Source organism: Pontibacter beigongshangensis (assembly GCF_014332515.1).
GTDB classification, from domain to species: Bacteria; Bacteroidota; Bacteroidia; order Cytophagales; family Hymenobacteraceae; genus Pontibacter; species Pontibacter beigongshangensis.
The window spans coordinates 173,015-230,685 of record NZ_VFSD01000005.1 but is presented as its reverse complement, the minus strand read 5'-3'; the positions used below and the strand labels follow the sequence as shown (position 1 = coordinate 230,685).

The following is a 57,671-nucleotide window of genomic DNA, read 5'->3' as shown; positions in this document are numbered from 1 at the left end:
GCTTTGTCAGCGCCAGGGCCGTACTATCCTCTGTGTCCTGAAGCCTGGGGCCTGTTTCCCGGAGTTTTAAATGTCTTGATTTCGTGAAATCAGAGCCCTTACTTCGGTGCAGTTCTCTGTGGGGGCGTCTTGTGAAAAGATGGTTGACTGCCGTCTGATGCTCCCACTGCAATTTTCATTTAGTCTCTGTCGAAACTTGTACAATAGCCTCCTGTAGTGGCGATACCATAAACAGATTCAGGTTATATGATTTGAATTAGAGTGGCTTTTCTGCTATAACCAGCTTCACAAATTCCAATGTTTAGTTTTTTCTATAGTTCAGCAGCAGGATAAAAATTCCTGCATCCTGTTTTCTAAAATGCTACAATCTCTGATTCCAATAAGTGAAGGCGGGGTTCAGGATAAAAGATAAGCACTGCTGCACCAGGCATTTGTAATGCCAAAATGGAATATGTTGGGCCATAATGGGAAATAGAGTGCTTTGTTACCCCATTCTCAAATGGCAGTTTCGATAACCATAACATGGCCAGTACACGGATTTCATACAAAATTTTAAAATTTATAAAAAATAGTGACAAAGCTATGTGTTGGCATGATGTTTAAAGGTTATTCTAAGATAATAGGATAACGTCCATTTTTTTTAGGACTCTAGTATTTGCCTCCCAACTATAAACGCTGAATTTTGCTGTAAACTTATCTATATCTGCTTATGAACTCTACTGTTACTTTCCCCGAATCCGCTAGTGAGAAGGTTGCCTTAAGGCCCGCTGGTTTTAAAGAGTATGTGGCTATTGCCCGACCAGACCACTGGTTTAAAAATATATTTATGCTGCCGGGAATGCTGTTTGCTTTTCTAGTGTACGACACCACCTTAGACTTCAGCCTGTTGCTTAGAATTATAGTCGGCATTGTAAGCACCTGCCTTATTGCCTCGGCCAACTACACCATAAATGAATACCTGGATGCCGAATTCGATCGGTATCATCCTGAGAAAAAGAAGCGCTCGGCAGTAATGACTGTGCTGAGCCCGGCCTATGTCTATTCCGAATATATTCTGTTAGCTATGCTGGGTCTTGGGCTGGCCTACTTTATTTCTCTGCAGTTCCTGGCCATAGAGGCATTCCTACTTTTTATGGGAATTATGTATAACGTAAGGCCCTTCCGTACCAAAGAGCGGGTTTACCTGGATGTGTTATCAGAATCGGTGAACAACCCTATCAGGCTGGCGCTTGGCTGGTTTATTTTTGTGCCTGCTGCCATACTGCCTGCCAGTTTGCTAGACCCTGCCTGGGCTTTTATACCGCCAAGCAGTATTATAGTGGCCTATTGGATGGGTGGTGCATTTCTGATGGCGACCAAGCGGTTTGCTGAGTATCGTTATATAGACAACCCGGAGCTGGCAGGGCTATACCGCAAGTCATTTAAGCGCTATACAGAAAATAACCTGCTCATTTCTATGTTCTTCTATGCGCTGACTTCGGCCTTCTTCCTGGGTATTTTCCTGATCAAGAACAAGGTCGAGCTTTTAATCAGTTTCCCTTTCTTTGCCTTGCTGTTTGCCTGGTACCTTAAAATTGGCCTGCGAAAAGACTCTGTGGTGCAAGGTCCGGAAAAACTGCACAAAGAGAAGTCGTTCATGCTTTTTGTTATCCTGTTCACCATTTTGCTCATGGGGCTGGTTTATGTGGATATCCCTGCCTTGAACTGGTTCCTGAAGCAGTCGTTTTAGCAGCGGCCCCAACCCTCCAGGCCTTTGAGTAGCAGCAGCAGCAAAGCCTCTGGAGGGCCTGATTCATTGAAATAATTGTGTTTTCTCTAACACGCAAATTTTCTGACGCACAAGCTGTATTACGGGTTTGGTGGCGGAGTGGTATCATACAGACAAGCTTTTTTAATCTAACTCACATTTATGGAAAGTGTATTCAACCTTAATGCTCGTAGCGTCTTAAAATTTTTTCTGAAAGTCCTTTTTGTAATAGTTCTGCTGAATATTGCTGTGCTGGCGCTGGAGTATTACCTTAAGACATACACCAATTCTACCATTACCGGGTCTCACTCCTTTAAGTTGTATGTAACGGGCATGTTTAACCTGGAGGGGGAGAAAAATGTGCCAACTTACTTCTCCACCATCAATCTACTAATCAGCGCTTTACTTTTATTTACTGTTTCGAGGTATGTTAAAAACAGCAACCGGCCTTTATACTTCAGGCAATGGCGCTTTTTAGGCTTTTTGTTCACCTGGCTCGCCATGGACGAATTGTTTCAGCTACACGAATTGTCTATTAACCCTATGCGCTCGTTTCTGCAGCTCGTGCTGCAGAAAGAAAACCTGGGGTTTCTGCACTTCCCCTGGTATATACTGTATGTATTGCTTATGGCCGGTGTAGGGTTGTATTTAGCCAGGTTTGTGTTTTCGTTACCCCGAAGAACCTTTATCAACTTTGTGGTTTCGGGGGGGATATTTTTGTCTGGAGCGGTTGGCATGGAGATGTTAGGCGGCTATATCTCGAGCAATACCGATTCTGATATACTGGGCAAATTAAGCACTACTATGGAGGAGACGCTGGAGATGCTGGGAATTATTCTGTTCATCTATTCGCTCATCAGGCACCTGGAAGATCAGAAAAGCTTAAAGAACATTGTGGTTAATTTTGCGCTGGCTGGCAAAGGAACACCAAAGGCAGTTGAACCGGCCAGAACGGAGGTTTCAGAGGTAAAGCAGGCAGTGTCGGTGTAGCGGTATGCCGGTTTTTTTTAGAAAGTAACTGATATTCCAACTTCAGCTTCTGTTGCATCATAAAAACAGCGGGAGAAGCAGCTAAGCCAACACGGGCCTTTTAGTGAACGATATGAAATATTTATTGCTGGAAACGAACAAGCAGCGGATTTTTCAGATTTTAAAATTCGGAATGGTAGGCGCCCTGTGTGTGGTGGTGGATATGTTCCTGTTCATTCTTCTATTCGAGTACCTGCAGGTAAGTTACCTGATTGCCAACTTTGAGTCGACTTGCCTGGCAATTTTACTCAATTACTATATCTCGAAGAAGTGGGTATTTAAAAGCGGCAAGTACAAGTCGAGGGTGGAGATAGCGGCATTTTTAGCATTTTCACTGGCAGGTTTGCTGATAAACCAGTGCCTGATCTGGCTCTTTGTAGAAAAGCTTGTGGTAGATCCTAAACTAGGGAAACTGATGGCCATTATTCTGGTTGCGGTTTTCAATTTTATCACAAAAAAAACCTTTGTGTTTAAAGGGTAATCATCCGACAGCAAAAAGCGGCAGGCGTGCCATAACCATTGTTACAGAAGGGTGCCAGGTTTGGTGCTAAGAACAATTTTATGGCAAGCTCGCTTACTGCGCTTACAGCAATGCTGCAGCAAGGTTCCGGCAAAGCATACATGTTATAGTTTACAAATTTGTATCAACATAATTTTTCCATATGATCGAGAGAGTCAAAAATATGCTTGCCGGCAAAAAAGTATTGTTTATTGCCTGCAAGTTTTATCATTATGGCGATGCAATTCATGAAAAGTTCAGATCTTACGGAGCAGATGTAACCTTCTACTACGAAAGGGATACCTCCCTGAAGCATGTGGTAATGTCTAACTTCTTTCCGGATAAGATGCAGGCATGGCAGGACCGCCACTACCAAAAGATATTGCAAGAGACCGAAGGCAAGCGCTTTGACTATTTAATCGTGATCAGGGGCTTTAGAATGGAGAACTGGTTTGTAGATACCATCAGGAAAAGAAACCCGGGCATTTATACGATCCTGTACCAGTGGGATTCTTATAAAGCATGGGAGTCTGATTTCAGGCATCTGCTGCCTTCTTTTGATAAAACCCTAACCTTTGATTACGATGATTGCAAAACATTGGCGCTACCTTATGCGCCTACTTTTTATACAGATGAGTATGCTGGTATAAAAAACGGCCCATACGAGTTTGACTTTATCTACTGCACAAACCTTAGCCTAGAGAAATACGAATTCATGATAAAGTTTCTGGCTTATGCCTCCCAGAGGGGGTATAGAGTCCGGACACATTTGTACATAAGCTGGCTGGGATACGTTCTTAATAGAATGAAAGGATACGATATAGACTATCAGCATGTTTCTTTCAGGAGGTTAAGCAGAAAAGAATATTTCAAACTGTTTTGCAAATCAAAAACCATTGTAGACTTTTCGGGAACCAGCCAGACGGGTATTACGATGCGGATTATAGATGCCCTGGGAAGTGGTAAGCGTGTAATAACCAACAACGTGCACGTAACAAAAGAACCAGGCTACGATCCCCGGCAGGTAGTGGTGTACAATGCCAATGATATAGACTTACCCGACGATATTACGCAGGAGGAAAGTTTCAGCAAGAAGGACTACTCCATCGATAAATGGATGGACAACCTGTTCTTCAAGACCCTGGAGCCTGCGTTTGCCTGAGGTAAGAATCATGATCTGTTGTTCTGGAGCAGCAGCAGCCTGGGCTACTGCCGGCAAAAGTCAATTTTTCAAATAAAAATGGCCTTCCGGAGGCTTTTTGCCCTCCTGCCGCCGCTGCTGCTGGTAGTAGATGCCAACGCAGCCTTTAAGTATAGAGCAGGCTGATCCACCACCAAAAAGTAAGGGATCTGGCATTGGAGAAGTTCAGCTATGCTGGAGATGTAGCTGGCATCGGTTCTGGTGGTTGTGTTGTGGCTGGCTGATCTGTTCTTCTGTTTCTGGCTGCCGGTGCAGGATATGCTTTCTATTCTTTATGTTGCCCCAAACAAGTCAGGAACATAAGCTAAACGTGTCTACTTCCCCGAAATACTGTGTCTATGATCTCAACATTCAGAACCCTTCCATACAAGGCCGGCAACCGCGTATTTCCCTTGGAGCCTGCTCCTGCCAGCAGGTCTTACTCTTACACCGGCATATTGCTGCTGCTTCTAGCAATTGGCACTTTGCTGCGTCTGTTCCATTTTTTCGATAACAGGTCGCTCTGGACAGATGAACTCTTTCTGAGTATCAGCCTAATAAAAATGAGCTTCTGGGAGTTGGCTACCCTACCGCTAGCCTACGAGCAAAAGGCTCCTATCGGGTACTTGTGGATGGTGCGGCTGTGCGTTGTGCTTTTCGGGAACGGGGAGATGGCCCTACGCCTGTTTTCCCTGCTGTGTGGCGTTGCCTCACTGTTTTTCTTTATTCCGGTGGCCAGGCATTTTCTGCGGCCCTGGGCTGTGGCTTTGGCACTGGGTATGCTGGCTCTTTCTACTCCTGTTATTTACCATTCGGTAGAGGCCAAGCAGTACAGCACGGAGCTTTTGGCGGCTATTCTGGCCCTGTATTTTTATACACGCTATAGCCAGCGTCAGGTGGGAGTGGCGGGGCTTGTGGTGTGGGGAGTGCTGGGAGGGGCTTTGCTGCTGTTTTCTTACTCGGTTATTTTTGTGCTGGCAGGCATCGCTTTTGCCCTTATCCTGCACATACTCTTGAAGAAGGAATGGAAAAAGCTGTTTCTTTACCTGGTGCCCTTCTCGATGTGGTTGCTGTGTTTCGGGCTGACCTATATTTTCTTTATCGGAAAGTATGAGGACTCCGGTTGGCTGATGGATTTTTTTGACAAGGTCTATGACGCCTTTATGCCGGTTGCGCCAACATCTGTGTCGGAGCTTGTGTGGTTTGGGCGCACGGCTTATCTGGCCCTGCACCACCCGCTAGGCTTGCTGCTGAATTTTAACCACTCCAGTTACGACTACTCCAACCTGGAAAGTTTGCTGAGGTTGCCTGTGTTGCCATTCCTGCTCGGGGTTACAGGTGTCGTTTTTCTGCTCAGGCAGCAGAAACTCCACTTTGCCGTGTTAGTCTTCCCGGTGGTTCTTGCCCTGCTTGCCTCGGGCCTGAAACAATATCCGTTTTGTGAGCGTTTTCTGTTGTTCCTGGTGCCCTCGTTTGTACTGACTATAGCGCTGGGAGTAGAACAGGCCTACAAGTTCTCTTCTGGAAGAGCCTGGGTATTTGGCCTGCTCGCTTTTATGTTGCTGGCTCCCCCTGCCTGGAATGTTGCCAGAGATGTGGTGAACCCGAATCTTTTTTATAAAAAGTCTTATAACAGAGAAGCCATGTTACAAATAAACGATCAGTTTCAGGAGGGTGACGTGGTATATCTTTACTGGAATGCCACCCCTGCCTATCAGTATTATAAAGAGGCCTACCATTTAAAATTTGAGGCGATAGAGGGAAAAGATCTGAAAAGCATGGCCGTCGATAAAGAGGAATATGTTGCTAAACTGTCTCCGGAGTTTAAAAACTTTGAGGGAAAGAAGCGATTATGGTTTGTGTACAGTAAATCTCTCAGAAATAATATCGGCGATTTTGTGAGCCAGCCAGCCTGGTATCACGAGCGGGAATTTATACCCGGCAAAATGCTCGAAGATTTATTTTCGGGATATGGCAAAAAGTATGATCGCAGTGTCAGCAGCAAAGGCCTGGTAACCACTCTTTTTGAGTTAAAAGAGAACTGAGAAGCAAATAAGGCTTATCGTTCTGCCAGTACCCGTTAATTTCTTCTCATTACTATTTCGGGCACCTTCCCCGCTAGCTTTAGCGAATAATGTTGAACAACTGCAGCATAAGTTGCCTTGCTTAAGCCGGGTCTGTTGCCAGCTCAGGCTGGGTTAAAGCAGGGAGAAACAAGGTCGCATATCCTGTAGAGAAACAGTAATAGCCTTTCAGAACAGCATTTCTGGAAGGCTATTTTGCGTAATAGCAGTAGCAGAAGCTCTGGAGGGCCTTTTTTATTAGAATAATTCGCTTTGGCCTCCTTTTGCTGTGCTACTGGCTGCCTGCCCTACGGTAAACCATTTGAGCTAAAAAGCGTGAACTAAGATCTGTCGGGGAAACAAAAACCGGGCCTTTACAATGTGGCCGGATTAGGTGGCCTGTGTAGAAACACCTAACAGGGAGTTATAAAAATTAATTGTTTCCAGGGCTATTACTTCCGGTTCCAGGTGGCTGATATCCGGCTGTACTTTTGCAGAATCTTTTGATTCATGAAGGATTTCTGCCATACTGCTCTCCAGGTTCTTAGCCGAAAGCGCGCCCTCGTACGTTTTGATCCAGCGGGTGCCTACGGTGTGCTTCAGTTCAGAGAGCGCCCATAGATCAGGAGCCAGGGTTGGTTTGTCGAAGCTCAGGTTCAAAAAGGCAGAGCCGGAGTTAAAGATCCTGTTGTAGGGTGTTACTACTACATCTGCACATTTAAAATAATATTGTAGCTCCTCATCCTTAATAAAAGAGTTAATAAAAATGATGTTTTCAGCCTGCTCCAGTTGTTCGTACAGCTCGGCTTCAATATCTCTGTGTACGCTGCCTGCTATAAGCAACATGGCATTAGGGGTTTTTATCTCTTTATAGGCTTTAATTAGGCCTGTCACATTTTTATAAGCTCTTATCTGCCCCAGAAAAAGGAAAACAAACTTCTCCTCTGGTACTCCCAACTTTTCGCGGGCCTGCTTTCTGCTGATTTTATTTAAATAATACGATTTGTAGTGGGGATGAAAAGTGTGTGCAAATAATTGCTTTCCAGGATTCTTCGCCTTCTTCTTTATCATGTCTAACCCGGCTTTGTTCAGGCTGATGAAGCCATCTACGTTGCTGTACATAAATTCGTCCAGCTTTTCCTGGAGTTCAGGGAAATTGCTTTCGTGCGCCTCCAGGTTATGTACTGTCCAGACAACCCGGGTGCCAAACGCCTTTATCAGCCTGATAAAAAGAAAAAAAGCATACAAATTTACCTTGGTTCTGAAGGTGCTGTCGCCTACCAGTACATGGGTTGGCCAGTGGATGTGAAATATCCGGTAGTTGAAGGGCAGGCAGTACTTAAGCATGTTCCGGATGTTAAAATCGAACTCATGAATTGGGTATGCCTTGTTCCTGATATTGCTGAAAAGGATATAATTGTATGGGTTGCCGCCTTTGGTAGAAAGTGCGGGCCACGATAATATTCCAAACTTTTTCATTACGTACTCTAAGCTTTAATACTAATAACACAGGGTCTGCGGCTGCAGAGGCAGCAGATCAAAACATGCCTGAAGGCCCGGTTTCATTTAAATAATTTATGACCACACCCCATTGCGCCGCTACTTAAAAAAAGTGCGGATGTTTATTATCTGCATAAGTTTTTCTCTGCTGGCTGAAAATGCTGCCATAAGCCCTATATAAGTAAATGCGCCTACAAAAAAGCCCAGGGCACAAAAGGCAATGGCCGGTAACTGCATATTTAAGTTACTCATATAATGGATATAAAACAGCATTACTGCTCCGCTAATTAAAGCAAAGCCCAGTGGCTGCAGAATCTCCCGTAAGAACTGGACAACAGAAACAGGAGATTTATACAGGTTAAACCACAGCGTTGGTATAAACAGGGCGTACACCACCACAGAGTTTGCAATGGCAACACCCTTTACGCCATCCAGCCACACCCCTATGCCAAACCCGGATACCATGCATATGGCATTGATCAACCCGATCTTGAAGTATCTGTTAACTTTTCCGGTAGTGATCAGGATCAGGCCAGTTGTGCTCAGCACGGGTTGAATAAAAGCAGCTATTGCCAGTAACTGAAACAGCAACCCTGCCTCAGACCATTGCTCCCCTAACACGATTAAGATGAGTTCGTCGGCAAATACGCCAAGGTAAACCACGGTAGGCATGGAGAAAAAGGCAAGAATAAAAAGATAGCGGGTATAAAAACCCCGGTACCTGAACTCGTCGTTCTGCAAAGAACTTAATGCCGGGAGTGCCACTGAGTTTAAGGGGTTGCGCAGCTGGGTTATAGGCAGCATCAGCAATTGGTATGCTTTGGAGTATAGCCCTAGCGCTACTGAGCCCACAAACTTCCCCACAAAAATATCGTCCATGTTTCTGGAGAAATGGTTCACAAGATCGAAACCCGATATACCTGCCCCAAATTTTACAAACGGCTTCACATTTAAAATCTTAAAGGAGAAGCTAGGCCTCCAGTCGCATGAGGTCCATAGAGCAATTGTTTCTAACACGGTAAAAATAAAGCCTTGCAGAACCAGTGTCCAATAGCCAAAGCCTAACCAGGCCATCAAAATGCCTGCCAGTATATTAATGCTTACTGCGCTCAATTGTATCAGCGATAATCGTTTAAACCGCATTTGCCTCCTCATCAGCGCGCCATGCTGAATAGAGAATCCTACGATAAAAATGTTGAGAGCAAAAATGAGCGTGATGGGAAGCAGGCGGTCTTCGTCATAAAAATAAGCAATAGCAGGAGAGAGCAGGGCTATGCCCAGAGCTATGCCTAAGCAGATGAGCACGTTTAACCAGAAAACGGAGCTTACTTCCTGCTGCGTTAATTTCTCTTTCTGGATAATGGCCGAAGACAAGCCTAGATCTTTGAAGATAGTTACAAAACCAGTTACACTGGATACCATGGCTATTAAGCCGAAATCTTCCGGCACCAGTAGCCTGGCCAGGACCACAGTTTGGGCAGTGGTCATGATAAATGTTAACACCTGGGCAGCCATGGTGCTTATGCCGCCTCTTACCGACCGGCCTTTTAAGTCGGCCTTGATATGGTCTGTCTGAAACCATTTTTCGTCTCTGCTTTCCTCTCTAACGGTTTCTATGTTCATACTGGCTGCTTTACACGCAATTTGTGTAGTCATTAAAACTTTCACCAATGATTCACGGACCAGGAATGGTTTGCCTGGTCTGTTAAAAATTCTGGTGCCCCTCTATTTATATTATTCAATATATATTCTATTTAGCATTTTTGGTAACAGGTGCCGTACAGATTCAGATTTATGCAAGGCCGCATCCTGCCGGAGCAGCATTGTCAGGCATCCTTTGTTAGCTATGAGCAGCAGCATAAATAACCTCCGGAGGGGTATTTTGATTAGAATAATTGCCTCAAAAACAGATCAATAATATGTAATGGAGCACCTGCTCCTTAGGCGCTAATTGCTTTTTGCCTCCTCAGAATTTTGGTGTTTAGAGTATCCATCGCATACTTCCTGTAAGAAGTTGGTACAAAGGCGTATATTAAAACACCATACATAAGTATGCCTGCCACAACCAGGGTTATTATCCGTGCGATCAATAAATTATCTTCCATCAGGACTGAGGCCTTGATCAGCACAAAGGCCATGACAGATGAAGCGGCAAGTGCGGGAAATATGGCAGCAATGTACTTTTTCCAGCTTACTCCTGTTAAGGTAAGCGCGCACCAAACCGATGCCGGGTATAAAAGTAAAGCCCTTCCTGCAAATGCCAGCGCCGTAGCCAGTAGCCCGAACCTTGTGAAAATGGTGAAGGCGATAACATTGGTCACGGCATAAAGCAAGGTTAGCTTGGTTTGCCACTGAGGCTTATTCTTTGCCACCATAACACTCTGGTTATAATACCCGATGGAGGTAAGAAAACCTATTACGCTGACAACCTGCATAACCGGCACGGTGGCAAGCCATTTCTCGCCCAGAATGAGCAGCGTTATGTCTTCTGAAAGCACAGCTAGTCCGGTAAAGACAGGTGCTGTTACCATGGCCGTTAAGGTAGTGGAACTGAGGTATGCTTTGGCAAGCCCGGCATCGTCGTTCTGCAGCTTAGAAAACACCGGAATCGAAACCCGAAACAACGCTGCCGAAATAACCGTGTTTAAGGTACTGGGCAGCCTTTTGGCAGTTGTGTAAATACCTGTAGCAACCGACCCCAGGTAGTAAGTAACAAAAAACGTGTCGCTGTTCTGGTTCGTGGCATTGCTAAGGTTGGTCAGCACAATGTATTTGCTAAAATGCAGGATCTCTTTAAACGATGCTTTAGATACCTGCAGACCCGGGCGCCAGGACACGGTAAACCAGAGCAGCACCAGGTTGCAACCAGCTGTTATCAGTTGCTGGGCCAATACCGCTGCTACGCCAAAACCATGTAGGGCCATGTAAACACCGATGCCGCCCCCCAGCGCCACCGAAATGATAGACCGGATAGCAATAGACTTAAAATTTATCTGGCGCCTTAGCCTCACCTCGTGTATGCTGGATAGCCCGCTGATCAGGATGATGAAGCTGGTGGCACGCATTACTGTGCCCAGACCTCCGGAGGAGGTAAACTGCTCAAAATAATCTGCTGTAAAAAAAAGGAAAAGAAAAGCAGGAATCGAGCAGCCAAAGCAAAGCCAGAACCCGGTGTTGTAATCAGCCGCCGTAGGATTTTCTTTCCGTACCAGGGCGGTAACCACGCCCTCATTAATGACGGAAACAAAGATGTTTACAAAAATCAGCGAGAAAGAAAGCAGGCCGAAAATTTCGGGCTCCAGTATTCTGGCCAGCACAATAAAAACGGCTAAGGTAATAGCCTGCTTAAAAAAGTTGTCTGTGATTGACCAGAGTACACCTTTAAAAAATGTCTTTCCGGAATTACTCATCGTCGCTGCTTTTTATTCGTCCCAAAGATCTATCGGAAATGCATTTAATAGTTTTTGGGCATCGAAAACCGGAGGGGCCATGCCGCCCATTTCCAATGCTTCGGCAACAGTTGTGGCAAATTGTATTTCGCCTCTTCCTGTACCTAACAGGTAGTCGTTGTACTTAAACAGATTCTCCGTTTCCGAAAACCGGATATAGCAGGCCGGAATACCATAAGCCTCCGCTATTATTAAGCCGTGCAAGGAGCTTGCTATCACGAACTCGGCTTTCAGAATTTCTTCCACACATCTATTCCAGCCCCACACAGGCGATACTATATTCTCTGTTTTCAGAGCTTCTGCAATTACCAAATCATGCAGGTTGGGCACCACCACATATTTTTTCTGCGGATCTCTGCTGAACCTGCCCGGAAATATATGAGGCAGCAACAGCGCCGGGTCGCCGTACACTTCCGGCACAGCAATAGCCCTTTCTTGCAGGAATTCCCTGGTGAGCGGACCACGCACAGCGCGTACATCAAGTGTCGAAAATGTATGTTCGTTTACAGCTACTTTCCCATTTACTCCCGTTCCCCAGATTACATCTGTGTCGGATGCAAAATGAAGTACAGACCCAATGGCCAGCAAAGTGCGCCTGGTTTTGGTTTCCTCCTCGAGCAAATGATTCCGGTCGGCGAGCACCTTAGAAACGACAACTTTCGATAGGTGGTCGCCAAAGTTGAGCTCTCCGGTCAGCGGTTTCCAGTAGTACAGGTCTATGTGGTTGTAGTTTAATTGCTCTGTTATTACTGGTGTCGCTGGCTTCGTGAATCGTAGCTTATTAAATATTTTTTCTGATATGGCCATAAAGGATTATGCTGCTTTAGTTGAGTCGGATTCTGTTCCGATTTCAGTAGCTTCTGCAATTACAGCTGAGATTGCATGAGGGGCTATTGTCCGGTATAGTAAATGCTGCCCTACAAGGCGCTTGGTTTATCTGTTGACGCTCCGGCGGGTATCTTATTGAGGGTAAGCTTGGCGTTCTCGGTAGCACCTCCCAGCAGGTCTGCCTTTATGCGTTGGGTAAAATCCTTTACCCCATATTTGTTTAGGTGAATAGCGTCTGTAAACATCTTTATTTCGTTGCCATATATGTCGCCGTAGTTCACGTACTCCACTCCTTGTTCGCGCATCATGCTGGTAAAAGCAGCAACGTTGTGCTTATAATCTTCATCAATCAGGATATCGGAGACTGGAGATGTGAAAAGCGTAAGCCTGATATTATTTTCGTGGCATAGGGCTATGATCTGGTTCAGGTATTTATACTCCCCATCCAGCTTAAAGGCCAGCTTGCGCAGCTTAAGCGAATCGCCTGTATAGGCTACGCTGTTATAAAAATAGCCGCCATGTTTGTCGAAATCCTGTGGCACCAGGTTAAAGGCATCGTTAAAGAACTGATGCACCCCCCAGATGGTGTTGTAGCGGGCGTAGCGGTAAAACGGAATGTAGCGGTAGGCATACCAGTCTGCCCCAAAGGTTTTAAAATGATCGAATACAGCTTTTTCTTTTATGTAAGGAAAAAATTTGGGTATCGAAAACCGCTGCACATACTCATCATTAGCAGACCATGGGTCTACCTGCAGGTAGAGGTGATCTATCTTGTTGTTGTGCTCCAGAAAGAGCTTAAGCATCAGGTACTGATCGGTAATGTTACTGCCGTCTACAGAGATGTTAATGCCTCTCAGGTTCGTCTCATTCTCTATCTCTTCAATGTTAATGGTGGTATACGCTCTGGAGCTGCCATGAATAGCATAGTCAAACTCCTGGTCCTGCATTTTATACAGCCATTGTGTTTTGGTGTAATTTCCGGCTTGAAAGGTGCTGGTGAAGATCTCGTCTAGCACCCAGAAAATGCCGTAAAGGATTACAAGTATGGTGAAGGCATTCAGTAAAATCCTTTTCATATATCAGAACTGGAAATAGATGAAGTTACTTTGAGCTACAAACACACCGAAAAAGGCGATCAGCACGATAAGCGATATGTAGCAGGCAAAACGCACCGGTTTGTAAGAATGAAAATAATGCTGAACCAGCCGGAGTTCCTGACCTTTCTCTAACAGTAGCAGAAGCATAATCAGCGGGAAGCCTACGGCCAGGTTATACTGGTTTGCACCGTTAAGGGCGCTCACCTCATCCAGGAAATTATAGCTGAAGTTGAACATGTTCCCGATCAGGGTAAAGGCCTCCTGCATATTGTTGGCCCTGAAAAACAGCCAGGCAAAGCAGACAACCGAAAAAGTCCAGACGGTGCTAAGCACCGGGGGAACAGAGAATGAGATAAATTTACGTTTGCTGTTCAGGGCTTCTAAGGTGCTGATAAGCCCGTGTATAAAGCCCCATATAACGAAGGTCCAGCTGGCGCCGTGCCATACCCCGGAAACCAGAAAAGTGATGAACAGGTTGATCGCCCACCGGTTTACCGTTACCTTGTTTCCGCCAAGAGGTATGTACACATAGTCTCTGAACCAGGTGGAGAGCGAAATATGCCAGCGGCTCCAGAACTCTTTAACAGAGGTGGAGAAGTAGGGTGTCCTGAAATTCTTCATCAGGTCCACGCCCATTATCTTAGCCACGCCAATAGCCATGTCAGAATAGCCCGAAAAATCGCAATAGATCTGGAAGGCAAAGAAAACAGTGGCAATAATTACGGAGAGGCCATGATAAGAGTCTGGGTTGTTGTATACAATATCGACAAAATAGGCCAGCCGGTCAGCCACCACTACCTTTTTGAACAGACCCCATATAAAGAGCCGCAGCCCCTTAATGACGTTCTCGGGCACGATGGGTTGTGGGTTGTCCAGCTGGTGCAGCAGGTTCTGCGGCCTTTCTATCGGCCCGGCCACCAGCTGCGGGAAGTACGACACAAACAGCGCAAACTTACCGAAATGCTTTTCGGCAGGTTGGCGGCCGTAGTACACTTCCAGGGTATAGCTTAAGGTCTGGAACGTATAGAAAGAGATGCCAACGGGCAATATGATTTCGGCAAAAGGTAAGGCAAGGTCTACCCCAAATAGAGAAACACCCTCATTAACACTATCGATAAAAAAGTTGTAGTACTTAAAGTAAAACAGCAAACCAAGATTACTCACCAGACTTACGCCAAGCCAGATTTTTTTCCTGCCTGCTTCCGAGCTCTTCTCTATTTGCTGTGCCACTACATAATCTATAACCGTCGAAAGTATGATCAGGAAAATGTATTCCCATCTCCAACTCATATAGAAGTAATAGCTCGCCGTAAGCAGCAAGATCCACTTATAGCGCTTGGGTACATAATAATACAGTATTAGTATGACGCCAAAGAAGAGCAGGAAGGTAAAAGAGTTGAATAACATAGAAGCAAATCTTAATCTATAGCTTTAAAGAGTTTGGTTAAGCTGGCACAGGATGTTGTCTCGAGATCTTGTGGATGCAGTTCAGCAGGATCTCCGTCACACTTTCCCAGCTGAAGGTTTTGGCAAACGCAATTCGTTGCTGCTGTAATACTTCGGTATCCTGCAGCAGTGCTTGTTCGAGTTGCGCCAGGTAGCTACTGGTATCTTCGGCCAGGTACGTGTACTCGCTGAAGATCTCTTTCATGGTATCGGTAGCTGTTGCCACCACTGGCTTGCCGAGCGCCAGGTACTCTACTGTTTTCAGTGGGAAGTTGCTGATGGTGATGTCATTTATCACCTGCGGATTCACGCACACATCAAAATGTTTGATGTAGTTCGGAATTTCTTTTGTATGCTTTTTCCCTAGAAAATAGACGTTGGGCAACTGGTGAAGCTCGCTTGCTCTGAAGGCTTCGTCTTCGGGACCCACCAGCACAAAGCTCCATTGGGGCTTGGCACGGGCTGCCTCCACCATAAGCCGTATGTTCAATCTTAAACTAATAATGGCCCCAACATAGCCGATAATCGGCTGGGGTATGGCTGCCAGGTCGTCGGGGGCAGAGCCGGTGGCGAGGTTACAGAACTGCTCTAACTCCACACCATTGCCAATGTAAAAGCTGTTGGCGTTGTACTTTTGGGCCCTTCTGGTAAAGCCAAGCGAGTTGCACACCACGGCATCGGATTTGCGCATGAGCCTGGGCTCCAGTTCAACCCCATGCTTCCGCCAGTAGTCGGTGCCGATGGTATAGTCGCGGTCCAGGTAAATGTAGTGCCGCGGCTTCAGGATATCTTTCAGGTAAAAGCTCCTGAAAATATCTTTGTCATTGATCAGCACAAAGTCTTTAAACCCTAGTGTATCAAGCGCCTCCTGAATGTCTTTGCCGAACCTGTAGTTGTTTATCCTGTTCAATGCCGAAAAAACAGCTGTAAAAGGCACCCAGTTAATCGATTCAATTATCCGGGCCGGGTTCAGTACCCACAGGTTCGCGTCTGCTTGCGTGAGTGGCTCTTCTTTATTTTTGATGGCCTCGATATGGGCGGTAATGTAGCTGTCGTTACCGGAAGCAAGTACCGCCCGCCTGTCTATAGGAGCATTTACATACAATACCTTATGGTTTTTTGCCAGTTCTTTTGCCAGGCAGGTGGAGGTAGACTCTCTGTCTGTGTTGATTCTCTGTAGGCTGACAAAAACGAAATTCATAACCAAGGGGTAAGGGTACACAGTATGCTATTATTTATGCTTAAAACTCCTGCTACAAAAAACTTGGCCTGTAGGGACAGGAGTAATTATTCTAATCAAAAAAGACCTCCGGAGCGTCTGCAGCCTCTGCTGCTGCTGCTCAATACCTGCGTTTCAGATAACCGGACAACAGTTTGCAGAGAGCTTAAGCGTGCGGAGACTGCCTGGTAAAATGTATGTCGAAATTATATTTTATCTGCCTGTAAATATTTCTGCCATAAGCCACAATCGGGTTCCTGCTTTGTCGCCAGTTGCTGCGTTGCATGGTGCTGGGCTCCTCTGTAGAGTTTTTCTGCAGAAACAGCTGCTTGTATCCGTCAAAAAACAGGCCCTTGCCTTTGTGCTGGATAAAGGAGAGGCACATCAGGTACTCTGCCTTATCTGATTTGATGCCCTCTACGTAGTGCCCGAACTTTTCTAAAAAAGAGGAGCGCCGTAAATGCGGGTGATCTGTGTAATAATATATCTTTCTGTAGTTGGTGAACCAGGGCTTTATCACCATTTCTGAATACCCTTTTTTATATGGCTTCAGGTACGGGTAGGCGGAGTAGGCATAAAACCGGATAATGTCCAGCTCTTGCTGTGCCCGCATCATCTCCAGCGCATCTGCAAAGTGCGTAGTAAATGCTGGCAGCGGAATAAAATCTTCCTGCACATAGAGGGTAAGCGGCGTTTTTACTGCCCTTTGTCCTTTGTTAAGGTTGTTGGCGAGGCCTTTGTTTACCGGCGAGGTCACCAGCCGGAACGCATAGCTTTTCAGAAGCTCTTTCAGGGCTTTCAGGTGCTCTGGCTTGCTGCCGTCATCAGAAACTACGATTTCCTCAAATTCACAATTCAGGTCCTGGTACGACTTTAACAGGCGCTCTAAAGAGCTGCTCCTGTTATAGTGCGTAATGAGCAGGGTAACATCCTTGTAAATATGCTTTACTGTATCCATAAATTAGTGCCAGCTTTTGTGATTTCCTCCATTTGGTAGGGGCATCCTACTCATTTGTTATCCTGATATCTTTTGGCAGGCGGGAGTTGAAGTTGTTTTTGAACCGTTTTATTTCTTTGATGATGCGGGCCTGGAGTGCCTGCGAGAAATTGCCGGTGCGCTGCAGCGTGCGCGGGCCGGTCCAGGCGCGTGCTTTGTTGGAGCGTACCTGTTTTATTTTACCGTACTGCATCAGGCCCAGGCACAGCTGGCCATCGTCGCCCCAGAAGCTTGTTTTGATAAAGCCCACTTTCAGGCCCAGCTCCTTTACGTAGCCCATGCTAAGGCCGTAGGCATTGTAGTAGGGGCGTTTCAATTGCCGGAACTCTGCTATCACATCCTTCAGGCATTCCAGCACATAGAGCTTCCACCTTGGAAAACCTGGTTCACTTATAAAGGAATACCGGCCATACACGCATACCACTTCGGGCTGTGTCAGCACCTTCATCATCTCATCTACCCAGCAGGAGGGGTAGTAGCAATCCGCGTCGGCCAGCAATATGTAATCTCCCGAAGCGTTTTCCTGCCCTGTTTGCCGGGCTGGCCCGCAGCCCTGCTTCGCCTCAAACAGCGACTTTACGTGCAGCCGGTCTATGGTTTCCTGCGTCCTGTCCTTCGAGTTGTTGTTGATTACAATAATCTCAAACGGATACTGCGTTTTTATGGCAGCAAGGCTGGCTATGCAACGGATAATATTGATCTCTTCATTCCAGGCCGATATCAGGATACTGACCAGAGGCCGCTCGCTCTGAACTCTATCCAGGTTACGGTTGATGGTGTCAAACACCTGGGCAGGAACCTGGTCAAGGGTCTCGTAATCAAATTTCAGCTCATTTATCCAGCTTGGATTCGTGAAGATTCTCATAAGATTAATTCATTCTATAACAACAATACAGTAATTGCTCATTTATTTTGGACTGGCTCAATTTGGGAATAAAGTTAAATTAAATAATTAAATAATCATTTAAAATAATATACTTATTTGTATTAACAATGATTTAGTTGAAAAATAATGTTAATTCCGGTCCGTATATATGGTTTTTCGTTAATATAGCTGGCCACCTGAGCTTCATGCCTCAAATTTGTTTTGAATTAGCCAGCTCAATGGTGTTTTTCAGAATGCGAAACTTCAGGTAGAACCATCTCAGCAGTAAAATAAAGACTGCTTTCTGCTGCGTCCAATTGCTGCGCGCCATGGTGCTTGGTTCTGCAGAAGAATTCTTCTGGTCGAACATGGCGGCATATTCCTCAAAAAACAGCCCTCTTCCTTTGTTTTTGATAAATGACAAACACATCCTAAATTCTGTTGCGTCACCTTTTCTGCCTTCGGTATAGCGGCCGAACTTTGTAAAGAAAGAACTACGGCGTAAATGCGGGTGGTCGCTGTAGATATAAAATTTTAAATGATCTGCCCACCAGATTTGTTTCCTGAACACCATTTCAGAAAATCCTTTGCCATAGGGCTTCAGGTAAGGGTACTTAAAATAGGCGTAGAACCTTACAATGTCCAGGTCCTGCTCCTGGTGCATCATATCCATCGCCTTCCTGAAATTTTCAGGAAAAGCAGGCTTAGGCACAAAGTCTTCCTGCACATACAGGGTATAAGGTGCCTGTACGGCATCCTGTCCTTTGTTCATGTTGTGGCCCAGGCCTTTGTTTACAGTGGAGGTAACCAGCTTAAATCCGAAAATTGGCTGTAGTTGCTTCACTGCCTCCAGGTGCTCGGGTCTGCTTCCATCGTCGGAGACTACCGTCTGGCCGAATGCACAGTCCAGACCCTGAAACGCCAGTAGCAGGCGCTCCAGAGAACTGCTTCTGTTGTAGTGGGTTATCAGGAGGCTGACATCCTCAAAAATATGTGCTGCATTGGTCATGCCTTTTTCCAGGTTGAGGTTTAATATATTGCTGCCTTTTGCAGTACCTGTGCCTTCTCCCACTTTTCTGTTTCCGGATTATACTGTTTCAGTATCCTGGCGGGGTTGCCTCCTACTATGGTGTATGCCGGAACATCTTTTGTCACCACACTGCCTGCTGCTACCACGGCGTGCTTCCCGATGCGCACACCAGCCGTGATCACGGCATTCGCACCAATCCAGCAGTCATCTTCTATCACAATTTCGGCAGTGGTGCAGGGCTGGTCCTTTATAGGCATCCGCACGTCTTCGTAGCCATGGTTTAAGCCCGAGATCACCACGTGCTGCGCTATAATAACATGGTTGCCAATGGTTACGGGGCCAATTACTACATCAAAAAGACCGATAAACGTATGGGCTCCTATATGCACATGGCCCATGCCGTTGTTCACAACTGCATATTCTTCTACCACGGAGTTGGCTCCAACCGAAAACGGGTTGAAAGGCAACACATCTAAGCGTGCCTTGTTACGGAAAACAGCGTTTTCTCCTTTTTTGTGATAAAAAGGATTCATGAAGTTGCGAACCCACCAGCGGGGCCTTGCCTGGTTTTGGGGCATCAGCATGTAAAGTGCTAAGGCTTTCAGGCGGGAGTCGGACTTTATCTTTTGGATGATGCTCAATTTTTTGCCTCTTTAATTTTCATAATACCAGGTCGTTATGCCTGCAGATTCATCAGCACACTGCGTACTTTTAAATTGGTCTTGTTGAGCCAGTAAGCGCAGCGGCAAAGGGCCGGGGCATGAATTATTCAAATAAAAAACACCCTCCGGAGGCAATTGCTGCTGCTAAAGCCCAGACCGTTAATCCTGTATGCTGCTGCACTTGTCAGGTTCTGGCAGAGGATGTGGAAATAACCGCTCTTTCGGCTTTCTCCCAGGCAGCAGGCTGTGAGTTGCGCATAAACCTGAAGAAGCCGGCGAAAACTGCCACATTCATCATGGTAAAGTAGAGCGGCACAAGCAATAGTTTGCTTTTCCGGCCTCTGGTTTCTGCCTGCCAACCCAGCCACGACATAAAATAGAAGGCCACCTGCAAGGCAAGTAATATGCTGTAGAAATTGCCTTCCTGCCAGGCTATCGCCAGGTTGAGCGGCAAAAGCAGCGCAAGCATAAGCGGCGCCAGGCTCCAGCGCAGTACCCGGTGCGATACATACAAGAAGGTAACCACCGGCTGCCGAAACGGATTGAGCAGCGAGCTCAGGCGAACCATAGATTGCCAGCCACCGGCACAGATCCGCACTTTGCGTTTCATCTCCTCAGCTATCGACGTCGATGGCGCTTCAGTAGCAAAGGCTGCGGGCTCATACACTACCTTAAAGCCTTTCTCCACTATCCGCAGCGACTGCACAAAATCATCCAGAATGGTATCTCTTTCCAGTGGCTCATATAAGGCCGTTCTGAACGAAACCAATTCTCCGGCAGCTCCCATCAGACTATAAATATCGGAGTCGCAGCGCTTCAGAAATGACTCATATTTCCAGTACAGACCTTCTCCGGCACCAGGCGATGTTTCCATCGCCATCACTTTCTTTTCTCCGGACACAGCACCTACCTGGGGATCCTGGTAGTGCTTTGCCATTTCCGTTACGGCCTCCTTGTTAAGGTAAGAGTTGCAGTCGGTGAATATAACGAAAGGCGTTTGCACATGCTGCATGGCTCTGTTCTCGGCAAGAGACTTGCCGCCTCTTGCCGGTGAGTGCAGATGCTGGATCTGCGGATATGCTGCCAAAATCTCGGCGGCGTTATCGGTAGAGCCGTCGGTAATGAAAATTATCCTGAGCTTGTCGGCCGGATAATCAAGCGAGAGGCAGTTTTCTATTTTGCCCTGCAGGATGGGCGCCTCGTTGTAGGCAGGCACGACAAGGGTAACTTCTGGTTCGAAGTCTTTCAGTTGTTCAGGCTTGGTTATAATCGACTTTGTTTTTGCCCATACCCATGCCACCAGCGCATACCCGAAGTAGGTATAGAATACCAGGGCAACAGCAATCCAAAGACTAATCTCCATAACTCCCATATCAAGATGCTTTACTTTTTAGTTGTCTTTTTTTCCGTAGGTCAAACCGCTGAAGAAACCGATTAACATGAAAACGATGGCTGGAAATGCGAATATTTCGAATGGCATAACAGTATTTTTTAGTGTTGAACATTAACTTCTGATGACACCGCTTTGACCTTGTGCGGGGTAGAGAGGAAAGATGACTTTGCCTTGTTGATCTGTAGCAAGGCCTTTACCATGCAGAAAAATGCATAAGGCAAATGGAGTATGGCTTCCCATAATTTCCGGTTTCTGTAGAAGCGGCCGGGCAGGGCAATAAACAAGGCGGCACTCAGCATGAGCAGGAGCACTGCCCAGAAAGCAGGAGAGGGGCCTGCCGGTACAACAAAGGAAGACAGAAAGCATACACCCAAAACACCGATAAGTAAAATCCGGGGTACCAGGAAAGCCTGCAGTACTTTATTGAAGAACTCGTAGTTGCCAAATTTAAAGAGCTGCACAACACCCTCCGCCGCATACTTTTTCAGGAACTCGACCTGGGCTGCGATCCAGCGGGTACGCTGCTGGGTAAACACGCTGGCGTTCTCTATTTTCTCGTCGTACACATACACCTTGTCCAGGTAAGCTATCTTCTCCTGGTCCTTCACGATCCTGAAGTCAAGCTCCTTGTCTTCTCCCACTGTTTCGCCTATATCCTGGAGCAGCTCCTTCAGGTACGTAAAGCCGAAGGCCATACCCGAGCCAATCAGAGCTGACGACATGCCAATGGCATAATGCCCTTTCCGGTAGATATGGTTATTTATTTCTTCGTTGCAGGCATCCAGCAGGGCGAAGGCAGTTTCCATGTTTTTGGCAGTGCGGTGGGCCTGCACCACCTTATATCCTGCTCCAAAAGCTTTGTTAACCTCCTGCAGAAAGTTGGCTCCCATTATATTGTCCACGTCCAGGATGGCGGCAATATCATACTGGTTTTCTGGGAGTGCGTGCAGGGCTGCTGAGAGTGCTTTGCCTTTGGTGCTTTTCTCAAAGGCAACCTCTATCACACCCACGCCATTGCCTTTTAGCTTGGCGATGGTTTCCGGCTCCAGGCCATCTGCTATTACAAACACGTCGGCTTTGCCGGCATAGGAGTGGTTAAGGGCTGCTTTGCTGGTCTCGAGTACTACCTCGTTTTCGCGGTAAGCAGGAATAAGAATGCAGAACCGGCGGTCTTTTTTCAGAAGCTCCTGTAAAGGTTTTGCTTTAAAATGGCCGGCAACCGAAAAGAAAAGCAGGTAGCAGCAGTTAAACAGCAGGAAGGCTCCTGCCGTAAAAAGTAGTATATCCAGAAGTAAGCCAATTACAAACATAGTTGCTGTTTTCAAGTTTAGATGCAGGGCGTTGGTGCCAATGCTTTGCCTGGCGTGCTGCTATTAAATTATTTGAATGAAAATGACCATCTGCGTCATTTATTATTGCTGCTGCTGCTCGGGTTATGGCAGCACCAGTTCCTTTGCCTGATCGGTGTTAAAGGAGTGGCGGCTACTAGTGCTGATGTTGCGGTTCGCCAGGTTCCACCATAAGCCTTTCCCTAATGCCTGCAGGTGTCTCCATTCCTGCCGAACGCCGAACGTCAAGGCTTTTTTAGGTAGGGCGGCCACCAGAAAAATGAGCAGGCTCGTCCAGAAAGGCCAACCGGTTATGTTTCTTCTGATAAAGAGCAGGCGGTTCCGGTTCATGTAATAGGTTTTCAGTACAGTGGCTTTGCCTACCGAAACCGACTCTTTGTGGTAGATGGTGGAGGAGGCCACATAATGGCAGGTATAACCGGCTCTTTTAATCATCTCGCACCAGTCCAGCTCTTCGTAGTACAGAAAGTACAGTTCCGGCATTAACCCCACTTTTCTGATCACCTGCATCGGCACCATCATGGCGGCGCCATCGGCGAGTGCGGTCATGGCAGAGGCATTGTGTTGCCCGTTGTCCTGCTCCATCTGCCCGATGGTGACACTGCGCCCCGTCCAGGTATTTATTCCTTTGGAGCCGGCATACTGAATAAGCCTGTCGGTGCCGTGGTAGATGATCTTGGGAGAGGCGATGCCTGCGTGGCTGTGCTGCTGAAACAGGCTAACCAATGGCTCCAGAAAACCAGGCTCCACCTCCGTGTCGTTGTTCAAAAAAAGGACATACTCGCCGGCTGCGTGTGCTACTCCTACATTGTTGCCTCCTGCATAACCCAGGTTTACAGAGGATTTAATAAGTTTTACCTCTGGGTATTGCTCCTTTATCAGGTCTGGGTTATCGGTGGGCGAGGCGTTATCTACCACTATTATTTCGAGGTTCGGATAACTCACCTTCCGGAGCGAAGCTACCATCTGGCAGGTTACAGCCGCCTGGTTGTAGTTTACCGTAACCACCGAAACCAAAGGACTAGGCATAGGTTGGTAATTGTTGTTGCTGTTCTTCTTCTTCTTGGTTTTCCTGGCTGGCTAGCAGCTGCTGTTCCTCTATTTCCTTATCCAGTTTTGGTCCGAGGAAAATAAAGGCCCAGGAAACATAAATGATCATGGCAGATGGCATCACGTTCATCAGCTCGTTGCCGTAGCTGCTGATAACAATGGCAGTAGAGCCTGCCGTAAGGGCCGTAAGCTTAAATTTGAGGCCTTTGTCTTTTGTGGTCCAGACAATACCGCAGCATTTTCCTATAATGTACATCATCAGGCTTATCCAAATTACAAAGCCTACAATGCCATATTCTGCCCAGATCTTCACCCAGTAGCTATCGGGTGGGATAGAAGCCAGGTAAGTGCCACTGTTGTAGTGCTTGCCGGTATAACCTATAGTGCCTACTCCTCCTCCGAACGGGCGCGATGCCAGATAGTCCTGCAGCTTGGCCTGGTTGTTGAAACGGGTGTTAAGCGATGCGTCGTTTGGCCTCAGCGCAGAGCGCATTCTCCTGATCTCGAAGTGGCTCTGGCCGATTGTGGTGTATTTCAGGAAGCAGAACCCGGTTACAGCCAGCAGGAGCGCCAACGTAAACAGCTTCAGGTTTTTGTTGATAAACAGAACAACTGTCATCCCGATAAAGATGGTGAACAACGCCCCCCTTGTTCCTGAAATAGATTCTCCGTACAGAAAGGCAATGGCTGCCAGACCACACAGAACCCGCTTCCACATCTTAAATGGACCGAGAGCCAGTACAAGCGCTACGATTAGCAGATGAGCCTGCGAAGACCCAAACTGGCTGGCATCTATGTAAAATGAAAAAGCACGCAGCTGACCAAAAATTACGTGCGTTTTGTATCCTGATGAGGTTAGCCAGGCGTGCTCTCCCGGAAACATCCCGATGGTTACCTGCTTTACACCGTTGAGCGTTGCAAGCAGCGACATGCCAATGATCAGGATCAGGAAAATATTAAGATCTTTCTTGGTGTTGAACACGACCATGCAAAGTGGCACAATAAGCAGCCATAGCAGCGGATAACGCATATCTACGAGCCAGCCAAGTAAGCTTGCCCCCGCCGGATTAAATAGCTCCACGAAGTTTATAAGCATCCATATGGCTCCCAGAACGCAAATCTCACTTTTTAGCAGCGACCAGTCGTAATCTTTTGTTGTATGAAAAATGGCCGCTATCCAGGAAAGTACCAACAGGCCTTCTATGATGTAGAGGTACTGAAAGTGGCCAATTTCTCTGGTGAAAAAGTTGAAAATAAAGCAGTAAGCGATAAAGGCAATAATGCCTGCTTTGGGCTCTTTAAATACAGTGTAAAGAAACGGAAGAATAAGAAGCAGGCTCAGCATCAGCCCAGGTACCAGAAGGCCGAACTGCGCAGTTCCCCAACCAATGCCGACAGCTGCAATAACTACTAAGGGTATTAATAACTTGGGTGATTTATTGTCAGAAGATATTACAAGTTGCCTCATGATGGTAAACTTTTGTGCTGTTGTAAAATGGAACCTCATTGTTAGATTGAATTCTCCTTCCTCTTCAGGGGCACTAATCAGTGGGTGAAGCGAAAGAAGAATTCAATCATAGGTAGCATATCAGTGTAAAACCAGTTTGCTGTGGAATTGAGCTGGCCTGTAACTTAAGCAGTTGCCAGAGATTTAGGTGCCTGCAGTGCCTTTTGTTCCTGAAGGACATGCTTAGGCCGGATGGTCACCATTTCTTTGGCATCATCTTGCTGCACAGCGCTCAGAACTGTCTCAATAGGAGCGTTGGTAACCTTTTGTATGCTCTCGAACATGGCTTTGTCTGCCTGTTGCCATACACGGTTTGCTTTTACCGTTAGCAGCACCAGGTCTAGGTGCCTTAGCAACGAAACCGGATATGTGTCTTCCAGCACGGCAGGGAATTCTACGATTACGACAGCGTTGTTTGCAAAACCTACTCCCGCCAGGTCGGCGATTGAAGCATTTGTGAGCACACCTTGCAGCGGTGCGTAAAAATTACCCAGATCATCAGCAGAAACAAGTCCTTTGTGGTTTTCAGGATAAAGAACCTGGGTCTCGATGCCTAAAGATGTAAGAGAAGTAGCCAGTGTATTACAAAGAGCTGTTTTGCCTTCACCGGATCTGCTGCTCAGGACACCTACTATAAAGGGGCCAGATACACTGTTTTTCTGCTTCATTTTCAGGATAAGCTGGCGGGCAAGCTGATCTTCGGCATTCTGAGCGAGTTGCAGTTGCTTCGCACTTGAAGCATCGGTTTCGGGAAGCACTCCGAATACAGGATACTTCATCTTTTTAACTGCTACAGACGGTCTGCGTACTGACTGATCCAGCAGCTCATATGCCAGCAGGCCACCAAGGGTCAGTAAGAAGACACCAATTGAACCAAACAAGATGAGCAGCACCCGGGAGGCAATAGGGCTGGAAGGAATGTAAGGAGGATCTACCACCTTAAGTTGAGAAACAAGCTCAATATTCTGCTGGTTTAACATGCTTTGCTTCAGGCCGTCCAGTTGTGCCAGGTACTCCTGCTCAGCCATGTTTACATCGCGGGTGTATTTTCTGCTTTCCGCGCCGAGTGGCATCAGCTTCTCATACTGCTGTGCAAATACCGCTTTCTGCTTGTTGAGCAGGCTCATTTTGCTTTTTAGTTCCTCTACCAGAAAGGTGTTTCTAACCCAGTCGGTAAGCATGGTGGCGGTTGGCAGGCCCTGGATGGTATGTGTGTTGGTATAGTGCTTATCAACCGATCCCATCATTTTAGAAGACAAATCATTGGCATCCTGCTTCAGTGCCGCCAGCCTGTTGTTGTAGGCCGGGTTCGATTTTCCTTTGTTAAGCAGCTCCAGCTCTACAATTTCTGTCGTTATCCTGGAAAGCTTGTTTTTAAGCTGAAGCACCTCCTGGCTATACAGATTAGGAACGCCCCTTTCTTTTAAGCTTTGCTCCAGTGAGTTTAAGGTAGCCAGGGCGCCGGCATACTCGATCTCCAGGTCGTTGTACTTGGCCAGGAGAGCGCTTTTTTCTGAAGCAGTAGAGCCAACCTGCGCGTTGTAGTCTATAATGTTGTTAGCCTGCTGAAAATTCAGAAGGTTCTCTTCGGCCAGTTTTAACTTCTGCAGCGCTTGTTCGGCCCCGGTTGTGAAGTAGCTCACCACTGACTCCGATTGGGCTGTGAACAGTTGTTTATGCTTCTCTACAAACAGGTAAGTCAGGGCATCCAGCGTGATTTTGGTCTGAACCGGATCAGTGGAGGTATAGGAAATCATTATCAGGTCGCTGTCCCCGTCGCGTTTTGCCTTTATTGTGGCAAAAGAGCTCTCTGAATAGGTGAAGTCTTCTGAATTGATAATATCCCGGATCTCATTTTTGGCGGTTGCATGGTAGTAGCTGGCCAGGTTATCAGCTGTCTCTTCAACAGTTGCTCCGACTACCTTTGCTTTGAGCGCAGCTGGTATTGCCTTCTGAAGTTTGACATAGTTTTCTTCCTGAATAATTTCCGGGTTGTGTTCTTTCAACATCAGGTGCATGGCCAATAGCCTGAAGCCTAGTTCCTTACGGATATCCCTGGAGTCGATGATAGAGATCAGGTTGGCAAACGCATTGTTGGCAGCTTTATACTGGTTGCTGCTTTCTGTTACACTGCTCAGGTTATACCCTGTTGCTATACCCGTATAAATGGTTGTGTCAGAGGTGTACTCTTCATCTGTGTTCTTAGTGAAGAAAAAGATGGATGCTGCCGTTACGGAGGTTACTGCTACCAGCAGGAACCAGTTCTGACGTAGAAGTTTGAAGATATCTGTTAGTTTCATTTGCTTTGTATTAAGTCGATTATTCTTGTTCCTATTGTTTCTTCCAACATCAGAAGAGTTGTTTCATAATTTACCTTAGCGGACTGCAGAGCACCTGTCATGGAGGTGTAGGTTTGCTGCACATTAGACATAACATCTATCTGTATTTCCCCGCTTCTGAATTGTTTTTCGGCCAGTTCATGGCTGATCACTGCCGATTGGTAGGCTTGCTGCTGTAGTTCCAGCTGCGACTTTGCCAATACTAAGGTCTGGTAGAGGGTTATTACTTGCTGCCTGATGCCTCTTTCCGTAATTCTTTTATTGGCATCAACCTGTGCAATGGTCAGATCTTGTATTTTTAACTGGTTATGTCGGCTAACCAGTTGCCCCAATGGCAACGACATAGAGATGCCCATGTTATACCTGGCCCGCAAGGGGGCATCGAACGCGTTCAGCGAATTAACAGCTTCCCCATTAATATTAAAGTTGTTCCAGGTGCCATAGGTGTAGCCTGAGTTAAGAGAGAAGTTGCTGAAGAAGGCTTTCTTCGTTATTTTCCTTTGTTCCTGAGCAGATTGTCTGGTTGCTTCTGCATTCTCCAACTCCGGCGAATTTGTAATAGCGGCCTCTATGAGCAAGGGGATGGCATATTCCGAAATAAACAGCTTTTTCTCCCAGTCAGATGCTCCCGGTGCAGGATCGGTTTGAGCAATGGCTAGCATGCCATGCAGGACCAGTAAAATGGCGAGTGAAATTTTTTTCATATTTAACATTGTTTTAAACATTTTCTTTTTGAAACATGGCTGGTATAGTTTTGAAAATTATTAGGAGGTCTCTTTTAAAGGAATAATTTTTGGCGTACTCAATGTCGAGTGCTTTGCGCTCATCTTCCGACAGATATCCGCCCTTTCCGCGCTTGCTCACCTGCCAAAGGCCCGTGATCCCGGCCGGTGCAATAAACCGGGCAGCAAACTGGTCGGTTGTGATTTTCTCGGCCTCATAAAGTGGCAGCGGTCTGTTGCCTATAATTGACATGTCGCCGCGGAGCACATTATAAAGTTGGGGCAACTCATCCAGGCTGGTGTTACGAATAAAAGTGCCGATTCTGGTGATGCGCGGATCGTTTACAATTTTAATGAAGGAGGCATTTCCGTTTCCTTTTTTCAGGTGCTGATAATATTTTTCGCATATCAACTGGCCGGTGGTATCTACCAGTTTTTTCTGGCAATCCGATCCCTGGTTCAGGCATGTTTCGCACACATTATTAGTCTCATGCCCCTCATTTCCGGTTGTTGTCTGATATTGATTCAGGTCCTTAACCGAGCTCAGCATCAGGTCTGCATCTTGCCGCATGGAGCGAAATTTCCAGAACTTAAATATCTTGTACCCTTCTCCCACGCGGTAAGAATAATACAAGGCCGGCCCTTTCGACTCCAGCTTGATCAAAATGGCAATAATGGCCATTACTGGTAGCAGGAAAAACAGGGCTGTTGCAGAAAATATGATATCAAAAGCTCTTTTCTGGAAAGAATGCTTAAAGGCGTACGTTGGAGGGTTCGCCAGAAAAGAACCCGACTGCTTTGGGGCCGACAGATAATTCAGGCGAGTTACCAATGTTTGTTCATTCGGGAGCTTTCTGAAGATATCTGAAACTCCGGCATTTAGTAACAGATCACGTAGCGCAGGTGAAATGACTTCCTCTGTAACCCAGAAAACCGGTAGATTTAACCCTACTTCCTTTTTTACTGTCCTTATCAGGCTGAGCCCCAATGGCGAGGCCGGGTTAGATGCATTAAAGATGGCATCTGTACGTTCGCCCTGTGTTAGCCACGACAATAAGTGCGTTGGATTATCGAAATGCTGTACATCAAATACTTCATTATATTTTATCCTGAAGTTAAGGGCCAGTTGCGGGTCGGTTGCCAGATACACTATCTTCTTTTTCATACCCCGCACTTTAAATTTTAATTCTCCTGAGCATATTCTTGATTCTGATATCAAGCTCCTCCGGATTAAAGGGTTTGATCATGTAGTCATCTGCTCCTTCTCTTAAGCACTGTATTTTGTCGCTGGTCTCGTCTTTGCCAGAGAGCATTACCAGGGGAATGTCTTTGAAGAAAATGCTGGACTGGAGTTGCTGGATAAATTCGAATCCGTTCATGAAGGGCATTTCATAATCTGCCACGATGCAGTCGACATGGTTTCCTTCCTGGAGCCAGTTCATAGCCTCCTGGCCGTTTAGCTTGATGGTGACAGCATATTCTTTAGCGAAGTAGTGTTCCAGAATCAAACCTATCGAAGGTTCGTCATCTACAATCAGTAATTTTTTTTTCATATAAATAATCAGCTGTGCTGAAGTCTTTTTAGTGAGTTAAGATTCGCTATACTGTATTGAAGCTGCCATGTGAAGGCCGGGAGCATAAAAAGGAAAACTTGCTTCTTTGGTATTATTCAATAATAAATCAGGAATTTCCTTTTGCTGGGTCTATTGGAAATATCGTGCCATTGGTAATAAATAATATATATTATATCAAAAATCATATAATCGGCTGTTTATACTCATTTTGGCCGCTTTATTTTTAATATTTTGTTAGTGTGCCACAGGAAACTATGCAACATGCGTCTCAATATGAACCCCGAAATCCCAAAATGACACAACAGATTTCTGAAAGTGAAAAGGAGAGGGAATATAGCTTTTAGTTTCGCTTTACAGATTAGACAGGGGTGGGAGCCAAAAGGATGGATTTCATATGCTCTCCTCCTGCCAATATTAGGGGGATAAAGTCTTTATAACAGCTTCTTGAAGGCAGGCAACAAATTATTTAAATGAAAAAGGCCCTTCGGAGCAGCAATTGCTCCGGAGGGCCTTTGTTTGATACGTTGAAGAGTGTCTGTAACCCCTTATCCGGGAAAGATGCTGCCTCAGCTGCTACAGGGGTGTTCCATATTGATCCTGCTTTTCTGCTTGCTCATGCTGCTGTTGGCATTAAATGTTTTCTCAGGCGGTTTGCTGCAATAAATCGGAGAAAACATGCAACACCTTTTCTGTTGCCTGGCTCACCTCTTTAAACAGCTCCTCTATTTGGTGTAGCTCGTTTCCGGACCGGGCCACACTTTCCATTTTCTTCAGGGCGTCTGCCGCTGCTGTGATCTTGATGTTGCCAAAAGTAGATTTTAGCCGGTGGGCGATATATACTACCTGGTCCCAGTCTTGCTGCTGAATAGCTTCATGCAGTTCTCCTAGCTGGCCGGGTACTGTATCTATAAAAAGTTGCTGCATTTTGCGTATAAAGGCGGCATCATTTGCCAGGTCGCCCAGACCGGAGAAATCGTAAAGAGCAGCGGGTCTAGCGTCCATGTTAAATTTGCCTCTGGTAACCGGCTTGCGTTTCAGTAGCTGACCGGTGTATTTCGAGATGGTCAGGAATAGATTTGTTTTGTTGTAAGGTTTTAGCAGGTAATCCGTAAAACCGGCACTTTTATACTGGCCCAGGTCTATTTTATGCGCATTGGCCGTAAAGGCGACGATAGGCGTGTTGTTATTGAGGTTATATTCTTTGCGGATACGCGAAGTGGCGACGATGCCATCCAGCACGGGCATCTGGATGTCCATCAGGATGAGATCATACGCCTTTTCTCTGGTCTTTGACAGGGCATCTTCGCCATCCAGCGCCACATCTACATTTACGTCGCATTCTTCCAACTGCGATACGGTGAGCAACTGGTTTACCTGATTGTCTTCTACCAGCAGCAGATTCAGGCCTTTTAAGTTGTTGTTCGCTGGCGGTTCGGCTTCCTCAAAAATGGCTTTCTCGCTGATAAGGAAGGGGATCTGAAAATAAAAACGGCTCCCTCTGCCAGGCTCACTTTCTACCCATATCCGGCCCCCCTGTGATTCTATCAGGCTTTTACAGATGGTTAGCCCCAGGCCGGTACCTGCAAACAAAGGAGGTGTATTGCTGTTTTCCTGGTTAAAGCTCCGCAGGAGGCTTTCAAATTTTTCCGCTGTCATGCCTATGCCTGTGTCTTTAACGCAGAATTCGAGCGTGATCGACTTGCTGCTCCTGGCTGCCACTTCAGTAGAAACGGTAATGTCTCCTTTTTTTGTGAACTTGATCGCATTCTTAATCAGGTTAATCAGGATCTGGCTCAGACGGAATGGATCTCCTTCAACTATCGGTATGTTTTCGGTGGTCTCGTGGCAGTTGAGCTCCAGGCCCTGTTCATTGGCTGATTGTCCTAAGGCTCTAACCGTATCCCGTACAGTAGAGGATACATTAAACGGAATAAACTCCATGCCAAGGGCACCAGCGTTTATTCTTTCGTAGTCCAGAATATTGTTGGGCATGCACAGCAGGTTGTCTGCTATCGATAAAATAATGTTCAGGTACTCTTCCTGCGCCTTGTTCAGGAATCCTTTTTTAACAAGCCTGGCCATGCCGATAATAGCATTAATGGGCGTCACAATTTCGTTTGTCATATTGGCCAGGAAAGTCTCCTTGCCTTTAACTGACTCTGTAGCCGCCTGTAGTGCTTCTTTCCACTCCGTAATGTCGGTCGAGATTGAGAGCAGGTAGTTTACACCGTTCTGCTGTTTAAGTGGCATCTTGGTTGTCTGGTACCAGATCTTTCCGCCATTTTTCAGCCTGTAATATTCCTCAGCTTTTGCTGTCTCGCCAGATGCTAAAATCTCAAGGTCGCGTTCGTGCGAATAGTCCAGGTTGCTGGCTCCGTGCGACAATAGCTCCTCAACACTCAGGTCATGCAAGGCGGCATAAGCACTATTAGCCAGAACAAATTTGCCCAGTTCATTTTTTACGTAAACCGGGTTAGGGTTAGTTTCGATAACTTGCTTAGTAATTTCCATTTAAGCTTTATACTGCTACTACTGTTACAAAAATATGACAATGATTCAGTCAGGTTTTCCGGGGAGTGAAGGAACATATAGAACCTCTTCCCTGGTTTAAGCGGCTCAGATAAATGTTGCCTGTATCCCATAAATTGCTCCCTGCTAAGCCAGCCTCCTGCTGCCCTTAAAGCCATTATTCGGGCTGGGCGAGATGGAGCTGAACGCTGTAGCTGCTAAGCAGGCCAGGCGCTTCATGAAGCTGGTAAAAAATAAAAACAGTAGTAAAAGGGTGGCCTCTGCATCATTGCGCCTGTACCCGCCTTTTCTGCCGTGTGCTGACTAAGTTTGTTTGTCATTTGTTGCAAAGCAGATTGCTTTAAAGCAGCCTGGTATTGTATCTGCAAAGCCTTAAGATGCCGTCGATTCTGCTTTGCTTAGAAGCTGCAACAGTTCTCCATAAGCGCCAGGCAGTATGGTAATAGTACGTAGGATGGCTGTATTGTGTATTTGCTATGAAGAGTGCCCAGCCGTACCACGCGCTGACGTGAAAGTACAGGTAACAAGCACAATTTCTTACTTGTCTGCAATATGAACCTCTCTCTTCCTGATCATACGGTAAATGGTAGATTTCCCTATTTTTAGTTTGTCTGCCACACTAAGAACATTATAATTATACTTGTCGAGGTACTTCTGCACCGTTTCTGCAATGTATTCATCAAGCGTTTTCTCCTCCTGCAGGTGCGCCACGTGGTGTGCCTGCTTTTGTTCCGGAAGCTGAATATCTTCAGGTGTAATAGTTTCTTTGTCAGATAGTACTGCTGCCAGTTCTACCACAGCTTTCAGCTCTCTTACGTTGCCCGGGTAGGTGTGTTTTAGCAGCACTTTCTGGGCATCGGGGGTTATGCGCTTGGGTGGCATAGCATTCTGTTCGCAGAAATCTGCCAGCAGCTTCTGGGCTATCAGCAGCAGGTCATGCCCACGCTCCCGGAGTGGAGGCAGGTGAATCTGGATGCCAAGGAGCCTGTAATACAGGTCTTCTCTGAAGTTGCCTTTCTTAACTTCGTCTATCAGGTTACGGTGCGTAGCGGTAAGTATGCGCACATCTATCGCCACCGTGCCTTTGGCACCTATGCGGGTTACTTCCCTTTCCTGCAGAATCCGCAGCAGCTTAGACTGCAGGTTAATATTCATTTCCCCGATTTCGTCGAGGAACAGGGTGCCGCCGTTTGCCTCCTCAAACTTTCCGATGCGCTGATTGGTGGCACCCGTAAAAGAACCCTTCTCGTGGCCAAACAGCTCACTCTCCAGTAACTCGCTTGGTATGGCAGAGATATTGACAGCTACAAAAGGCTTGTTCGACCTGTTAGAGTGCTGGTGTATAGCCTTGGCTATCAGTTCCTTGCCAGTGCCTGTCTCGCCGGTAATGGTAACGTTAATATTGCTGTTGGAGGCTTTTTCTACCAGCGTAAATATTTTCTGCATGGGCTCTGAGCTGCCAACCAGTTCCGAACCCAGCGAGTACTTCTGCTTTACCTCCTTCCGGAGCACCTCAATTTCCTGTTTAAGGGATATGTTCTGCTTTATTTTCTCTACGATGCTCCAGAGCCTTTCTTTTGTCTCATCGTTCTTAGCAATATAATCATGCACGCCTTGCTTCAGAAGATCCACTGCTTTGCTGATGTCGTCCTGGCCTGATACCACCAACGTGTAGGTTCTGGGGCTGGCGGCCATAATTTTTTTCAGGATGGTTTCTCCGGCATAACCTGGCAGGTAATAATCGAGTGTAACGATATCAGGAGCCTCGTGCAGCCTGCTCATAAAACTGTCAACATCATTAAACACCTCCACTTTGTGGTCTGGATTAAGGGATAGATGATAGGAAAGAAACTGGGAATACCAAAGGTCGTCTTCCAGCACAAAGATTGTAGTGGGGGACTTAGTTTCTAATACAGACATATTGCTTAAACTGATTGTAAGATAATTTTTTGTTTTTTTCTTGCCCCTAGCCCGTGTAAACTGGCTCAGCAAAATACTTCATGGCATAATCTGCTTGCTGCTGCACTCCCGAGTCTGGCTCACTTCAGTACAGGCTGCCGGCGGCTTGTAAGCAGCGGAGAGAAGCGCTTTTGCTTCTGCATATTCTGTGCCTGCCCTGCCAGATGGCTCCTGCGCGATGCTAGCTCAGCATTTTTACAGTGTTGATCTGTTGCACCAGTTTGTTGTACAGAACCTGCGGAATGAAGGGTTTAGTCAGGTAATCATTGCCGCCCAGTGCCAGCACTTTGTTTTTTTCTTCCTCACTGGCATTGGCTGTCAGAGCCACGATCGGCATCTGATAGCCTCTTTGGCGAAGCTCCGAAATTGCTTCGAACCCATCCATTATAGGCATATAGAGGTCCATCAGAATCAGGTCGTAGTTAGCTTCTTTCACCTTTTCCAGGGCATCAACACCATCGTCTGCCGTGTCTACCTCGGCTTGCCATTTTATGAGCAGTTGCTTGGCCACCATTTTGTTAAAGGAGTTGTCGTCAATTACCAATATTTTGGTATCCTTCAGGCCGGTGTTCTGGCTTTCGGTTGTGCTGTTGCTTTTCAAGGTAACCAGGGTTGGGTTGGGTTTTACAAATCGTAAAAATACTGAAAACTCAGAGCCTTGGCCGGGAGAGCTTTTCACTTTAATGCTGCCTTTATGCAGTTCTACCAGCCTTTTGGTGATGGTCAGGCCCAGACCAGTGCCGCCATACTGCCGGTTTATAGCTGTATTGGCTTGCGTAAAGCTTTCGAAAATAAGATGTTGCCTGTCTTCCGGAATGCCCATGCCTGTGTCGGCTACGGAAAACTCCAGCACCCATTCATTGTTTGATTGGTAAACAACATCGACAGAGAGTTTTACGCATCCGGTTGCTGTGAACTTGATGGCGTTGCTGGTGAGGTTGTTCAGTATCTGGGTAAGTCTGGAAGGGTCTCCGGCAACCACTGCCGGTGTTTTAATGTCGAACGACAGGTCAAATTTCAGCTGTTTCTCCGTTGCCTTTGGCAGCAAAGAGCGATGAATGTCCCGTAGCAGATCTTTAAGATGAAAGTTAACCTTCTCCAGCTCTATTTTGCCGGCTTCGATTCTTGAATAATCCAGTGTGTTGTTTATGAGGCCGAGCATGTTCTGCGAGGAAAAATGGATGCTCTCCAGGTTAGCCTTGTTTTTTCCCACAATACTCTCTTCCTGCAGCAACAGGTGGGTAAGGCCCATAATGGCATTGAGCGGCGTGCGTACTTCATGGCTCAGCACCGACACGAATTCGGATTTGACCATGTTTGACTGCTCGGCTTTTGCCTTGTCTGCTAGTAGTTGTGCTTCATGCTTTTTTGTTTCTGTGATGTCTTGAATAATGCCGATAATTTTTATAACGCTGGTGCCATCGTAAACCGGTTTGGCGTTTAATCGTACCCACTTGCTTTCATGGATGCCGGTTAACTGTAGCTCATGGTTCATTTTTTTGCGTTCCTGCGACAGGATCTGGTTCCAGCTTTCCTGCACAAGTGCTCTGGACTCGACCGATAGGTAAGGCAGGAGCGTATGGAAGTGCTGTATCTTTTGCCCGTGCGGAATGTTAAGAAGCCTGTTAATGTTTTTGGAGCAGATAAAGCGTTTCGTCAATGGCTCATATTCCCAGCTTCCGGTCTTAGCGAGCTTTTCTGTTTCGTGCAGCAGCGCGTAAATCTGACGGGCTTCACTGTCGGCTATAACACTGCCATTTAGCAGGGCTGCGTTTGCAGACTGCTTCTTCGTAGGTCTGTTCAGTAAAGATTTTGTGCCTGTCTGCTCTTTTGATCTTAGCACAGCCAGAGGGAGCGAGTCAATTCTGTTCAAGATAGAACCGCCCAGAAAAGACACCTTGCCATTGTTGCTTTGGTGGCCGTTTGTAGCGCCTATGCGGCCTGCCTGTGCTGGAAAAAGCTGGTTGGTGTCCATGTGGCATTGCTCATACTTCAGCGAGGCTGCCTTGCTCTGGTGGCCCGCGGACTCCTGTGTAAACCATGCCTGCGATAGACGGATAAAACTGGCAACAGGTACAGGCAGCTTGAAAGCATTCGCTACAAACTTCATTATGGCAATGAAATAGGTTTTTAATCTAGGTTCAACAAAATCAATTGGGTACGATTTACTCCGGCTCTCCAAATTGATAGTGGTTGGCGATTCAGACTTCATAAAAGAACTTATTAAAATGAATTAGTCGCTTAAGTAAGGACTGGCACTACCATCAACTCCTCTAGCTGCAGGAGGAAGTATAGTGTAGTATAAAGCAATAATAAGCTGTTTTCAAGCAATAAGAAGAATATAGGGGGCGGATAGTATTGGTGGCTTTCAGGCTATTTTCTGATGACTTACGAGGCCTAAAAGCAAAAAACTTAAGTTTATAAGTAAACAATAAATTCTTGTCAAAAACGCATACTTATTTATAATTCTGTAACAAACACTAAATACGAGGTATAAGGAAAAGTAAGCAGCAACGGTTGGCCTTCCTTTATTGAAGATCTAAATTTAGAAATAATATTCTTTAATCCATATTTATTTTGAAAAAATACTTTTTATTATGCTTGAAGGGTATTTAACGAAGATAAAAAAGTAAATATTGTGAATTGCATATTGTCTGCTTCAGAAGCTGAGATTAATTAACAGCATATAGTAGTTTTGAATCTTGTCATAATTATCCTTAATTTTTTATAAAATAGTAAAATAATTCATAGGAATATTTAAAATAATTTACCTTTTTTCTTTAAAAAATGAATATTCTTAAGCTTGTATGAATCAATCCTAAACGGAAAACTTTATAGGGAAATATCAATAAATAATAAGATAAAAATTTATTTTAGCCTTTATTTGCCCACTGCAGAAATTGTCGTTTCCCTCCCGTACAATTTTGTATTGCTGCATCACTTCGCCACCAGTTAATGAGCAGATGCTTCCTGTACATCAAATTAATTTAAACAGCGGAATCGAATGCAAGTTTCAGACTTTGTTCTGGGCCTTCCTGATCTGTCTTAAATGGTTCTAAAAATGGGTTTTCTTGCTTAGGCTGATGATTTTATAGCGGTATATATAGTTATATGGATATTCTTGTTGCGAGATGTGTGGTGTACGTGTTTTATTATTTATGGTTTTGTAAAACACTTGCAGTAGCAAAGCACGTGATGGCATTCTTCAGAAAGGCTGTTCTGGAACCAGATTTTTACTATTAAACTTGATGCTGCCTGAGAGACGATCAGATTTTCTATGACAGGAATGGCAAATGCGGATAGACTGCGCCACAAGCTTCCGGAATTCAATGCCAGATTTTTTTCTGTTTTGAAGGAAGGATTAGAAAACTCTGTGTGCCCGAGAGCGTTCAGGATGTTTCACTTGCTACCGGTGCCCTGCTTCCTAAATTATTCTAATGAAAAGGGCCCTCCGGAGCTAATCTTGCAGGGAAAAATAAAAGAGCTTTTAGATGAAATACAGCCGGTTTTACTCATTGTTCAAATTACAGAAAAGTGCCCTTACGATAGACCTTAGCGGGTTCAAGATTTTTCCTTACAAGATGAGTTCCAGACGCTTCTGCTGCTCCTGATCAGCTTTTCATCGGGCGGGGTTTATGGAAATGCAGAAAAAACCTTGGCTTTCAGGTTGAATACAGAAGGAATGGGGGCAGTGCGAAGAATCTGCTCATGTGCAATGGATAAGTACGGCATTAAAGTAATTTGATTTCCGTACAGTAGAATCGTTTCCTATACGCTACGTGCCATCAAGTAAAATCTGTCGGATACATCTAACAAGCAGCAGAATAACCAGACATCTGGGCAGGCCATTTTTCATTACAATAATTACTCCTCCACCTGACAGACCTTCATACACTCAGATGTCGAATAAGGTGGAGTGATACAGCGGCTCCCATTTCAGATGCTAGATGACTTATGTGGCGAAGCTGTAGTGGCCACTATCTTCCGGAAATCCTTTTACCAGATCCATTTCGGACAGATAACTTTGTGGGGGTTGTTCAACTTTATACCTAGTACCACTTCCTGGCTGTTAGTATTAATCATGCTCATATCGGAGGTGGCGAAATCGTAGGAGTAGCTTATGTCCAGCAGATGACTCACGTGTACACCAGCCATAACAGAAGCCGCATCCTTTTGCCTGTACGAGAGGCCTGCCCAGAACCGCTGCAGATAGGTTGTCTTTATATTGAAGTCCAGTGCGGTTTGCCTGCTAGATGGTGCCAGCTTCAGGAGAAAGGATGGGGTAAAAGTCAGGTTGTCCATTACGCTGATCCTGTAGCCGCCCGTGGCAAAATAGTGAGGCTGCATGGTGGCGCGCGGGCCCTCGCCGGTATCATACACATCGTTGCCGCTTTTTACCAGCTGAGCGCCCGACACGCCCACAAAGAAATCAGGGCTGTATAGCCAGAGGCCTACCCCCAGATCCAGCTTAAGTATGTTGGCACCCTCGGCATATAAAAAGGGGTCATCCGGAGTTTGCATCACAGCGGCATCACGGTTAATGTTCAGCTGCATCAGGCCGGAGTAGATACCGCTGGAGAGGTTGATGTTTCTGGTAATTGGCAGATGGTAGGCATAGCTCAGGTTCAGAGAAGCTGTTCGCAGCAATCCTGCCTGGTCCATCTGCGCCACGGCTCCCACACCATGGTGCGGGCTTACATGGAACCGGTTGTTTCGGTTGGCATTCGTTCTTGGTTTACCGGCTCTGCTGTTGAGCACCTTCAGCGGAAGCGCGTTCCGGTCGTTCTTGTTTAGGGCCGTATGTATGCTGGCATAAAATGTCTGTGGGGCTCCTTCTACACCTGTCCACTGGGTGCGGTAACCAAAGCGGGCATCGGCGTAGCTCTCTATGCCTGCCACAGCCGGGTTAATGAGGTAGTTGTTCTGCATGTACTGGCTGAACTGCGCGCGCTGCTGGCTCCAGGCGCATGTGCAAAAGCAGCAGGCGATCATTAGCGTTATGAGATGTTTCATGCTTCTGCTACTTAATAAGTGTAATGCTGCCCGACATGGCTTCTTCTTTCTCGTCTAGCTTAATAATGTAGTAGTAGGCGGCCATAGGAAGACGTTTACCGTTGTGGGTGCCGTCCCAGGGGACCTGATACCCCGTAGATTCGAAGATCTTTGCTCCCCAGCGTGTAAAGATCTGGACCTGGCATCGGGGATATTGCTCTATGTTCTCGATATACCATGTCTCATTTATGCCGTCTCCGTTCATGGTGATCATGTTCGATATTTTAACTGCCGGGAGCACAATCACAGTCACCTCATCGGTAAAGAAGCAGCCCTCCTTCGTCGTGACCGTAACAGTGTACGTAGTAGTCTCATTTGGTTGGGCCACTGGACTTGCCAAAGTAGGGTCAGAAAGTGTTTCTGCCGGAGACCACTTGTAAGTGGCACCGCCTCTGGCTACCAGTTGAGCCGTTCTGCCAGCTATTATGGTTACATCCTCCCCGGCGTCCACGGCAGGTTCCGTTACGATGGCGGTTACCTTCACTCTGTCGCTGGGGCAGCCAAATGGGTTTACTGTTTGCACATAAAAATCAGTAGTGGCCAGCAGAGGGGCTGTGTTATAAGTTTCACCTGTGGCTAAAGGCAATCCTCCTTCTTCCTGATCAAACCATTGGATGGAGTAAGTGGCAGCCAGTGCCGTGGCGGTAAATCTGGCGGACTTACCCGGGCAGATCGTGGCGCCGCTGGCATGCGGGGCTAGGGGTTGCGGGTCCACTGTAATCAGCACGGTAGCGCTGATGCTTTCCTGGCAGGGCAGCGAGATTATTTTGCGCCGGAACCAGGTATTGCGCATGAGTTTAGGCGGGGTGTAGTTAGCCTGGTCGTAGGTGCCCGGGGCAGTCGCAAAGCCTGTGGTGGCACTGGTGGTGCTGTATTCCCACAGGTACGTGTAGCTCCTGCTGCCGCCTGCAGGAGATGAGCCAAACAGGGTGGCTGGCTGAACGCCCGCACAAACATGCTGCGGAGACCCGATGGTATTGTTGGTAACGGGTGTGTTTACATCTATCTTGATCTCATTGCTGACAGAGGCTGCACAAGGGCCGGCAGTAACAATACGACGGAACCAGGTCGTGACAGTTAGCGGTCCGGCCGTATAATCAGCCTCGTTATTGGTACCTGCGGCCGGACTATAGCTGATATTGTTGTGGCTGACTTCCCACAGGTATTGATAGTTACCAGTGCCACCCTCAGGAGTTGTGCCTGAAAAGGGCAGCGGAGCAGTACCCACACAAATCACCTGCTCTGCATGCACCACATTGTTGGTGATAGGCTTGGTTACTGTAATCTGTATTGGAGCGGAAATCTGCACGCAGCCTTCGGAGTAAACAGCCCTCCTGAACCAAGTGGTAACAGGTGTTTGCCCTGGTGTGTAATTTGCCTGGTCGCTTGTGCCGGTGGCAGTGGTAAAGCCTGCTGTGGCGCTGGTAATACTGCTCTCCCAAACATATCGGTATACACCATTCCCGCCTGTTGGGGCAGAACCGGTAAGTGGTGCAGGCAAGGTGCCTTCGCAGATAGATTGTGGCAAAGAGACTCTGTTGTTGCTGATAGGTGGCGTAACCGTAATTTTAATAATATTGCTCCGGTGTGGCGGACAGGGCCCTGCTGTAACTACTCTTCTGTACCAGGTTGTTTGTGTTATTGTGCCCGGAAAGTAGCTTACGCCTGTGTTGGTGCCTGTGGCCGGGCCATAACCTGCACTTTCGCCCACCGTGCTGCTTTCCCACAAATAGGTGTAGGAGCCAGTGCCTCCTTCCGGATCAGTGCCGGTAAGCCCCATCGGGGTGGCACCCATACAGATCAGCTGATCTTCTGAGATGATATTAGCCGTAAGTAATTCGTTTACGGTTACGATAACAGGAGCGCTTGCATTAGTACAGTTGCCGGAGCTAACGACTCGCCTGAACCAGGTGGTTTGCAGTAGCGTGCCAGCCTGGTAAGTTGCTTGTGTACTGTTTCCGGAGGCAACAGCATAGGTAACTCCGTCTGTGCTCGCCTCCCAACTATAGGCATAAGTGCCGTCTCCTCCAGCTGGTACCAGCGCCGTAATAAGGCTGGGTGCGCTGCCCGTGCACAAGGTCTGGTTACCAGAAATGATGTTGTTAGTGATAATTGGGCTCACCGTTACTTTAATCGGTGCACTGGCAACAGGCTGGCAAGGATCTGATACAACCGTACGTCTGAACCAGGTGGTTTCATACAGAACCCCCGACAGGTAGTGCTGGCCATTGTTCATGCCAATGGCTGGTCTGAAGCCGCTGGTGGAGCTTTCGGTGCTGTACTCCCAGAGGTATACATAGGTGCCATCGCCACCAAGAGGAGTAGAGCCAGTGAGTTCTGCGGGAGCTGTGCCGGCGCAGATTATTTGCTCAGCAGAAATGGTGTTGTTGCTGATGGTAGGGTTAACAGTAACCTGTATGGCTACGCTGGTATGGTCAGCGCAGGGGGCAGAAAGTACGCGCCTTCTAAGCCAGGAAGTCTGGGTGAGGGTGCCGGTGGTGTAATGCTGCTCAGCACGTGTTCCGGGTGCTGGCGTAAAGCCATCCTGCGCATTGAGTGTGCTAACCTCCCAAATATACGTATACACGCCATTTCCTCCCGTAGGTAAGGTACCTGTTAGGGCAATGCCACTGCTGCCGGAGCAGACAGTCTGCTCCCCCGAAAGCAGGTTGTTGGCAACGTTATTCTGCACTGTTATCTCTACAGCTGCCGATGGGTTGGGGCAGTCGCCGGACGACACCACGCGCCTGAACCAGGTGGTTTGTGTGAGGGCAGCAGGCTCATAACCTGCCTGGTCGCTGATGCCTGGTGCTGTGGTATACAAGCCGGTGGGGCCGTTGAGGCTCATTTCCCAGCGATATGTAAAATTGCCGTCCCCGCCTGTTGGTGCTGTACCGCTCAGGGCTGTTGGCCGGGTGCCTGTACAAATGGTTTGGGAAGCACTGATGGTGTTGTTGCTCACCAGGCTGTTCACAACTACCTGTACCGGAACCGAAACCTCATCGCACCCACCTGATGATACACGACGGCGATACCAGGTTTCCTGCGTCAGCACAGGTGGCTGGTAATCTTTGGAGCTGCTGATGCCGGGAGCAGCAGTCCAGGTGCGGTTGTCGGTACTATGCTCCCAGGTATACGTGTAGGTGCCATCGCCGCCTGTTGGTGTGGAGCCAACTAAGTCTGCCGGCTTTTCGCCTATGCAAATAACCTGGCTCGCTCCAATGGTGTTGGCAGCCAAAGGCGGATAGACCGTTACCGTAACCGGAGTTCTGGTACTGTGGCAGCCGGTGGCATCGGTCAGCTGCACGTAGTAGGTGGTGGTGGCGGTGAGCACTGGCGTCTTAAATTGTGTGCCTGTAAAAAGTGGGGTAGCACTTACCTGGTCTTCGAACCAATCGTAGCTACCAGTCGGGGTGCTGATGGTAAGGGTGGCAATGCTGCCGGAGCACATAGTTGTATTTGCCACTGTAGGAGCACTGGGAGCTGCATTTACGGTTACTTTAACAGGGGCAGATGCTACCTGGCACCCACCTGATGTTGCCGTTCTCCGAAACCAGGTCGTAACAGCGAGTGCAGCAGGAGCATACTCGCGGCCGGTGGCATTAGGAATAACTTCGTAGTTGGTGCTGGCACTGGTGGTGCTGTACTCCCAGGTATAGGTAAAAGTTCCGCTGCCTTCTCCTCCGGTAGGCTCTGGGCCGCTCAACCTGGTGGGTATGTTGTTTTCGCAAATGGTTTGCTCACCGGTTATGATGTTGCCTGTAATGGCTGGGGTTACTTCCACTTTCAGCACGTTGCTGAGGCTGGCGTCGCATACGCCTCCTGTTACAGATCTTCTGAACCAGGTAGTCTGGTTGGCGGCCGCTAAGGTGTAGTCTGGGCCAGAGTTGGTGCCGGGGGCAGACGCAAAACCAGCCGTTTCGGAAGTAGTGCTAATTTCCCAGAAATAGGTGTAGGTGCCGCTGCCGCCTGTTGGCGTGCTGCCCGACGAAACAGTAACTGGCTGGCCCAGGCACACATTCTGGTCTGCTCCCAACAGGTTGTTGCTGATAGGCTCCTGCACCTCCACCTTTACCTCTGTTCTGGGGCTGGAGCAGCCTTCTGTTTCTATCACCGCATAATAGGTAGCCGATTGCGTGAGCGCCGACGTCTCGTATGTGTCTGTGTTCTCTGCCAGTTTAGTGTTATTGGCATCGTACCAGGTTATATTCCCGCCTGCGCCTGTAGCTTTAAGGGTAGCTTTGGAGCCTCTGCAAATCACCTGCGAGGCAACAGCAGGAGCAGCTGGAGCCGGCTTTACATCAATCTCAACCGGGGCAGAGGCAACTGTACAGCCAGCAGAAATCACTTCGCGGTAATACCAGGTTTTTTCGGGTACAGCGCCAGGGGCGAAATCCTTATTGTTTTCGCCTGCTACCTCGGCAAAGCCGGTACTGGCGCTGGTGGTGCTCTTGTACCATTTATAGGTATAGTTGCCGTCGCCACCAATCGGCTCTGAACCGGTTATGTTGGCTGCCGAACTACCCACACAGATGCTCTGGTTTGCGCTGAGGGTGTTGTTGGAGAGCTGATGGATAGTAATTGTCTGCGTTTTAGCCTCTGACACACCACACTCATTGGTCGCCTGCAGGGTTACCGTGTAGGTACCGGCTGAAGGAAAACGGATCTCCGGATACTGCGACTGGGCGTTGGTGCCGCCTGTAAAGGTAACCGGATCGGCTCCTCCGGTTACTACCCAGGAGTAGGCCGAGATAGTGCCGTTCCGGGCATCGTAGGTTGGTTTGTGCGCTGTGCTGGCAGCACCGAATTTAAGTGTTTGAGGACCGCAGTAGGTCTGGTTGCCGGGAAGAGTTACTACTGGCTTATCTTTTACCACCAGTTCTGTGGTAGCCGTACTGATAGCGCAGGAGTTGGAGGCAAGCAGCGTAATGGTGTAGGTGCCTGCTTCCGTAAAGTTGAAAATAGGGTTGTTGCTGGTGGCATTGCCGCTCAGGTAAGAAAATCCGGAGTTAGGAGAAACAGACCATTGGTAACTGAGTTCATCTCCCTCCGACATGTTATTGATTGTTACCGGAAGATTCTTGCAGCCAGCCTCCTCGTGTTCCATGGCAAAGATCGCCTTTGGCGGCGTCATCACATTCACTTCTTTTGTAACCTCCGTAAAGCCGCAACCATTCGTCGACTTCAAAGATACCCTGTAAACACCTGCTGAAGTAAACTTGATGTTTATGTTTTCGGAAGCAAGCGTAGTGCCGGCGGGTAAGGTCCAACCAGTGGCGGGCTCTATTTTCCAGGTAAAGGCAGACTGGGAGGTGCAATTGCCGGTATTGGTGATGGAGTTGCCGCTGACTGTGGTGTTTGAGAAGGGAATTTCAGAACGTACGCATATGCCGGTGGCGTTGAAGCCAAAATTCACCTGAGGACTTGCCCCTATTTTTATGGAGCTAACCGTTACCTCGGTGCCACCGCATGGGTTCTCTGCCTTGCCATACAGGGTAAACTGGTTGCCATTCTTGCCACAGGAGCTGGTAGTAAAGATATGTGTGATCTCAGAAGGAACATTTTCCTGTGTGAATTCCATGACAGGCGTACCGTCATCAAACCAGAAGGTGTATTTGGTGTTAGGCGTGTTGGTTAAAACATCCTCAATCGGGAAGGTGTAGGTTTGAGGGGCACAACCAACCGTATTGCCCGGGCTGCCCATTTTCAGGCTTGGGTTGCTGCCATTATACACTTCGTAGGTGGTAGACGAGGTGCAGCCATTGGTTCCTTCTACTGTAAAGACAAGCCTGAAAGCTCCCAGCGATTTGTAGGTATGGGTAATGTCTGTAAAGTCGGCAAATTCCTGGATAGGTGTTTTGTCTCCCCAGTCGATGGTGTACTTCCTGTTCAGCGATTTGGTAGATGAATTGTTGCGGGCATTCACGACATAATCAATGTCTAAAGGGTTGGTGGTGCAACGCACAAAAGGTGTGTTAAACCCTGCGTCTACATCAAGCATGTCAGCGTCTGGGCCTTCTCTTACAGTTATCTGCCGTGTTCTAATACTCTCGCAACCAGCGCTGTTCGTTACCTTCAGGGTTACGGTAAAGGTTTTGGAGGTCCCCGCAAAACCTTTGTAAACATGCGTAGGAGAGGCTGCCGCACTGGTGTTGGCATTTCCTGAACCAGGGTCGCCGAAGTTCCACTCGTATTTTTTGCCCTCACCGGTGGAGGCATCCGTAAACTTAATCCCGGAGCCAGCGCACAAATCGCCACTCGGAAACGCGAAATCGGCCACCACCTCACTTACCTTAATCGTCTTCTCACGTGTGCTTTCGCAGCCGTCGCCATTTCTAACCGTCAGCTTTACCTTATATTCGCGGCTGGTTGTGCCGCTCGGCAGGTTAAAGGTATGAGTCGGATCTTTGGCCGTGCTGGTGCCGCTTCCTCCAAAGTCCCACCTGTAGCTCAGGTCATTTCCGGAGGAGGTATTGTTGAAGGTAATGCGGCCGCCTGCGCACACTTCTTCTTTTAAGACCGAGAAATCTGCCTGAACGGCGTTTATGGTTATGGTTAATTCCTCAGAGGGAGTAGGAGTGCTGCCACATCCGCTCACGCCTTCCACCCGAACTGTATAAGCACCCGCCTGGCTTGCCTCAAACTTGTCGGAGGTGGCAGTGCTGATGGTGGAGCCGTTCCTGGTCCAGATGTATTTCGTTCCTTTCAGGCTGGAAGTGAGCATTACCTTACCCCCTGCACAGAAACTCGTAGGCCCTGCCGCTGTAAGCTCTGGCTTACAGTTCTGGCTCTGTACGGTTGCACTTAAAAGGTTTAATACAAGGATGCTAACTACAAATATACTTTTATGTAAAAGTGGCATCATAAAATCGGGTAAAAGTGGTGTTACAGTGGCGCGTAAAATTCTCCCTTTGTTCAGAGTAAGAGACTTTAATAATTGAGTGTTACCACTTTTAATTATTAATATGGGAAGATGAAGATAAAAAAAATTCCGCAGTAAAATTCAAAAAAATATTTATATAGTATATAAAATACCTGGAAGTAGGTATTAAAATATATAGATACAATTGAGGAAGGAGCAGAAGTATTTCCTGTAGCTGCCGGGGCTTAATCCTGCTGTACTTTTGATGTGCATACAGGATGTGGCTGCGGTTTAAGAAATGGCATTAGCAGCATCAGGAGCAGAATAACTCTCCGGAGGGCCATTTTTATTAGAATAATCTGATTTAGGATTGTATACCGGGAAATTGAAGTTGAGAGGATGTGGATGTGAATTGCCAGACAAGCTTGTCTGCCTAACAAGCTGGCTCTTAAAGATACCGAGGCATCTCGTGTAGAAGAGAAATCAAGCGTTTAGGACCTATTATTTAACCAGCAGCAGAACCTCTGAAGGGGGGTTTTGATTAGTATAATCGGGGTAACAACTCGCAGCTATCACAGGGAGCGGGAGCGAGCCAGCTGGCCGGCGGGTACACGCTGGAACAGAAATCCTACTTGCCCCCCTTCTCCTCCGCCATGTCGTCCAGCTCCAACTCCAGGGCGTGCACCGAGATCTGGATTTCGCGGAGCGCCAGACCCAGCGAGGCCAGGAGCATGAGCAGGCTAAGGCCGAACACATACTTGCCAGCCGTGTTGTAGCCGGCAAACAGCAAGAACATGCACAGCACACAGCCAAACAGGCTGCCAATACCTACTGCCTGCATGTTCCGGATCAGTACCAGCCGTGTGCGCAGGTTCTGAATCTGTGCCAGCACCAGCTGGCTTTGGGAAGAGGCATAACGTGGCTTCAGGCCGCGAACAAGACTGGCAGTGGCCATAAACCGGTTGGTATACGCCAGCAGCAGCAGCGACAGAGCAGGAAAAAGTAATCCGGGGGTAGTTAAGGTCAGTTCCATATAGCGCAGGGCAAGCGTGGTTACTTAATGCTTTTAATGAAGTCGTCATCAATAGGGTCGTCCTCGTCTTCGTCTGCTACGTGGTCAAAATCGATTGTCTGCAGCAGCTCCAGCCCTTCCAGCAGCAGCTCGTCCAGTTCCTCTTTAGAGGCTGCGTCCAGGGTGCGCTCGAACAAGCCCAGGATCTGCTCCCGCTGCTCGTTCACAAAGATCTCCTGATACAGGGTGTCGAAAGCCGCGATTTTTTTCTGGATGATCTTGTCGATCTCTTTGGTGCTCTTTGCCTTGATTGCCTGCTGCAGCAGGGCCAGCACCTCGTTAGCGCCCTCATTATCTGCCAGGCGCGAAAAAGCCTTTATAAAAGCGATGGCTACTCCCAGCCGCACAATCTCATACCTGAAATTGAGTTCTTCCGCCGTCGTTTTTTGCTGCTGCAGCCGCGATGCCTTATAAACTTGCTCAAATTTTTTGTATACGGCAGGAGCGCCCTCTTCAAAGAGGTGGGGAGCTTCCGGCGAAAAGGCCGTTTCCAGCAACAGGTCAAAACTTCTGGCACTCATAAGGGCAATTAATTTTGTTGAAGATCTTAGGGCACAAAGGTAAAGCAACGCTTCACAAAACACGAATGTGCGGGCCTATATGTTTTGTCGAACGTAAGGATATGGTGAATATACCAGCCCTAGCCAGATTATGAAAGTTTTGGGATGTCTTTTTCTCTACCTAAAGCCGATCGCGAGGTGCCGTAGCCACTGCAATAGCTCCGGAGGCCCCATTTCATTCAAATAATTTGCTTCGGCTAAAAAGCAAGAGGCGTCTGTTAAACCAGTGCGAAGAAAAACGACCGGTGTCAGCCATAATGTTGCTTCCTGATTTGTTCGCGCACTGAAGGAAGCCCCAGGTTCGGATGCAAATTGCCTGACAGACAGCGAGCTGGCAATTTTAGGAGCGGCCTGGACGTTATATGAAAACTACACCCAAAACATCAGGAAGGAGCACAGCCAGTATCCTGATTACCTGTACCGGCAAGGGCGCAGAAAGGTGCTGCACCTCTTCCTGCACACGGGCAGGATTTTTAAGACAGAATCCTTTTTCAGGAGGGACGAGGCTAGGCGTAGTTAACAGAAGTGCTGAAGCAGGAGTGCTAGAGCTGCTCATGTGAAGGGGCAGCCACCAAGCGATTTTCATTTAACCAAAACCTATAAAACGATGGAAAACAAAAGAAAAATTCTCTTCCTCACCGGCGACTTCACCGAAGATTACGAAACCATGGTGCCGTTCCAGATGCTGGAGATGGTAGGCTACGAGGTCCACACCGTTTGCCCCGATAAAAAGAAAGGCGATATCGTAAAAACAGCCATCCACGATTTTGAGGGCGACCAGACTTACACCGAAAAGCCCGGCCACAACTTTCAGCTAAACTACACCTTCGCCGATGTTAACCTCTCCGACTACGACGGGCTGGTCATAGCCGGAGGCAGAGCCCCGGAGTACCTGCGCCTGAACCCAAAAGTATTGGAAATGGCCCGGTATTTTATGGACAACAATAAGCCTCTTGCCGCCATTTGCCACGGCATACAGATCTTAACCGCAGCCCGTGTGGTAAGCGGCCGCAGACTTACGGCTTACCCTGCCGTAGGCCCCGAGGTGGAGTTGGCAGGGGGCACTTACGTAGATGTGCCTGCCACTGACACCGTGGTAGATGGCAACCTCGTAACCTCACCGGCCTGGCCCGGACATGCCAGTTTTATCAGAGAGTTCCTGCAGGTGCTGGGTGTGAAGATTGAAATAGGAGAAGCCAGAACAGCGGAAGCCTCAGTATAAACACTTCTTATTATGCGGGAGTCGGAGGAGAGTTGATAAATACTTTGATAACTCTCCTCTGACTCCTTACATTTAATTTGTTCGCTTTTCAAAAGCCCGGATTTGCCTCTCAAAGTACACGCCAACTACTATTACTCAACAGGAGCAGCAGGAGCAGAACAGCCTTCAGAAGGGGCTTTTTAATTAGAATAATTGCTCCAAAACCCGGCAAGCCATCTTTTGGGGAGCACAACCTGGATTTGCGTCATCTTAAATGCCGCATAATGGCGTACGGGAACGGTGCCCACCAGGCTGTTTTTACGCCAGCCTCTTTCAGGCCTTTATTTACCCAGCTGTTGCAGTTTTTGGTAGCATAGAATTTGCCATGGGCTTCGTAAAAGTTGTCGGTGCCGCTATAGCCGCTGTTTTCTATTAACATGTAGGCGCCGTTTTCACGCTGAAAGGAGCTATCGATAAAAGCGATCAGCCGCAGGTACTGAGTTTCGGTTAGCAGCACAGGGCGTTGCCTCTGGTTAGGAACCAGTCTGCTCCGGATGTACTCTACGTGCAGGGCGGTGCGCGTGGGCCAGAGGGCAGAGGTAAGGGCCACATCCAGTTTCAGGTCGCTCCACTCGGGCGTCTCCATATAAAAGCGGCGGTCGCCCCAGCCAAAGCCGACGTGGGTAAAGCTGCTGTCGGCGGTGGCAAAGTGCTGCAGGGGCAGTTTCTGCCGCCAGTCCATATAAGGTGTGGCAACAGGCAGTACCAGGTCGGTATGCACGCCGTTAGAAGTAACAAATATTTCGACTTTACTTTCGGAGGTCTGGGCGAAGCTGCTGTTTACCGGAATACTGCTCAGCAGGAAGCCCAACAAAAAGAACAGCCCCACCAGCAGCAGTATGCCTGCAGCCATATTTGCCAGCAGTTTCAGTATTCTCTTTATAAATAAAAGCATCCTGTTTTCAGATCTTCTCTTTGGCGCCTGCACAAAACGAATAGCATAGGTAACTGTGTGTGCTGCTGGGCACATCCTCTACTGTTTATTACTGCATAGTGCTGTTGCTGACATGCTGGCTGCCCCGTCTGCTGGTTTCCAGACCTTCGCGAGCAGCACCTGTCAACAGGTTTACGCCAGTTGCGCACGGGCATAAATTATTCTAATGAAAATGCCCCTCCAGCGCTTCCGGAACCCGCTGCTCACCTTATCCTTGTATAGCATTGCTGAATAACGTAAAAATAGCAGCCTGCACATAATTTTATAGCCTCACTTCCTAACTGTTGTCAAGCTCATCATTTTTCCGCAGATTGTAGTGCCAACAGTATGCCTTGCCAAAACACATCTATACCTACAAATGATTCCTATCTTAAAGCGACTGATTACTTTTGTTCTGCTGCTGCTGGCCGTGCAGGTGGCAGAGGCCCAGCAAAAGCTAAAAACCCCGGCCGAGTTTTTAGGCTATCAGCTAGGGGAGCAGTTCTCCTTCCATGCCCAGATGGTAGACTACTTGAACTACCTGGCTGCCCAGGCCCCGAACCGCCTGAAAGTGGAGGAGTACGGCAAAACCTACGAAGGTCGTCCGCTGCTGCTAGCCTATGTGGCCAACGACGAAAACCTGCAGCGCCTGGAGCAGATCCGCGAAAACAATTTGCGGCAGGCCGGCCTATTGCCAGGGCCGGTGCAGGGCGGCCAGCCGTCTATTGTGTGGCTCAGCTACAATGTGCATGGCAACGAGGCTGTATCCAGCGAGGCGGTGCTGCAGGTGCTCTACGACCTCGTGAACCCCGGCAATGCCCAGGCAAAGCAGTGGCTGCAGAACACCGTGCTGCTCATAGACCCCTGCGTGAACCCCGACGGCCGCGAGCGCTATGTGCAGTGGTATAAGCAGACGCAGAACCGCTGGGGCAACCCCTCGCCACACGCCTGGGAGCACTTTGAGCCCTGGCCAGGGGGCAGGCCAAACCACTACTATTTCGACCTGAACCGCGACTGGGCCTGGCAAACGCAGGTGGAGTCGAAGCAGCGGCTGGCGCTTTATAATAGCTGGTTACCACAGGTGCATGCCGACTTTCATGAGATGGGGGTGGAGTCGCCGTATTATTTCTCGCCAGCCGCCAAGCCTTTTCACGAAAGCATCACGCCTTTTCAGCGCGAGTTCCAGAACACCATCGGCGATTATAACAGGGAGTACTTCGATAAGAACAACTGGCTTTACTATACACGCGAGAACTTCGACCTGCTTTACCCCAGCTACGGCGATACCTGGCCCACCTACAACGGCGCCATTGGCATGACCTACGAGCAGGGCGGCTCCGGCCGGGCCGGGCTGGCCTACAAAAAACAGGACGGCGACACCCTTACCCTCACCGACCGCATTGCCCACCACCACGCCGCCAGCCTCGCCACCATTCAGGCAGGCTCCGAAAGAGCCGACCAGTTGAAGCAGGAGTTTCGGAAATATTATGAGAATAACCTGAAAAATCCGGCTGGTGCTTACAAGGCTTTCGTGTTTAAAACAGAAGGCGGCAGTGCCGGCAACCTGCGCGCCCTGACCGAGTACCTGGACAGGCAGCAGATCAGCTATGGCTACGCCGGCAGGAGCACCAGGGCCAGAGGCTTTAACTACGCCACCGGCAAAGAAGAAAACGTAAATGTGGGGCAGCAGGATATCGTCATCAGCATGTACCAGCCTAAATCTACGCTCATAAAAGTGCTGTTTGAGCCCGCCTCCAAACTAGAAGACACCCTTACTTACGACATTACCTCCTGGGCGCTGCCATACGCGTTTGGGTTGCAGGCCTATGCGCTACGCACCCGCCTGGAGCCTGCTGCCGGAAAGGTAGCGCCAACAGAGGCCAAAGCCATAACCATAGAAAAGCCCTATGCCTACCTGGCCCGCTGGAACAGCCTCGACGATGTAAAGTTTCTGGCGGAGCTCATGCAGGCCAAAATAAAAGTGCGCATGGCCGAAAAAGAGTTTGAGACCGACAACCAGACATATGGCTCAGGCACGCTTATTATTACCCGCACCGGCAACCAGGGGGGCGGCACCGACTTAGATGCCACTGTGCGGGCGCTTGCCCAGAAGCACCAGGTAAACCTGAGCGCCACCACCACCGGCTTTGTGAGCAGCGGCTCCGACTTTGGCTCCACCAACGTGCGCTACCTGAAGGCACCGCGCGTGGCACTGCTGGCAGGAGAGGGGGTATCGGCTTATTCGTTTGGGGAAGCCTGGCATTTTTTTGAGCAGCAGATCGGCTACCCGGTTACGGTGCTGGGCACAGCCTATTTCCAGCAGGTGCCGCTCCACGAGTTCGATGTGCTCATTCTGCCGGGAGGCAACTACAGCCAGGTGCTCACTGCGCAGGCGCTGGAGGCCGTGAAAGACTGGGTGCGCCGCGGCGGAAAACTGATCGCCCTGGAAGGTGCCGCTGCCTGGCTGGCCGATAAAAAAGATTTCAGCCTGAAAAAGAAAGAGACAGAGACAGAGGAGGCAGCACCGGAAGCCAAAGACAAAGAAGAGACTCCTGACCCGTACAAGAACCTGCGCGTGTACGGCAACCGCGAGCGCGAGTCGCTGGCAGAGGAGGTGCAGGGCAGCATCTTCAGGGTAGACCTGGACAAGACGCACCCGCTGGCCTTTGGCTATGGCGACACCTACTACGCCCTGGTGCGCTCCGCCGACACGTTTGAGTTCCTGAAAGATGGCTGGAACGTGGGTGTGCTGAAAAAAGGAAACTACGCCACCGGCTTTGTAGGCACTAAGGCCAAGGCAAAGCTGCAGGATGCTCTGATTATGGGTACGCAGCCCATGGGGCGGGGACAGGTGGTGTACATGGCCGATAATCCGCTGTTCAGGGGCTTCTGGCAGAATGGCAAGCTGCTCTTCAGCAACGCCGTGTTCCTGGTTGGGCAGTAGTGCCAGGTGGCGCCTGATTCCAAATTTGAAATTCGAAATGAGGAGGGCACATCTGGTTCCCGTTACTTACTTCTATTACCACTATCATTTGTTTTCTGCGCTTTAAGTTTCCGTGCGCAGCCCCCGGACAGCGCAATGCGGGTGAGGCAGCAATTGGTCTGGCTCATGCAAAGAAGGGACATGCCCAGGAATAAAGGCGAACAAAAGCAATAGCAGTATAAGTGAACGTGCGTTAACGATAGAGCCTCCTGCTTACTGGCTCCTACGGATTATTCTAATGAAAAAGCCCCTCCGGAGGCGCTGCCTCCTGCTGCTGCTGCAGCTGCTGTTGTGGCATCGCCTCCGGATTTACTTGGCAGGTTTACTGCCAATTGTTAACTTAGCCAAAAGTAATCGAGTAAAAGAAAGAAGGTAGGGTGAGCTAAGAAAACCCGAACCTGAACGTGCCGCATCAGGAGCAAACCAGGCAAAAAGCTATTTCTCTCATTCAGGCACTCATTCTCGTATTAGAAAGCATCAGGGGCTGCGGCTCCACAAACAGAACGTCATGGAATCTCAAATCACTTTCCCGGCTCCTTCCGAATATCCCGACACGCTAAAGACGTATGTGGAGGCGGCGAAGGCCGAAGATCTGCTGGCCGGACTGGCGGCGAGTCAGCAGTACATCATCAACTTTATGCTGGAGCTGAAGGAGCAGCAGCTGAATTCGAGGTACCAGCCAGATAAATGGAGCATAAAGGAAGTGCTCGTGCATATGGTAGATACAGAGCGGGTTTTTGCCTACAGAGCCCTCCGCTTCGCCCGGCAGGACAAAACGCCCCTGTCAGGTTTTGACCAGGACACCTACATCGTACCCTCAAAAGCCGCTTCCCGAACCATTGCCTCTATTTTAAACGAATATGCTGCTGTGCGTCAGGCTACCATAGAGCTGTTTAAGAATTTAGACGGAGAAGCGCTTAACCAGACCGGTGTGGCCAGCAACCATGAGATCTCTGTCAGGGCCTTAGGCTATGCCATTCTGGGCCACGAGATACACCATTTGCGTATTATCCGCGAAAAGTACCTGCAGCTGCCATAGCTGGTTTGCTGCCTGGCACGTAAAAATCATTTTCAACATCAGATTTAAAAAATAACAGGCGGGCTGGCATATCCTGCAGCCCGGGGAGAAAACACATGAAAAACCAAAGACTTTTTAGAATAGCGCTGGCAGTTGCCTGCTTCGTTTTTGCAGGCCTCAAGGCCTATTCTATCGCACAGGGAGATTATACCTGGATCGACGTATTTTTCATGATCGCCTTCCTGGGCTTTGGCATTATGTACCTGGTGGTGCTGAACAAGACCAAGCGGCCGTAAGACTTTGTCAAATTAGAAATATGAATGGCTGGATTTACAGTCTTTCATAAATTTCCGGCTTTCAGTAATCATTAGGAATGAGGCTTGATTTGATGGTATGAAATCAGCTGAGCGGTCATTTCTAATTTTGAATTTCTAATGCAGCGAAGCATTTAGGTAGGTGCAAGCCTGGGAACACCTTCAAGACCGACATCTGCCTTCGGAAGAAAAAGAGTTTTGGATGTGCAACAGCAGCAGTCTGTAGAGCTCGCGAGGGGCTTTTATATTCAAATAATTTAATTTTTTGCGGAGGATTTCTTTGCAGCCTTATCCGCACATTTACAAAATCTGTAAGCATCAGGAGGTCTATTCTGCAACTGTAAAAGCATTGCGGGGAGGGCGAGGGATCGGGTTGAATTTCGTTGCAAAACCCTTAAATGGCAAAACCTGAACTTAAAAAGGCAGGTTTTGCCCCTCTAAGTCCAGGTTTTCAACTTTTAGCCAAAGGTACTATATTATACGCCCGTGGCAAAAGAAGGTTGCAGCTTACTCGCTTAGTAAAGTGATAAATTTCTGTGGCTGTGGGGTAGTCCCTTTTGCCTTGTCTTCATACACCACCGCTTTAAAGTTTGCCTTGCCCACATTTACTGTTTTGTAAGCGGTTACACCGGACCAGAGCTGATCGCCGGGCTTTACCTTTATTAGTTGTGTGGTGCCGTCGGGGGTGGTAATAAGAAGCGTAGCCGCAGTGGCAGCATAGGCCAGGTGCTCCGGGTTGGCATGTACCGTTGTAAAATCTCCGGGCTTGAGCTCAATTTCGAGCAGGCGCATAAAGTTGGTGTCGAGCAGCTGAGAGAACTTCCGGGCACTGTCATTAGCAGCAGCGGGAGTATCCTGACCAGTAAAAGAAGAAGCAGAAACGGATAATGTAGTAGCTAGCAGGGTAGCCACGATGATAATTTTTTTCATAGTTTTATTTTTTGGAGCGGTTAATTATGAACTTTCTAGTTTTATTTTGTTGAAAGGAGCTGGTTAAGCTGCTCCTCCCGGTGTGTTAGTTTTTGTGCGTGTAATAAAAATATACTGCGGTAAAAGGTAATTGCTTAAGTTACATATGATTGTAATTCAATTGAATAGATGCTTTGAATTGTAAGTGAGTTGCCTCCCGTATAAAAAAATCAGATAATTCTTAGCGAGGTAAGTGCAATCTCGCTGCCTCGCATCATCACCTTCTTGGTATCAGAAAACCTTTCTAGCACGCCGAGCATCAGCAGGAAGAGGAGCAGGAGTAAGAACAGCATTTTCATAGTTTTAATAATTTTAGGGTCCTTGGTTTACTTGTGCTTTATAGATGATGAAAGTCTGTAAAGGGTTGCTTGGAGTTCAGAAATAATTTCTACTTTATCCTGATTTCCTTATAGCATGTCTCGTGCCAGATTTGTAACCTGCTGGAAATTAGCTTTATATGGCCGTTTTATTTTGTTTGGTGAGGAAAGCTGTGTCCGGCGGTGTACACCAGTGTGTTCGGTAGCGGACAGTTTTGCTACTGTTGTTGAGCAGCATACTTATTTCTGTTTTCAGACCTATAGGAAGAGAAATTAACTTTTGAGGTTGCTGCTGCTAAAGGCACCTTTGGCAGAAGGTTTAGGTCCTGAACTGTGAATTTGTAGAACTAAATTGGTTAGTCTGATTAGGTTATCTGTAGATTTTGGAAATATAGTTTTTATTTATTTTTGTTTGGAAAACAATTGCGGCATAGTTTATCTTAGGAAAAACAATGCCGCAAAGGGTAAAATCAATCACGCACATAATGCAGATAAGCGTATGTTTGGGTAGTTATTACGTTTATCTGCAAGTTGTGGTGCAGTGAAATTAATTAAGAATGTTCAAACAAGACAATATTAGACACTACATCATAAAAGCATTGGGTGTTCTGATTGCTCTCTTATCATCATACTACCTGTTCAAATCAGGTTATCATGTTTTGTTTTATAAGGAAACAGGAGGTAAAGATGTGTTTGTATTTCACTTTACTAGAAGCTTTACTGAAGTAGTTATAGCATTTATCTTTTGGATTATCATATTAATTGGTGGCCTCGGCATATATACAGACAGAAGAAATGGTTTATTTTTAGGACTATTAGCCACATGTGTCGCATTGATTCCTTCACTCGCATTTGTTTTAATTGCTGCGGGTAAAGTCAGGACCTACTCCAGAAGTATTTTAATAAACAATGCAGAAAGAGAAATGACTAATCTGGAAAAGTGGGATTACATATATGCTGATTTTTTCTTTTCCATTTGTTTGACCTTATTAGTAGTAGCAACAATCGTTATAATAGTAAAAAGAAGAAAATATTTAGAAGCCACCAAGCAAAACACCATACCACAACAAAGCCTATAGTGCATTTAAATGCACCATAGCAAAGCCGTTACCAGTAATTTGAGTTATGAGTACGCCCCCCGCTGGCGCGAGTTTGTAACTCGTGCCTTCATGTCGAAAATAATAAGTACGGGCTACAAGCTCGCACTAGCGTAGCAACCGCGAAAGAAGCTGCCAACGCACCACCAAATTATTCCAATAAAAACAGCCTTCCCTGCCTACCTGCTCCTGCTGCTGCAGATCAGGAAACTTACGCCGGGTCCACATCCACTACCACACGCAGCCCTTTAAAATCGGGGAGGAGCTTGAGTTGGTGTATGGCTCCGGCAATCAGGCGTTTGGAGCTGCTGAGCTGGCTGCTCTGGCGGTGCAGCTTGATGTGGATCTCCTGCAGGAACAGGTTCCGTATCTTGAAAATGTAGGGCACCTCCGGCCCCAGCACCTGCTCTTTGCTGAGTCTGTCTGTCAGGTCCTTGGCCAGCACAATGGCGGCATTCTCGGCGGTGCGCTCGTCCTCATGCTTCACCGTTATCTTGATCATCCGCACAAAAGGAGGGTAGTTAAAGCGCATCCGGTCTTCAATCTCATGCTCGTAGAGGGCCTGGTAATCGTTGCTGTGCACCTTCCGGAAGATAGACTGCAGCGGGTCACGGGTCTGGATAATAACCGTGCCATGCTTGCCTTTGCGGCCTGCCCGCCCGCTTACCTGCACAAACAGCTGGTACGCCCGCTCGTTGGCCCTGAAATCCGGGAAGTTAATAATCGTGTCGGCGTTCAGGATACCCACCAAACTCACGTTCTCGAAGTCGAGGCCTTTGGTAACCATTTGCGTTCCCACTAACACATTGGTGCGCCCACTTTCAAAATCGGCGATGATCTGCTGGTAGCTGTTCTTTTTCTTGGTCGTGTCCAGGTCCATGCGCTGTACCTCGGCGTTGGGGAGCAGCAGCTTGAGTTCGTCTTCTACTTTTTCAGTGCCGAAACCCATGCTTTTGAGGGTGGTGGCGCCGCAGGCGGGGCAGTCGGAGGGCATGCGCTCGTGGTAACCGCAGTAGTGGCAGCGGAGCTCCTGGTTAAACTTGTGGTACGAGAGGCTCACGGCGCAGTGCTTGCACTTGGGTATCCAGGAGCACTCGTCGCAGGCAATAAAGGGCGCATAGCCCCGGCGGTTCTGAAACAGGATCACCTGCTCGTGCCGGTGCAGCCGTGCCTCTATCTCGCCAAGAAGTTTGGCCGAGAAGTGGCTGTGCATGTTCTTT

The 57,671-nt window shown here is 47.8% G+C and carries 40 protein-coding genes (1 of these 40 cut by a window edge); 10 read left to right on the top strand and 30 right to left on the bottom strand.

Going from position 1 to position 57,671, the window contains the following annotated elements:
* The first annotated feature begins 709 nt into the window (after nt 1–709).
* The 5 genes from FJM74_RS06810 to FJM74_RS06790 all read left to right on the top strand — a co-directional run bounded on the left by FJM74_RS06810 (nt 710) and on the right by FJM74_RS06790 (nt 6,500).
* Nucleotides 710–1,729 carry a UbiA family prenyltransferase gene (locus FJM74_RS06810; RefSeq protein ID WP_187261817.1) on the top strand — a complete coding sequence of 340 codons (1,020 nt, stop codon included), beginning with the start codon at nt 710–712 and terminating at the stop codon, nt 1,727–1,729.
* Between the two features lie 180 nt (nt 1,730–1,909).
* Nucleotides 1,910–2,737, top strand: a complete 828-nt coding sequence (locus FJM74_RS06805) for a hypothetical protein (protein WP_187261816.1) — start codon at nt 1,910–1,912, stop codon at nt 2,735–2,737.
* 112 nt (nt 2,738–2,849) lie between these two features.
* Nucleotides 2,850–3,257 carry a GtrA family protein gene (locus FJM74_RS06800; protein WP_187261815.1) on the top strand — a complete coding sequence of 136 codons (408 nt, stop codon included), beginning with the start codon at nt 2,850–2,852 and terminating at the stop codon, nt 3,255–3,257.
* A gap of 181 nt (nt 3,258–3,438) precedes the next feature.
* On the top strand, nt 3,439–4,437 hold the full coding sequence (locus FJM74_RS06795; RefSeq protein WP_187261814.1) for a CgeB family protein: 999 nt from the start codon (nt 3,439–3,441) through the stop codon (nt 4,435–4,437).
* 377 nt (nt 4,438–4,814) lie between these two features.
* Complete coding sequence (locus FJM74_RS06790) at nt 4,815–6,500, top strand: glycosyltransferase family 39 protein (protein ID WP_187261813.1); 1,686 nt, start codon at nt 4,815–4,817, stop codon at nt 6,498–6,500.
* 408 nt (nt 6,501–6,908) lie between these two features.
* On the opposite strand, the gene FJM74_RS06785 is transcribed toward FJM74_RS06790, so the two are convergent.
* The 26 genes from FJM74_RS06785 to FJM74_RS06660 all read right to left on the bottom strand — a co-directional run bounded on the left by FJM74_RS06785 (nt 6,909) and on the right by FJM74_RS06660 (nt 47,540).
* Nucleotides 6,909–7,997 (bottom strand): glycosyltransferase, encoded by a 1,089-nt coding sequence (locus tag FJM74_RS06785; RefSeq protein ID WP_187261812.1) that lies wholly within the window; start codon nt 7,995–7,997, stop codon nt 6,909–6,911.
* A 120-nt stretch (nt 7,998–8,117) separates the two neighbouring features.
* Nucleotides 8,118–9,641 carry a lipopolysaccharide biosynthesis protein gene (locus FJM74_RS06780; RefSeq protein WP_187261811.1) on the bottom strand — a complete coding sequence of 508 codons (1,524 nt, stop codon included), beginning with the start codon at nt 9,639–9,641 and terminating at the stop codon, nt 8,118–8,120.
* Between the two features lie 317 nt (nt 9,642–9,958).
* Nucleotides 9,959–11,428: a lipopolysaccharide biosynthesis protein gene (locus FJM74_RS06775; protein ID WP_187261810.1), complete on the bottom strand. Its 1,470-nt coding sequence runs from the start codon at nt 11,426–11,428 to the stop codon at nt 9,959–9,961.
* Between the two features lie 12 nt (nt 11,429–11,440).
* Nucleotides 11,441–12,274, bottom strand: coding sequence for a polysaccharide pyruvyl transferase family protein (locus tag FJM74_RS06770; RefSeq protein ID WP_187261809.1), 834 nt, complete (start codon nt 12,272–12,274; stop codon nt 11,441–11,443).
* A 110-nt stretch (nt 12,275–12,384) separates the two neighbouring features.
* The gene (locus FJM74_RS06765) at nt 12,385–13,371 is read right to left on the bottom strand and encodes a hypothetical protein (protein ID WP_187261808.1); all 987 of its coding nucleotides are present in this window, start codon (nt 13,369–13,371) and stop codon (nt 12,385–12,387) included.
* A gap of 3 nt (nt 13,372–13,374) precedes the next feature.
* A complete protein-coding gene (locus FJM74_RS06760; protein WP_187261807.1) occupies nt 13,375–14,799 on the bottom strand; it encodes an MBOAT family O-acyltransferase in 1,425 nt (474 codons plus the stop codon).
* A 37-nt stretch (nt 14,800–14,836) separates the two neighbouring features.
* Entirely contained in the window at nt 14,837–16,039 is a 1,203-nt protein-coding gene (locus tag FJM74_RS06755; protein ID WP_187261806.1) for a glycosyltransferase, read from the bottom strand.
* Nucleotides 16,040–16,223: 184 nt separating this feature from the next.
* On the bottom strand, nt 16,224–17,015 hold the full coding sequence (locus FJM74_RS06750; protein WP_187261805.1) for a glycosyltransferase: 792 nt from the start codon (nt 17,013–17,015) through the stop codon (nt 16,224–16,226).
* A 46-nt stretch (nt 17,016–17,061) separates the two neighbouring features.
* Nucleotides 17,062–17,919 carry a glycosyltransferase family 2 protein gene (locus tag FJM74_RS06745; RefSeq protein ID WP_187261804.1) on the bottom strand — a complete coding sequence of 286 codons (858 nt, stop codon included), beginning with the start codon at nt 17,917–17,919 and terminating at the stop codon, nt 17,062–17,064.
* Nucleotides 17,920–18,130: 211 nt separating this feature from the next.
* Nucleotides 18,131–18,991, bottom strand: coding sequence for a glycosyltransferase family 2 protein (locus FJM74_RS06740; RefSeq protein ID WP_317175540.1), 861 nt, complete (start codon nt 18,989–18,991; stop codon nt 18,131–18,133).
* Nucleotides 18,949–19,590, bottom strand: a complete 642-nt coding sequence (locus tag FJM74_RS06735) for an acyltransferase (RefSeq protein WP_241738975.1) — start codon at nt 19,588–19,590, stop codon at nt 18,949–18,951. The genes FJM74_RS06740 and FJM74_RS06735 overlap by 43 nt, the downstream gene beginning before the upstream one ends.
* Nucleotides 19,591–19,795: 205 nt before the next feature.
* Nucleotides 19,796–20,974 (bottom strand): glycosyltransferase family 2 protein, encoded by a 1,179-nt coding sequence (locus FJM74_RS06730; RefSeq protein WP_187261803.1) that lies wholly within the window; start codon nt 20,972–20,974, stop codon nt 19,796–19,798.
* Between the two features lie 128 nt (nt 20,975–21,102).
* On the bottom strand, nt 21,103–22,329 hold the full coding sequence (locus FJM74_RS06725; protein WP_187261802.1) for a glycosyltransferase: 1,227 nt from the start codon (nt 22,327–22,329) through the stop codon (nt 21,103–21,105).
* Nucleotides 22,330–22,437: 108 nt separating this feature from the next.
* Nucleotides 22,438–23,382, bottom strand: a complete 945-nt coding sequence (locus tag FJM74_RS06720) for a glycosyltransferase family 2 protein (protein WP_187261801.1) — start codon at nt 23,380–23,382, stop codon at nt 22,438–22,440.
* Nucleotides 23,375–24,871: an O-antigen ligase family protein gene (locus tag FJM74_RS06715; protein ID WP_187261800.1), complete on the bottom strand. Its 1,497-nt coding sequence runs from the start codon at nt 24,869–24,871 to the stop codon at nt 23,375–23,377. The genes FJM74_RS06720 and FJM74_RS06715 overlap by 8 nt, the downstream gene beginning before the upstream one ends.
* A 164-nt stretch (nt 24,872–25,035) precedes the next feature.
* Nucleotides 25,036–27,210 carry a GumC family protein gene (locus FJM74_RS06710; RefSeq protein WP_187261799.1) on the bottom strand — a complete coding sequence of 725 codons (2,175 nt, stop codon included), beginning with the start codon at nt 27,208–27,210 and terminating at the stop codon, nt 25,036–25,038.
* The gene (locus FJM74_RS06705; RefSeq protein ID WP_187261798.1) at nt 27,207–27,953 is read right to left on the bottom strand and encodes a TolC family protein; all 747 of its coding nucleotides are present in this window, start codon (nt 27,951–27,953) and stop codon (nt 27,207–27,209) included. Before FJM74_RS06705 ends, FJM74_RS06710 begins: the two co-directional genes overlap by 4 nt.
* Nucleotides 27,954–27,966: 13 nt before the next feature.
* A complete protein-coding gene (locus FJM74_RS22530) occupies nt 27,967–29,136 on the bottom strand; it encodes a sugar transferase (protein WP_187261797.1) in 1,170 nt (389 codons plus the stop codon).
* Between the two features lie 10 nt (nt 29,137–29,146).
* The gene (locus tag FJM74_RS06695) at nt 29,147–29,524 is read right to left on the bottom strand and encodes a response regulator transcription factor (RefSeq protein WP_194349957.1); all 378 of its coding nucleotides are present in this window, start codon (nt 29,522–29,524) and stop codon (nt 29,147–29,149) included.
* 663 nt (nt 29,525–30,187) lie between these two features.
* Nucleotides 30,188–32,056 (bottom strand): ATP-binding protein, encoded by a 1,869-nt coding sequence (locus tag FJM74_RS06690; RefSeq protein WP_187261796.1) that lies wholly within the window; start codon nt 32,054–32,056, stop codon nt 30,188–30,190.
* A 555-nt stretch (nt 32,057–32,611) separates the two neighbouring features.
* Nucleotides 32,612–33,994, bottom strand: coding sequence for a sigma-54-dependent transcriptional regulator (locus FJM74_RS06685; protein WP_187261795.1), 1,383 nt, complete (start codon nt 33,992–33,994; stop codon nt 32,612–32,614).
* A 220-nt stretch (nt 33,995–34,214) separates the two neighbouring features.
* Nucleotides 34,215–36,143 (bottom strand): response regulator, encoded by a 1,929-nt coding sequence (locus tag FJM74_RS06680; protein WP_187261794.1) that lies wholly within the window; start codon nt 36,141–36,143, stop codon nt 34,215–34,217.
* A gap of 1,886 nt (nt 36,144–38,029) precedes the next feature.
* Complete coding sequence (locus tag FJM74_RS06675) at nt 38,030–39,046, bottom strand: PorP/SprF family type IX secretion system membrane protein (protein WP_187261793.1); 1,017 nt, start codon at nt 39,044–39,046, stop codon at nt 38,030–38,032.
* A 7-nt stretch (nt 39,047–39,053) separates the two neighbouring features.
* Entirely contained in the window at nt 39,054–45,809 is a 6,756-nt protein-coding gene (locus FJM74_RS06670) for an Ig-like domain-containing protein (RefSeq protein ID WP_187261792.1), read from the bottom strand.
* Nucleotides 45,810–46,575: 766 nt separating this feature from the next.
* Nucleotides 46,576–46,980 carry a DUF2721 domain-containing protein gene (locus FJM74_RS06665; RefSeq protein WP_187261791.1) on the bottom strand — a complete coding sequence of 135 codons (405 nt, stop codon included), beginning with the start codon at nt 46,978–46,980 and terminating at the stop codon, nt 46,576–46,578.
* A gap of 20 nt (nt 46,981–47,000) precedes the next feature.
* Entirely contained in the window at nt 47,001–47,540 is a 540-nt protein-coding gene (locus FJM74_RS06660; RefSeq protein WP_187261790.1) for a hypothetical protein, read from the bottom strand.
* A gap of 646 nt (nt 47,541–48,186) precedes the next feature.
* Here FJM74_RS06660 and FJM74_RS06655 point away from each other — a divergent pair.
* Entirely contained in the window at nt 48,187–48,801 is a 615-nt protein-coding gene (locus FJM74_RS06655) for a DJ-1/PfpI family protein (protein WP_187261789.1), read from the top strand.
* Between the two features lie 244 nt (nt 48,802–49,045).
* On the opposite strand, the gene FJM74_RS06650 is transcribed toward FJM74_RS06655, so the two are convergent.
* Nucleotides 49,046–49,693 carry a TIGR02117 family protein gene (locus FJM74_RS06650; protein WP_187261788.1) on the bottom strand — a complete coding sequence of 216 codons (648 nt, stop codon included), beginning with the start codon at nt 49,691–49,693 and terminating at the stop codon, nt 49,046–49,048.
* Between the two features lie 439 nt (nt 49,694–50,132).
* Here FJM74_RS06650 and FJM74_RS06645 point away from each other — a divergent pair, with 439 nt between their 5' ends.
* The 3 genes from FJM74_RS06645 to FJM74_RS06635 all read left to right on the top strand — a co-directional run bounded on the left by FJM74_RS06645 (nt 50,133) and on the right by FJM74_RS06635 (nt 54,050).
* The gene (locus tag FJM74_RS06645) at nt 50,133–52,697 is read left to right on the top strand and encodes a M14 family zinc carboxypeptidase (protein ID WP_187261787.1); all 2,565 of its coding nucleotides are present in this window, start codon (nt 50,133–50,135) and stop codon (nt 52,695–52,697) included.
* A gap of 547 nt (nt 52,698–53,244) precedes the next feature.
* Nucleotides 53,245–53,775: a DinB family protein gene (locus FJM74_RS06640; protein ID WP_187261786.1), complete on the top strand. Its 531-nt coding sequence runs from the start codon at nt 53,245–53,247 to the stop codon at nt 53,773–53,775.
* A gap of 95 nt (nt 53,776–53,870) precedes the next feature.
* The gene (locus FJM74_RS06635; protein ID WP_187261785.1) at nt 53,871–54,050 is read left to right on the top strand and encodes a hypothetical protein; all 180 of its coding nucleotides are present in this window, start codon (nt 53,871–53,873) and stop codon (nt 54,048–54,050) included.
* A gap of 525 nt (nt 54,051–54,575) precedes the next feature.
* On the opposite strand, the gene FJM74_RS06630 is transcribed toward FJM74_RS06635, so the two are convergent.
* Nucleotides 54,576–54,998, bottom strand: coding sequence for a hypothetical protein (locus tag FJM74_RS06630; RefSeq protein WP_187261784.1), 423 nt, complete (start codon nt 54,996–54,998; stop codon nt 54,576–54,578).
* Nucleotides 54,999–55,207: 209 nt separating this feature from the next.
* A complete protein-coding gene (locus FJM74_RS22525; protein ID WP_262890427.1) occupies nt 55,208–55,336 on the bottom strand; it encodes a hypothetical protein in 129 nt (42 codons plus the stop codon).
* A 575-nt stretch (nt 55,337–55,911) separates the two neighbouring features.
* Between FJM74_RS22525 and FJM74_RS06625 the strand changes: the two genes are divergently transcribed.
* On the top strand, nt 55,912–56,433 hold the full coding sequence (locus tag FJM74_RS06625; protein ID WP_187261783.1) for a hypothetical protein: 522 nt from the start codon (nt 55,912–55,914) through the stop codon (nt 56,431–56,433).
* Nucleotides 56,434–56,662: 229 nt separating this feature from the next.
* Here the strand turns inward: FJM74_RS06625 and priA are convergent, their stop codons facing one another.
* A protein-coding gene (gene priA, locus FJM74_RS06620; RefSeq protein WP_187261782.1) for a replication restart helicase PriA crosses the window boundary here: on the bottom strand, nt 56,663–57,671 show its end. The gene runs 1,523 nt beyond the window's last position; the window shows 1,009 of its 2,532 coding nt (coding positions 1,524–2,532); its start codon lies beyond the right edge, outside the window; it ends in the stop codon at nt 56,663–56,665.

Excerpts from the sequence above, each read along its gene's own strand:
- FJM74_RS22530 (WP_187261797.1), bottom strand. The coding sequence starts at position 29,136 with ATGAAAAAGAAGATAGTGTATCTGGCAACCGACCCGCAACTGGCCCTT.
- FJM74_RS06695 (WP_194349957.1), bottom strand. The coding sequence starts at position 29,524 with ATGAAAAAAAAATTACTGATTGTAGATGACGAACCTTCGATAGGTTTG.
- FJM74_RS06785 (WP_187261812.1), bottom strand. The coding sequence starts at position 7,997 with ATGAAAAAGTTTGGAATATTATCGTGGCCCGCACTTTCTACCAAAGGC.
- FJM74_RS06635 (WP_187261785.1), top strand. The coding sequence starts at position 53,871 with ATGAAAAACCAAAGACTTTTTAGAATAGCGCTGGCAGTTGCCTGCTTC.
- FJM74_RS06655 (WP_187261789.1), top strand. The coding sequence starts at position 48,187 with ATGGAAAACAAAAGAAAAATTCTCTTCCTCACCGGCGACTTCACCGAA.
- FJM74_RS06665 (WP_187261791.1), bottom strand. The coding sequence starts at position 46,980 with ATGGAACTGACCTTAACTACCCCCGGATTACTTTTTCCTGCTCTGTCG.
- FJM74_RS06625 (WP_187261783.1), top strand. The coding sequence starts at position 55,912 with ATGTTCAAACAAGACAATATTAGACACTACATCATAAAAGCATTGGGT.
- FJM74_RS06765 (WP_187261808.1), bottom strand. The coding sequence starts at position 13,371 with ATGAAAAGGATTTTACTGAATGCCTTCACCATACTTGTAATCCTTTAC.
- FJM74_RS06630 (WP_187261784.1), bottom strand. The coding sequence starts at position 54,998 with ATGAAAAAAATTATCATCGTGGCTACCCTGCTAGCTACTACATTATCC.
- FJM74_RS06645 (WP_187261787.1), top strand. The coding sequence starts at position 50,133 with ATGATTCCTATCTTAAAGCGACTGATTACTTTTGTTCTGCTGCTGCTG.
- FJM74_RS06745 (WP_187261804.1), bottom strand. The coding sequence starts at position 17,919 with ATGAGAATCTTCACGAATCCAAGCTGGATAAATGAGCTGAAATTTGAT.
- FJM74_RS06650 (WP_187261788.1), bottom strand. The coding sequence starts at position 49,693 with ATGGCTGCAGGCATACTGCTGCTGGTGGGGCTGTTCTTTTTGTTGGGC.
- FJM74_RS06675 (WP_187261793.1), bottom strand. The coding sequence starts at position 39,046 with ATGAAACATCTCATAACGCTAATGATCGCCTGCTGCTTTTGCACATGC.
- FJM74_RS06660 (WP_187261790.1), bottom strand. The coding sequence starts at position 47,540 with ATGAGTGCCAGAAGTTTTGACCTGTTGCTGGAAACGGCCTTTTCGCCG.
- FJM74_RS06720 (WP_187261801.1), bottom strand. The coding sequence starts at position 23,382 with ATGCCTAGTCCTTTGGTTTCGGTGGTTACGGTAAACTACAACCAGGCG.
- FJM74_RS06755 (WP_187261806.1), bottom strand. The coding sequence starts at position 16,039 with ATGAATTTCGTTTTTGTCAGCCTACAGAGAATCAACACAGACAGAGAG.
- FJM74_RS06795 (WP_187261814.1), top strand. The coding sequence starts at position 3,439 with ATGATCGAGAGAGTCAAAAATATGCTTGCCGGCAAAAAAGTATTGTTT.
- FJM74_RS06715 (WP_187261800.1), bottom strand. The coding sequence starts at position 24,871 with ATGAGGCAACTTGTAATATCTTCTGACAATAAATCACCCAAGTTATTA.
- FJM74_RS06750 (WP_187261805.1), bottom strand. The coding sequence starts at position 17,015 with ATGGATACAGTAAAGCATATTTACAAGGATGTTACCCTGCTCATTACG.
- FJM74_RS06760 (WP_187261807.1), bottom strand. The coding sequence starts at position 14,799 with ATGTTATTCAACTCTTTTACCTTCCTGCTCTTCTTTGGCGTCATACTA.
- FJM74_RS06800 (WP_187261815.1), top strand. The coding sequence starts at position 2,850 with ATGAAATATTTATTGCTGGAAACGAACAAGCAGCGGATTTTTCAGATT.
- FJM74_RS06705 (WP_187261798.1), bottom strand. The coding sequence starts at position 27,953 with ATGAAAAAAATTTCACTCGCCATTTTACTGGTCCTGCATGGCATGCTA.
- FJM74_RS06685 (WP_187261795.1), bottom strand. The coding sequence starts at position 33,994 with ATGTCTGTATTAGAAACTAAGTCCCCCACTACAATCTTTGTGCTGGAA.
- FJM74_RS06640 (WP_187261786.1), top strand. The coding sequence starts at position 53,245 with ATGGAATCTCAAATCACTTTCCCGGCTCCTTCCGAATATCCCGACACG.
- FJM74_RS06790 (WP_187261813.1), top strand. The coding sequence starts at position 4,815 with ATGATCTCAACATTCAGAACCCTTCCATACAAGGCCGGCAACCGCGTA.
- FJM74_RS06810 (WP_187261817.1), top strand. The coding sequence starts at position 710 with ATGAACTCTACTGTTACTTTCCCCGAATCCGCTAGTGAGAAGGTTGCC.
- FJM74_RS06775 (WP_187261810.1), bottom strand. The coding sequence starts at position 11,428 with ATGAGTAATTCCGGAAAGACATTTTTTAAAGGTGTACTCTGGTCAATC.
- FJM74_RS06770 (WP_187261809.1), bottom strand. The coding sequence starts at position 12,274 with ATGGCCATATCAGAAAAAATATTTAATAAGCTACGATTCACGAAGCCA.
- FJM74_RS06780 (WP_187261811.1), bottom strand. The coding sequence starts at position 9,641 with ATGAACATAGAAACCGTTAGAGAGGAAAGCAGAGACGAAAAATGGTTT.
- FJM74_RS06670 (WP_187261792.1), bottom strand. The coding sequence starts at position 45,809 with ATGCTCACTTCCAGCCTGAAAGGAACGAAATACATCTGGACCAGGAAC.
- FJM74_RS06690 (WP_187261796.1), bottom strand. The coding sequence starts at position 32,056 with ATGGAAATTACTAAGCAAGTTATCGAAACTAACCCTAACCCGGTTTAC.
- FJM74_RS22525 (WP_262890427.1), bottom strand. The coding sequence starts at position 55,336 with ATGAAAATGCTGTTCTTACTCCTGCTCCTCTTCCTGCTGATGCTCGGC.
- FJM74_RS06730 (WP_187261803.1), bottom strand. The coding sequence starts at position 20,974 with ATGGAGATTAGTCTTTGGATTGCTGTTGCCCTGGTATTCTATACCTAC.
- FJM74_RS06805 (WP_187261816.1), top strand. The coding sequence starts at position 1,910 with ATGGAAAGTGTATTCAACCTTAATGCTCGTAGCGTCTTAAAATTTTTT.
- FJM74_RS06710 (WP_187261799.1), bottom strand. The coding sequence starts at position 27,210 with ATGAAACTAACAGATATCTTCAAACTTCTACGTCAGAACTGGTTCCTG.
- FJM74_RS06680 (WP_187261794.1), bottom strand. The coding sequence starts at position 36,143 with ATGAAGTTTGTAGCGAATGCTTTCAAGCTGCCTGTACCTGTTGCCAGT.